Origin of the sequence: Pyrococcus woesei (assembly GCF_050496105.1) — an archaeon.
GTDB lineage: Archaea > Methanobacteriota_B > Thermococci > Thermococcales > Thermococcaceae > Pyrococcus > Pyrococcus furiosus.
The window spans coordinates 892,619-948,697 of record NZ_CP179867.1 but is presented as its reverse complement, the minus strand read 5'-3'; the positions used below and the strand labels follow the sequence as shown (position 1 = coordinate 948,697).

At 39.7% G+C, this 56,079-nt stretch carries 59 protein-coding genes, 1 tRNA gene and 1 pseudogene (2 of these 61 only partly in view); 32 read left to right on the top strand and 29 right to left on the bottom strand.

All coding sequences use genetic code 11. From position 1 onward, the window contains the following. Window positions 1-581: the 3' portion of a PQQ-binding-like beta-propeller repeat protein gene (locus tag ACMFNG_RS05270; RefSeq protein WP_014835146.1), read on the top strand. Its footprint begins 556 nt before the window's first position; only the last 581 of its 1,137 coding nucleotides appear in the window; the start codon falls outside the window, past its left edge; the stop codon is at window positions 579-581. Between the two features lie 501 nt (window positions 582-1,082). On the opposite strand, the gene ACMFNG_RS05265 is transcribed toward ACMFNG_RS05270, so the two are convergent. Further along, a complete protein-coding gene (locus ACMFNG_RS05265) occupies window positions 1,083-1,409 on the bottom strand; it encodes an ATP-binding protein (protein WP_011011555.1) in 327 nt (108 codons plus the stop codon). 352 nt (window positions 1,410-1,761) lie between these two features. Here ACMFNG_RS05265 and ACMFNG_RS05260 point away from each other — a divergent pair, with 352 nt between their 5' ends. The 3 genes from ACMFNG_RS05260 to ACMFNG_RS05250 are packed head-to-tail and all read left to right on the top strand — an operon-like array spanning window position 1,762 to window position 4,309. Continuing rightward, window positions 1,762-1,992, top strand: coding sequence for a hypothetical protein (locus ACMFNG_RS05260; protein WP_223208996.1), 231 nt, complete (start codon window positions 1,762-1,764; stop codon window positions 1,990-1,992). Window positions 1,993-2,034: 42 nt separating this feature from the next. After that, on the top strand, window positions 2,035-3,333 hold the full coding sequence (locus ACMFNG_RS05255) for a PKD domain-containing protein (RefSeq protein WP_011011553.1): 1,299 nt from the start codon (window positions 2,035-2,037) through the stop codon (window positions 3,331-3,333). Window position 3,334: 1 nt separating this feature from the next. Further along, window positions 3,335-4,309: a kelch repeat-containing protein gene (locus ACMFNG_RS05250; protein WP_011011552.1), complete on the top strand. Its 975-nt coding sequence runs from the start codon at window positions 3,335-3,337 to the stop codon at window positions 4,307-4,309. Window positions 4,310-4,726: 417 nt separating this feature from the next. Here the strand turns inward: ACMFNG_RS05250 and ACMFNG_RS05245 are convergent, their stop codons facing one another. Together ACMFNG_RS05245 and ACMFNG_RS05240 are read right to left on the bottom strand one after the other, a co-directional pair. After that, complete coding sequence (locus ACMFNG_RS05245) at window positions 4,727-4,882, bottom strand: hypothetical protein (RefSeq protein WP_158295410.1); 156 nt, start codon at window positions 4,880-4,882, stop codon at window positions 4,727-4,729. A 209-nt stretch (window positions 4,883-5,091) separates the two neighbouring features. After that, entirely contained in the window at window positions 5,092-6,459 is a 1,368-nt protein-coding gene (locus ACMFNG_RS05240; RefSeq protein ID WP_011011551.1) for an ATP-binding protein, read from the bottom strand. Between ACMFNG_RS05240 and ACMFNG_RS05235 the strand changes: the two genes are divergently transcribed. Then, window positions 6,460-6,807 (top strand): hypothetical protein, encoded by a 348-nt coding sequence (locus ACMFNG_RS05235; protein WP_011011550.1) that lies wholly within the window; start codon window positions 6,460-6,462, stop codon window positions 6,805-6,807. Between the two features lie 155 nt (window positions 6,808-6,962). Here the strand turns inward: ACMFNG_RS05235 and ACMFNG_RS05230 are convergent, their stop codons facing one another. The 5 genes from ACMFNG_RS05230 to purM form a co-directional block, all read right to left on the bottom strand. Beyond that, entirely contained in the window at window positions 6,963-7,100 is a 138-nt protein-coding gene (locus ACMFNG_RS05230) for a hypothetical protein (protein ID WP_158295409.1), read from the bottom strand. 105 nt (window positions 7,101-7,205) lie between these two features. Next, window positions 7,206-7,523 carry a hypothetical protein gene (locus ACMFNG_RS05225; protein WP_014835144.1) on the bottom strand — a complete coding sequence of 106 codons (318 nt, stop codon included), beginning with the start codon at window positions 7,521-7,523 and terminating at the stop codon, window positions 7,206-7,208. A gap of 15 nt (window positions 7,524-7,538) precedes the next feature. Next, on the bottom strand, window positions 7,539-7,694 hold the full coding sequence (locus ACMFNG_RS05220; RefSeq protein WP_011011548.1) for a hypothetical protein: 156 nt from the start codon (window positions 7,692-7,694) through the stop codon (window positions 7,539-7,541). 346 nt (window positions 7,695-8,040) lie between these two features. Then, window positions 8,041-8,862 carry an HAD-IIA family hydrolase gene (locus tag ACMFNG_RS05215; RefSeq protein ID WP_011011547.1) on the bottom strand — a complete coding sequence of 274 codons (822 nt, stop codon included), beginning with the start codon at window positions 8,860-8,862 and terminating at the stop codon, window positions 8,041-8,043. 23 nt (window positions 8,863-8,885) lie between these two features. Next, window positions 8,886-9,890, bottom strand: coding sequence for a phosphoribosylformylglycinamidine cyclo-ligase (purM, locus tag ACMFNG_RS05210; protein ID WP_011011546.1), 1,005 nt, complete (start codon window positions 9,888-9,890; stop codon window positions 8,886-8,888). A gap of 135 nt (window positions 9,891-10,025) precedes the next feature. Here purM and purT point away from each other — a divergent pair, with 135 nt between their 5' ends. The 3 genes and pseudogenes from purT (at window position 10,026) to ACMFNG_RS05195 (ending at window position 13,759) form a co-directional block, all read left to right on the top strand. Then, entirely contained in the window at window positions 10,026-11,315 is a 1,290-nt protein-coding gene (gene purT, locus ACMFNG_RS05205; RefSeq protein ID WP_011011545.1) for a phosphoribosylglycinamide formyltransferase 2, read from the top strand. A 99-nt stretch (window positions 11,316-11,414) separates the two neighbouring features. Continuing rightward, a pseudogene (locus ACMFNG_RS05200) lies at window positions 11,415-12,051 on the top strand (IS6 family transposase). Window positions 12,052-12,277: 226 nt separating this feature from the next. Continuing rightward, window positions 12,278-13,759: a sodium/proline symporter gene (locus tag ACMFNG_RS05195; RefSeq protein ID WP_011011543.1), complete on the top strand. Its 1,482-nt coding sequence runs from the start codon at window positions 12,278-12,280 to the stop codon at window positions 13,757-13,759. Between the two features lie 21 nt (window positions 13,760-13,780). On the opposite strand, the gene ACMFNG_RS05190 is transcribed toward ACMFNG_RS05195, so the two are convergent. The 6 genes from ACMFNG_RS05190 to ACMFNG_RS05165 form a co-directional block, all read right to left on the bottom strand. Then, window positions 13,781-14,230: an alanyl-tRNA editing protein gene (locus ACMFNG_RS05190; protein ID WP_011011542.1), complete on the bottom strand. Its 450-nt coding sequence runs from the start codon at window positions 14,228-14,230 to the stop codon at window positions 13,781-13,783. A gap of 84 nt (window positions 14,231-14,314) precedes the next feature. After that, complete coding sequence (purE, locus tag ACMFNG_RS05185) at window positions 14,315-14,827, bottom strand: 5-(carboxyamino)imidazole ribonucleotide mutase (protein ID WP_011011541.1); 513 nt, start codon at window positions 14,825-14,827, stop codon at window positions 14,315-14,317. Next, complete coding sequence (locus ACMFNG_RS05180) at window positions 14,820-15,938, bottom strand: 5-(carboxyamino)imidazole ribonucleotide synthase (RefSeq protein WP_011011540.1); 1,119 nt, start codon at window positions 15,936-15,938, stop codon at window positions 14,820-14,822. Before ACMFNG_RS05180 ends, purE begins: the two co-directional genes overlap by 8 nt. Before the next feature lie 61 nt (window positions 15,939-15,999). Next, entirely contained in the window at window positions 16,000-16,764 is a 765-nt protein-coding gene (locus ACMFNG_RS05175; protein WP_011011539.1) for a hypothetical protein, read from the bottom strand. A 2-nt stretch (window positions 16,765-16,766) separates the two neighbouring features. Continuing rightward, window positions 16,767-16,961, bottom strand: a complete 195-nt coding sequence (locus tag ACMFNG_RS05170) for a hypothetical protein (RefSeq protein ID WP_237718483.1) — start codon at window positions 16,959-16,961, stop codon at window positions 16,767-16,769. A 128-nt stretch (window positions 16,962-17,089) separates the two neighbouring features. After that, window positions 17,090-17,416 carry a hypothetical protein gene (locus ACMFNG_RS05165; RefSeq protein WP_237718482.1) on the bottom strand — a complete coding sequence of 109 codons (327 nt, stop codon included), beginning with the start codon at window positions 17,414-17,416 and terminating at the stop codon, window positions 17,090-17,092. Window positions 17,417-17,594: 178 nt separating this feature from the next. Here ACMFNG_RS05165 and purD point away from each other — a divergent pair, with 178 nt between their 5' ends. From purD to ACMFNG_RS05125, 8 genes are read left to right on the top strand one after another with little or no spacing between them, the layout of a single operon-like run. Further along, the gene (purD, locus tag ACMFNG_RS05160; RefSeq protein ID WP_014835140.1) at window positions 17,595-18,911 is read left to right on the top strand and encodes a phosphoribosylamine--glycine ligase; all 1,317 of its coding nucleotides are present in this window, start codon (window positions 17,595-17,597) and stop codon (window positions 18,909-18,911) included. Window positions 18,912-18,922: 11 nt separating this feature from the next. Next, window positions 18,923-20,065: a formate--phosphoribosylaminoimidazolecarboxamide ligase family protein gene (locus tag ACMFNG_RS05155; RefSeq protein WP_011011535.1), complete on the top strand. Its 1,143-nt coding sequence runs from the start codon at window positions 18,923-18,925 to the stop codon at window positions 20,063-20,065. 55 nt (window positions 20,066-20,120) lie between these two features. Further along, window positions 20,121-22,979 carry a transglutaminase domain-containing protein gene (locus tag ACMFNG_RS05150; RefSeq protein WP_011011534.1) on the top strand — a complete coding sequence of 953 codons (2,859 nt, stop codon included), beginning with the start codon at window positions 20,121-20,123 and terminating at the stop codon, window positions 22,977-22,979. After that, window positions 22,961-23,950 carry a hypothetical protein gene (locus ACMFNG_RS05145; protein ID WP_430515254.1) on the top strand — a complete coding sequence of 330 codons (990 nt, stop codon included), beginning with the start codon at window positions 22,961-22,963 and terminating at the stop codon, window positions 23,948-23,950. The genes ACMFNG_RS05150 and ACMFNG_RS05145 overlap by 19 nt, the downstream gene beginning before the upstream one ends. Further along, window positions 23,940-24,893, top strand: a complete 954-nt coding sequence (locus ACMFNG_RS05140) for an AAA family ATPase (protein WP_011011532.1) — start codon at window positions 23,940-23,942, stop codon at window positions 24,891-24,893. The genes ACMFNG_RS05145 and ACMFNG_RS05140 overlap by 11 nt, the downstream gene beginning before the upstream one ends. Window positions 24,894-24,902: 9 nt before the next feature. Then, window positions 24,903-26,102: a DUF58 domain-containing protein gene (locus ACMFNG_RS05135; protein WP_011011531.1), complete on the top strand. Its 1,200-nt coding sequence runs from the start codon at window positions 24,903-24,905 to the stop codon at window positions 26,100-26,102. After that, window positions 26,102-26,914, top strand: a complete 813-nt coding sequence (locus tag ACMFNG_RS05130) for a hypothetical protein (protein WP_237718481.1) — start codon at window positions 26,102-26,104, stop codon at window positions 26,912-26,914. The genes ACMFNG_RS05135 and ACMFNG_RS05130 overlap by 1 nt, the downstream gene beginning before the upstream one ends. Window positions 26,915-26,916: 2 nt before the next feature. After that, window positions 26,917-28,104, top strand: a complete 1,188-nt coding sequence (locus ACMFNG_RS05125) for a PQQ-binding-like beta-propeller repeat protein (RefSeq protein ID WP_011011529.1) — start codon at window positions 26,917-26,919, stop codon at window positions 28,102-28,104. Here the strand turns inward: ACMFNG_RS05125 and ACMFNG_RS05120 are convergent. After that, on the bottom strand, window positions 28,063-28,548 hold the full coding sequence (locus ACMFNG_RS05120) for a hypothetical protein (RefSeq protein WP_011011528.1): 486 nt from the start codon (window positions 28,546-28,548) through the stop codon (window positions 28,063-28,065). The genes ACMFNG_RS05125 and ACMFNG_RS05120 overlap by 42 nt on opposite strands. Window positions 28,549-28,601: 53 nt before the next feature. Here ACMFNG_RS05120 and ACMFNG_RS05115 point away from each other — a divergent pair, with 53 nt between their 5' ends. Next, the gene (locus ACMFNG_RS05115; protein ID WP_430515253.1) at window positions 28,602-29,225 is read left to right on the top strand and encodes a DUF432 domain-containing protein; all 624 of its coding nucleotides are present in this window, start codon (window positions 28,602-28,604) and stop codon (window positions 29,223-29,225) included. Between the two features lie 3 nt (window positions 29,226-29,228). After that, window positions 29,229-30,233, top strand: coding sequence for a mechanosensitive ion channel family protein (locus ACMFNG_RS05110; RefSeq protein WP_011011526.1), 1,005 nt, complete (start codon window positions 29,229-29,231; stop codon window positions 30,231-30,233). Here ACMFNG_RS05110 and ACMFNG_RS05105 read toward each other — a convergent pair. From ACMFNG_RS05105 to ACMFNG_RS05095, 3 genes are read right to left on the bottom strand one after another with little or no spacing between them, the layout of a single operon-like run. After that, entirely contained in the window at window positions 30,230-32,461 is a 2,232-nt protein-coding gene (locus ACMFNG_RS05105) for an STT3 domain-containing protein (RefSeq protein ID WP_011011525.1), read from the bottom strand. The two genes, ACMFNG_RS05110 and ACMFNG_RS05105, sit on opposite strands and share 4 nt — an antisense overlap. Next, window positions 32,458-32,700, bottom strand: a complete 243-nt coding sequence (locus tag ACMFNG_RS05100; RefSeq protein WP_014835138.1) for a hypothetical protein — start codon at window positions 32,698-32,700, stop codon at window positions 32,458-32,460. The genes ACMFNG_RS05105 and ACMFNG_RS05100 overlap by 4 nt, the downstream gene beginning before the upstream one ends. 10 nt (window positions 32,701-32,710) lie before the next feature. Then, entirely contained in the window at window positions 32,711-33,481 is a 771-nt protein-coding gene (locus ACMFNG_RS05095) for a hypothetical protein (protein ID WP_011011523.1), read from the bottom strand. 99 nt (window positions 33,482-33,580) lie between these two features. On the opposite strand from ACMFNG_RS05095, the gene ACMFNG_RS05090 reads away from it, so the two are divergent. The 10 genes from ACMFNG_RS05090 to ACMFNG_RS05045 all read left to right on the top strand — a co-directional run bounded on the left by ACMFNG_RS05090 (window position 33,581) and on the right by ACMFNG_RS05045 (window position 44,434). Further along, a complete protein-coding gene (locus tag ACMFNG_RS05090) occupies window positions 33,581-35,305 on the top strand; it encodes an Ig-like domain-containing protein (protein WP_237718480.1) in 1,725 nt (574 codons plus the stop codon). Next, window positions 35,302-36,366, top strand: coding sequence for a DUF4350 domain-containing protein (locus ACMFNG_RS05085; protein WP_430515252.1), 1,065 nt, complete (start codon window positions 35,302-35,304; stop codon window positions 36,364-36,366). Before ACMFNG_RS05090 ends, ACMFNG_RS05085 begins: the two co-directional genes overlap by 4 nt. Further along, window positions 36,317-37,249 (top strand): AAA family ATPase, encoded by a 933-nt coding sequence (locus ACMFNG_RS05080; RefSeq protein WP_011011518.1) that lies wholly within the window; start codon window positions 36,317-36,319, stop codon window positions 37,247-37,249. The genes ACMFNG_RS05085 and ACMFNG_RS05080 overlap by 50 nt, the downstream gene beginning before the upstream one ends. After that, window positions 37,246-38,502, top strand: a complete 1,257-nt coding sequence (locus ACMFNG_RS05075; protein WP_011011517.1) for a DUF58 domain-containing protein — start codon at window positions 37,246-37,248, stop codon at window positions 38,500-38,502. Before ACMFNG_RS05080 ends, ACMFNG_RS05075 begins: the two co-directional genes overlap by 4 nt. Further along, window positions 38,499-39,014, top strand: coding sequence for a hypothetical protein (locus ACMFNG_RS05070; RefSeq protein ID WP_011011516.1), 516 nt, complete (start codon window positions 38,499-38,501; stop codon window positions 39,012-39,014). Before ACMFNG_RS05075 ends, ACMFNG_RS05070 begins: the two co-directional genes overlap by 4 nt. 5 nt (window positions 39,015-39,019) lie before the next feature. Then, window positions 39,020-39,970 (top strand): NAD-dependent epimerase/dehydratase family protein, encoded by a 951-nt coding sequence (locus ACMFNG_RS05065; protein WP_011011515.1) that lies wholly within the window; start codon window positions 39,020-39,022, stop codon window positions 39,968-39,970. A gap of 120 nt (window positions 39,971-40,090) precedes the next feature. Continuing rightward, the gene (locus tag ACMFNG_RS05060) at window positions 40,091-40,669 is read left to right on the top strand and encodes a methyltransferase (protein WP_011011514.1); all 579 of its coding nucleotides are present in this window, start codon (window positions 40,091-40,093) and stop codon (window positions 40,667-40,669) included. A gap of 35 nt (window positions 40,670-40,704) precedes the next feature. Beyond that, window positions 40,705-41,694 carry a TIGR01177 family methyltransferase gene (locus tag ACMFNG_RS05055; protein ID WP_011011513.1) on the top strand — a complete coding sequence of 330 codons (990 nt, stop codon included), beginning with the start codon at window positions 40,705-40,707 and terminating at the stop codon, window positions 41,692-41,694. Window positions 41,695-41,706: 12 nt separating this feature from the next. After that, window positions 41,707-43,929 carry a DHH family phosphoesterase gene (locus ACMFNG_RS05050; protein WP_011011512.1) on the top strand — a complete coding sequence of 741 codons (2,223 nt, stop codon included), beginning with the start codon at window positions 41,707-41,709 and terminating at the stop codon, window positions 43,927-43,929. A 1-nt stretch (window position 43,930) separates the two neighbouring features. After that, window positions 43,931-44,434 carry a CDP-2,3-bis-(O-geranylgeranyl)-sn-glycerol synthase gene (locus ACMFNG_RS05045; RefSeq protein WP_011011511.1) on the top strand — a complete coding sequence of 168 codons (504 nt, stop codon included), beginning with the start codon at window positions 43,931-43,933 and terminating at the stop codon, window positions 44,432-44,434. On the opposite strand, the gene ACMFNG_RS05040 is transcribed toward ACMFNG_RS05045, so the two are convergent. After that, window positions 44,435-44,995, bottom strand: a complete 561-nt coding sequence (locus ACMFNG_RS05040) for an Era-like GTP-binding protein (protein ID WP_430515251.1) — start codon at window positions 44,993-44,995, stop codon at window positions 44,435-44,437. Window positions 44,996-45,053: 58 nt separating this feature from the next. Here ACMFNG_RS05040 and ACMFNG_RS05035 point away from each other — a divergent pair, with 58 nt between their 5' ends. The 3 genes from ACMFNG_RS05035 to ACMFNG_RS05025 are packed head-to-tail and all read left to right on the top strand — an operon-like array spanning window position 45,054 to window position 46,792. Further along, window positions 45,054-45,365 (top strand): hypothetical protein, encoded by a 312-nt coding sequence (locus tag ACMFNG_RS05035; protein WP_014835135.1) that lies wholly within the window; start codon window positions 45,054-45,056, stop codon window positions 45,363-45,365. 10 nt (window positions 45,366-45,375) lie between these two features. Then, window positions 45,376-45,906: an HD domain-containing protein gene (locus tag ACMFNG_RS05030; protein WP_011011508.1), complete on the top strand. Its 531-nt coding sequence runs from the start codon at window positions 45,376-45,378 to the stop codon at window positions 45,904-45,906. Beyond that, window positions 45,896-46,792, top strand: a complete 897-nt coding sequence (locus ACMFNG_RS05025) for an MraY family glycosyltransferase (RefSeq protein ID WP_011011507.1) — start codon at window positions 45,896-45,898, stop codon at window positions 46,790-46,792. The genes ACMFNG_RS05030 and ACMFNG_RS05025 overlap by 11 nt, the downstream gene beginning before the upstream one ends. On the opposite strand, the gene cas6 is transcribed toward ACMFNG_RS05025, so the two are convergent. The 9 genes from cas6 to ACMFNG_RS04980 all read right to left on the bottom strand — a co-directional run bounded on the left by cas6 (window position 46,776) and on the right by ACMFNG_RS04980 (window position 55,144). Then, the gene (cas6, locus tag ACMFNG_RS05020; protein WP_011011506.1) at window positions 46,776-47,501 is read right to left on the bottom strand and encodes a CRISPR-associated endoribonuclease Cas6; all 726 of its coding nucleotides are present in this window, start codon (window positions 47,499-47,501) and stop codon (window positions 46,776-46,778) included. The two genes, ACMFNG_RS05025 and cas6, sit on opposite strands and share 17 nt — an antisense overlap. Window positions 47,502-47,571: 70 nt before the next feature. Beyond that, window positions 47,572-48,825, bottom strand: a complete 1,254-nt coding sequence (locus ACMFNG_RS05015) for a site-2 protease family protein (protein WP_011011505.1) — start codon at window positions 48,823-48,825, stop codon at window positions 47,572-47,574. Further along, complete coding sequence (locus ACMFNG_RS05010) at window positions 48,779-49,183, bottom strand: DUF126 domain-containing protein (protein ID WP_011011504.1); 405 nt, start codon at window positions 49,181-49,183, stop codon at window positions 48,779-48,781. The genes ACMFNG_RS05015 and ACMFNG_RS05010 overlap by 47 nt, the downstream gene beginning before the upstream one ends. Further along, window positions 49,183-50,340: an aconitase X catalytic domain-containing protein gene (locus ACMFNG_RS05005; protein ID WP_011011503.1), complete on the bottom strand. Its 1,158-nt coding sequence runs from the start codon at window positions 50,338-50,340 to the stop codon at window positions 49,183-49,185. The genes ACMFNG_RS05010 and ACMFNG_RS05005 overlap by 1 nt, the downstream gene beginning before the upstream one ends. A gap of 58 nt (window positions 50,341-50,398) precedes the next feature. Then, window positions 50,399-50,474, bottom strand: a tRNA-Gln gene (locus ACMFNG_RS05000). A 142-nt stretch (window positions 50,475-50,616) separates the two neighbouring features. Beyond that, the gene (locus ACMFNG_RS04995) at window positions 50,617-51,291 is read right to left on the bottom strand and encodes a hypothetical protein (RefSeq protein ID WP_011011462.1); all 675 of its coding nucleotides are present in this window, start codon (window positions 51,289-51,291) and stop codon (window positions 50,617-50,619) included. A 15-nt stretch (window positions 51,292-51,306) separates the two neighbouring features. Beyond that, entirely contained in the window at window positions 51,307-52,251 is a 945-nt protein-coding gene (locus tag ACMFNG_RS04990; protein ID WP_014835131.1) for a sodium:calcium antiporter, read from the bottom strand. A gap of 240 nt (window positions 52,252-52,491) precedes the next feature. Further along, on the bottom strand, window positions 52,492-53,820 hold the full coding sequence (gene cmr1, locus ACMFNG_RS04985) for a type III-B CRISPR module RAMP protein Cmr1 (protein ID WP_014835130.1): 1,329 nt from the start codon (window positions 53,818-53,820) through the stop codon (window positions 52,492-52,494). A 184-nt stretch (window positions 53,821-54,004) separates the two neighbouring features. Continuing rightward, entirely contained in the window at window positions 54,005-55,144 is a 1,140-nt protein-coding gene (locus tag ACMFNG_RS04980; RefSeq protein WP_014835129.1) for an RNA ligase, read from the bottom strand. 125 nt (window positions 55,145-55,269) lie between these two features. Between ACMFNG_RS04980 and ACMFNG_RS04975 the strand changes: the two genes are divergently transcribed. Next, on the top strand, window positions 55,270-56,073 hold the full coding sequence (locus ACMFNG_RS04975) for a PIG-L deacetylase family protein (RefSeq protein WP_011011467.1): 804 nt from the start codon (window positions 55,270-55,272) through the stop codon (window positions 56,071-56,073). Here the strand turns inward: ACMFNG_RS04975 and ACMFNG_RS04970 are convergent. Next, window positions 56,066-56,079: the 3' end of a type II toxin-antitoxin system VapC family toxin gene (locus ACMFNG_RS04970; RefSeq protein ID WP_430515250.1), read on the bottom strand. The gene runs 436 nt beyond the window's last position; the window shows 14 of its 450 coding nt (coding positions 437-450); the start codon falls outside the window, past its right edge; it ends in the stop codon at window positions 56,066-56,068. The genes ACMFNG_RS04975 and ACMFNG_RS04970 overlap by 8 nt on opposite strands.

Below are 56,079 nucleotides of genomic sequence, written 5' to 3'. Positions count from 1 at the left end.
ATGATCGCCCCGATGTTGTCAACGGTGAAGAAATAGTTGCAGGCGTCTATGGAGGAGGGAGTGATGCCCCCTGGTTAGCCGATTACTTCGCATTAAAGGTATCCCAAGAGGGAAAGATAAAATGGTTCAACTCCTATCACTGTCCAGGAGAAAGTGATTGGGACGCCTTTTGGATTATGAAGATACAAAGATCCTTCTGCAACGAGGAAATCTGCACCTTTAGTACAACAACAGGAACTTTCATCATAAACCCCGAAGGAAATCCACTTACATATCTTAACGTTTCTGGAAAGGCCATGGGGATAATAAAAGGTTCCTTAATTATTCTATCAAATAGAACGATAATAACTATTCCACTTAAACAGAACGAAGAAACAACGAAGTGCTACGCCATCAAGATCAACTTTAAAGAGGAACCCCTAGAAATGAAATTATTTCCTGTGAAGCTTGAAGTCCCCACTGTTGATCTAAGCATAGAGAAAGAACCGAAGAAAACTCACTACACTATTATCTTTACGACCATCATTCTTGTCATGATCACCATAATATTAAGGAAGATGCGATCCCGCCCTAAAAGGTGAAGCTTTCAAAAGGAAAATGTAAGACTAACCCTTCAGTCCTCATTAAGCTGACCTACTTCTTGGGAAGTTGACATCCCAAATCCAACTATAATGAGTGAAAGGAGGTAGTAGTGGCGTTGTTTTGAAAACATTGGCTTCATTTGACGAGAACTTTTTTACTAGTAAAGGAGCATCAATTCCCTTAGCTATCAATAGAAGTGAGAACACTACTATAGAGGTCTAAGCTATCAAAGGTTCTCAGCAATACTATCACCGCTCCAAGAATTTCATGTTCATCACTTTCCAATATTTTATCTAGGAAACACAAAATAGTGTCCAGAATACTCAAATATGGCTGAAAATGTGACAGGCGTTAGTTAGCACCTGTAGTGATCCTTGACCTATCAAAATCCATTAAATCCCAAACTAGAAACTCCTTTCACTCTTAGCTCTTGTTATCGGATCTCCCTGCTAATCAAGTATAATCCCCAATCAAGAACTTCCACAATGAAACAATCTCTATCATAGTTCCTCCCTTTCTATCCTCCTTTTTGAATTCCATGTAATCAATAGGGCATTTTTAAAGTCGAATTCCCTTGATACCTTCCTCAGCGCATTCACCTCACACCTGAGTGTTCCCTCATCACTAACATCGTAGCTAACCTTTATGAGTAGGACAAAATCAATCCCCCAGTTCTTCCCAAGGGCGTAGTTAACCCCTTTTCCACGTCTGAGAAGCTCGATAAAAACCGTGTTCTCCATCAGCCTTTCCATGTTCTTACTGAACTTTACGCTCAGAAACGTCAGAAACGATGTATCAACGAAGTATATCTTTCTAGGGTGCTGCATTCCGTGCTTTACCTTGGAGTAATAAACCTCAAGGGGAATGCAAAGTAGCACTCCTTAAGGTACCCCAAATAGTTTGCGAGGGTCGATTTGGATATTGAAAAGGCCCTTTTCACCTCAGAGTTCATAATAGCGCTCCGCGAAGGTTTTGGAGTAGTAGTCAAGGCTAAAAGTCTTTCGAGTATGGTTGGGAGTTTTGAGGTTTAAAAGGTTCTTGGATGTGATGAGTGGCTTTTTAATTATGCTTTTGGACAGACAGATGCATGTTTATTAAACTAAATACCGAAAAAATTAAAATAACCAAATTGTAGTAAGCTAATCTTGTGATGCCATAATGAAAAAATTAATTGCCTATATGTTGGTAATTTCATTACTTGCGGCAGGATTTTACATGGAGAATATTGGATACACGAGATTCCACGTTGCAGCATCTAGTAGTGTCTCATGGACCGAAGTGCTAGAAGCCGCTTATAAAGTCTATAATTTTGCAATGAATTTACTCTGGCAAGAAGATCCAGAAACTGAGTATTACAATGGTTATGTGGTAGCAAAAACAGGAACAATTCAGTTTGGAAAGCCCCCTTAGAATCTTAATGGTGAAGAGAATATATATAGAGTGAGAAAAAATATGCCAGGATGGGCAGGATATTACTTAGAGTTTCATGGAAACGCGTATAGTGCCCCATTTTCTGCAGATATCTACATAAATGTTGCATATCCCTATGATGGAAAACTTGTAGAGCTTGGAGGGAGTATTTTAGGCCACAATCAGTATTTTTATGTAAAATCCCCATACACATTTCCAGACAATGTTCATAATGTTGACGGGTATGTGGTTGAATGGTTTGATGAAGATTGGCAGAAATGGGTTTTATGGCACGTATCATACAAGCCTGCTCTACAAGTCATAGGTTGCCCCTATGTGTCCACATGGAATGGCATTGAGTATGTCCCAGAAAATACTGTTCTAGTGGAATCTGAGATATTAAAACCCAGAAAACATATGGATTTGACTGATTATTACTTGATTAACAATTCGCATACAATTAGGGAAAACATTTACTCGATTCAACTTCAGGAATTTGAACAGGATACAAGTTACATAGACTCCATTGAATTACTAGTTGTGGATTATCCCCAAGGTTTAGAATTAAGTCTGGATCCACAAGGAAATATTGTTCTGTATATCCCAATACACACAAGACTAAACACAAGATTTACAACGGAAATTGCAAGTAGCAATGTTAACAGGCTAAAGACTGATCTTGTTATTGTTTCTCCATATGTGAAGACCTCATATTCTTTTAAAGTAAATAAAGTTTACGAAAACAAGTCTGTTGAGAGCATCCATTTATATCCCCGAATGTTTCCATATAGATATGCGCTTTTCACCGATAAAGATATCTCCAAATTAAAAATGGAGTTAAATGATCATAAGCTATATTCTATAGAATATGGAATTCCCGTAAATGCCTCTTATCATATTGTAAAAGAAAAACCCTTATTAGCTACCTCGGATATAGGGGGAGAAATCACAGAGGAACTCCTAGAGGATGATGGACATTATGCTGTCTTGACACCAGGGGACAATATAACACTAAACTTTAAGGTTCCTCCCGCTTTATCTAGTAGAATGAAGCGGGCACTAATCTTGGTTATTAAGGGATTTTATGTCCAGAAACCTCCCACCCTAACCAAAGACGCAGTACGGGTAATATATGTTCCAGAGATCAATGGTTACTTGTTTGTGCCTTTATTAGAGACGTATGATGAGATTCTCTCCATAATGTGGGACTTTGGAGATGGAACAACGTCTGACTTTTTTGTTCCGTTTCATGTTTATAAGCAGGGAAAATACAAGGGTTCGCTGAAAGTCAAATATCTAAACGGAAAAACTCTAACTATACCGTTTTATTGGGGTGGATGACATGAAGCGTGGTTTATTCTTGACTCTCTTTTTTCTTCTGATATTGGGGATAGCTGGACACTGGGCATGGAATTCTTTCGGATCTAAACCGAATAGCATGCAAGTCACTAATAATATTGAACTCATAGAAATTGACCACGATGTTCTCATAGGACTTGGAAACGGGTTTTTTGTGAAGGTGGACAACTCGACCTTCATGATGAGTCTTAAGGTTTTGGTTAAGGGAGAGCAAGTTGAGCATAGGGTGTACCGGTTGAAGAATGGAAAGTCTGAGCTGGTTGGAAAGCTCGATGTGCCCTTCGTGGTGGATGTACCTGCTTTGTGGATAGACAACGAAGTGTTGCTCTTTGGAGGCATGAATCCCGGTAACATCACCCTAGTCCCGGTCGTTTACGCGTATAACCCTGAGAACGGGAGCATGAGGGAATTCGCGGAGATGCCCTTTAGAGACTACGATCAGCTCTCCCTCCTCTGGGACGGCTCAAAGGCTTATCTCTTCGTTAGATTTCTAAATGGAAACCTCTCCGCTTATTCATTTGACCCCTATGCAAAGAAGTTCCAATGTCTCGATCTCGGTTTTCCAGAGGGTTTCGTCTTTCCGGGAACTTCAAAGTATGCGGCAGTGTGGTACAAAGGTAAAGGATACTTCGTACACGGCGATAGGATAGCGGTCTTTGATCCTTCCTCGAAAAACCTTGTCTGGGCACAAGTTAGACTCCCCGACAAATACTGGGCCAGGACGGCGGTAGCGACTGACAGGGGAATATACATCTTTGGCGGCTTTGACGACAACGTTAATTTCAGCCGTAACATCTACCTCTTCGTTCCCGAGAATAATACCCTAACAAGAGTTGGAACCCTTCCGTACCCTCTTGGACAGGCCCCGGGAGGATGGGACGGTCGGAGGATATACATAGTCGGTGGGAGAGGTCCGGGTCCCAACAAATACATTGTAATTTTCACGCCTAAGGGTTAGCGTTGAGCCTTAGGTTTTGTCTCTGAGTTTTTGAAACAAGGCTATCATATTGACTTCCCGCTTTTTTCCAGCCCATAGAGATAGAGGGAAACAGGATACACGTTCTCACCAACTTCATCCTTCGAGATGCATATGGTCTGATTCCGTTTTAACCTCGCCGTACTTGACCTCAATCCCGAAGAACTTCCGCCCTTTTATCACAATGTCACACTCCTTGCTTGAACTATAGTAAAAACCAGCAAACGAGAGCTTCTCCTAGATTACTGGTTCCTCTAGGGACCATATAACGTGTGTGGTAACAGTTATTTTCCTTCTTCCCATCTATTCACGAATACGAACCCTCATCTCTGGTCTCAAAAGTTCTAAAGACTATTATTCCAAGCTCTCAAAGCCTCTTATATCATCCGCTCTGTTGAACTAACTCCATTTTATTATTTCGATGGCAAAGGTTGTAAGACCGATCCTCTGGAGGGTCTTGAAGGTCGTCTTTTCTCTTAAGAATTCATCAACCATCGAAGAGAGCTTCTGGAGGGCTTTTTCCTTCGTGTTCTCAGAGTAGTCGGCAAACTCCAAAGCTTGAAGACTTGAGAGGACTTCAAATTTGACATCTCTTTTTTATATTATATTTTTCTTTGAATCATCCTTTAGGACAGAATAGATCATCCTCAGCTCTTCCTCCTAATTCTTAATCTGCAGGTACTTTGGAGCGGGAAGGTTTCCTTTATCTTCTTCCCCTAATCTCGATAAACACTCGTTTCAGTTCTTCTATCTCGAGTGTTATATCAAAGGTAGGAGATTTCCCCAGGAGAAATAAGCCTTTCAAAATCCCCCAAATCCCATACAAGCCAGCCCTCGCTTTTCAGTGCATTTTTATTCCGGATTTCCTTAGCCACTAGACCGTAATGCTTTTCCCATCCTTCCAGTCCAACAAGCTCGCTTTTTCTCTCCAAATCCCATAAAATTCCACGCGCTTCCCTTCCACTTAGGCTTTTCCACTTAACCTCCACAAACAAAGCCCTCTTTTCTCGCTCGTTTAAAGCCACGAGGTCTATCTCCTCGTTCTTGTGCCACCAGCGACCAATCTTAGTGAACTTGAAGGGAAGATTGCCAGCTTTATTGAGCTTTACCAAAAACTGCCTCGCAACCTTCTCAAAAACAAGGCCGAGGTAGTGGTCGTAGGAGTCCCTTATCTCCTCAACGCTGAACGTCCCCTCCTCTATGCGCGAGAGGTTCGGGAAGATGAATCTAAACCAAAAAGCTAGGAAGTTATCGGCAATATAGTAGCGTCCTCTCTTTGATGTTCCCTTCTCCGTAACCGGCACCTCTCTCACTATTAGGTCGGCCTCGATCAGGTTCCTGAGGTAGGGGCTTATATCGGAATGCCTCAGGCCTGTGAAGTCCCTTATCTCCTTGGGGGTCGTCTTTCCGAGGGCTATGGCTTCAAGAATTCTCTTGTAGGTGCTCACCTCGCTGAACTCATACTTCAGGAGGAAGTCCACCTCATCCCTGAAGAAGCTCACCGGGCTGGAAAGCTCTTCCTCCAGCCACTCCCAGAAGGGGAGCTTAACCTGAGTTATGTAGAAGGGAATTCCATCGGTCATGCCGTAGATCTCGACGAGCTCCTCCCAACTGGCTGTGGGAAAGAACACCCTGAGGGAAAAGAAGCCCATTGGTTTGAGCTTCATTGAGCCGGTTCTCCTGCCATAGAGAGGACTCTTGTAGCTCAGAACTTTCTCAGTCATCATACTTACCGAGGAGCCGAGGAGAATCATCTTTGTGTTAGAATTAGACAGGTCGAGGTCTATAACCCTCTGAAAGAGTGAAAGGACACGAGGATTTTCCTTTATCAAGTTCGGGAACTCGTCGATAACGATGATCTTTCCCTTTAAAGCGTGAAGGGTTCCTTCCCAGTCTTCCCTGGAGTATCTAACTTCCGGAAACACCCTCTCAGCGGTTTCTCTAAAATGCCTCAGATTATTGCCTTCAACCGCCAGATAGTAGACGTGAGGAAGGTCTCTAACGGCTTCGAGGACAAGGCGAGTCTTTCCCACCCTCCTACGCCCATAAATCACAATCAACTCAAAGTTTTCTCTCGTTAAACGCTCTTTAAGGGCCTTAAGCTCCTCTTTTCTGTCAACGAATGGGTACATATGATAATCACCATTATCATAATAGCAATTATCATTTTAACAATTTCGGCAACGGCTTATGCTAAGGTAGCTTTTGGAGAGTGTTCTCAAGTATTAAAGTTCACGATTTCGCTCACTCTATGCCTTCCTAGACACTTCCTCAGGATAAGTTTGAGCAGGTTGATCCTGATGTCCCAGATGAAATTCTGGAAAAGGCCGTTGATAGGCTTATTTGGAGTAGTTACGATGAGGGAAGGTTCCAAGCAAGAAGTTGTCGGTGAAGTTCTTGTGGAGGCCTCCAAGCTGGCTCTAACCGAGATTGAGCATTTCCTTGAGAAGAGACCGTTGGCGAGAAAGCGCTATTTATAATTCTCCAAGCATTACCTTCAGCAAGATGGGAGCTCGAAGAAAGCGAAAAATGGAACTTCCATATCTTAACTTTCCAAAATCCTCCAAGTCCCAGGCTATAGTCTTTCTCACACCTTTCTACCCATAAATTACGATCAACTGAAGTTTTTCTTCCATTAAACGCTCTTTTTAAGCCTTAATAGTAGCCTTCTTATTTCTCCTTTTCTCATTGCCGCTGAGAATTTAAGGATTGTTAGGAGGACAATGCCTGCTATTGCAAGATACCTTAGTGGGTTTCCCCAAAGAGCAAACATCGATGAAAACATAGCAAGTATGCAACCACTGCCATAAATGGAACTGGAAGCATTTTAGTTATCGTGTCCGTTGTTTTTCACCTCCAACAAACTTAAAGTGTATTTTTATGTTCCCTTGCCTCCCAATTTAGGAAAAGTCACAAAAATTGCTAAGCCCAGTGCGACAATCACGATATTCTTAACAAATTCAGAGCCAGGAAACATACGCTCAACTAAGATACTAGCAAAGATAAAGGCTATCAACCTAAAGATACCAAATGAAGACTTTGTATTTGATCTCTCCAAAAACTTACATAACTCATCCCTATTCTTGAATCTTTTTATAATAATGAACTTCAAAGACATCACCCCTGTTTTTGGAAATCCATATAAATCAAGCTCCAGCATACTCACAGATAAGTCCAGCGCCTTTATCACAGCCATAGACCTGTATTAACCCTAACTCACTAATGGATCTTCTAAGTTTCTCGATCCCTTTCTTAACTCTCCACTAATTACTTCGTCTTCAACGCTTAGATCTCCGCTCGCAACCCTATCAAGTATCTCAGCGATTTTGTCTATTCTTTTCTCAACTCTTGCTTTATGCTCTTCCAAATCTTTCGAGACTCCCTAACACCGCTGGAACTATCAAGGGTATAGCAGGGGTTACAATGGATGTTTTCACTCTCACACCCCTTTATTGAGCTCATCTACTTATTTATAGCTGAGAGGTTTAAAGTTTTCAGTGCTCAACATGACGGGATAATTACAAACTTATGGTATAGCCAGAAGACTATTCCTTCTAGACTTAGAGAATGCTACAGAATACATAGACAAATCTGCTGGCCAAACAGAGTGACACACCCAGTAGCAAAGAAAATTCAGAAAAATGATTTATTGAAGGACAACAGGTTTTCAAAAGGAAAATGCAAGGTTTTTAAGAGATTCCTGAAAGTTATCCTCACTTGGTGCCCTCTTTATCTTCATCATGTAGTATTTTTAAATATTCCAATAGCTCTTTTATACTTGGCAATACTAGATCAGGCTTTATATCACTTTTCTCGATGTCAGAAAGAGAGTGAACTCCAGTTAAAACCATAATTGCCTTCATTCCAAATTTCTTTGCAAAGAGAATGTCAGTATCAAGCCTATCCCCAACCATCCAAACTTCTCCTTCCCCCAACTTCTCTCTTAGGACTTCGTACATAGGCTCATTAGGTTTTCCAATTATTAGAGGCTTTTTATCTGTTGCAGCCTCCAGAGCAGCTATTATAGAACCAGCTCCAGGATAAATTCCTTCCTCTCCTGGGTATGTTCTGTCAGGATTAGTCCCAATGAACTCTGCTCCATTTCTTATTGCAAGAGTTCCATACTTCAGCTTTTCATATGTTAATTCCGGATCCAAGCCCACGACAACATATTTCACTTCCTTCCAAATGCCCTCTCTAGCTTCTTCAACACTCACAATTCCCCAGCCTAACTTTTCCATCTCCTCTACAAGCCCTCTTCCTCCTATGACAAATATCTTCCCAGGTTCAAAGTGTTTCTTCATATAAATCCTAGTTGCAAGTCCCGAAGTTATTATTGAGTCAGCGGGGACATCTATGCCCATCTTCAGAAGTCTTTCCCTATACATTTCAGGAGTTTTTGTCGAGTTGTTCGTTAAAAATGCAAATTTTATTCCCTTCTCTTTTAGGAACTCAATAACTTCCCTTGCACCTTCTATTGGAGTGTTCCCTCTGTACAATACCCCATCCATGTCAAAGACTATCCTCATTTCCATCCCTAAGCGGTGTTGAGCTGTACTTAAATAAACTTTACACCATAGTTCTCGACAATTATCCCAGGTCTTTCACTAACTGTTCCAAGCTCAAAGCTCTCATAGTATCTGTTTAATATCTGAAGCGCCTCTTCCTTATCCTCCTGGGAAACTACAACAACAAAACCGACACCCATGTTAAATACCCTGAACATTTCCTCTAAAGGAACACCGTTCTCATGTATTAGCTTAAATATTCCATTTATGGGAGGCATGTTTAACCTAAATCCATAGTTTGTAATCCTCTTGAGGTTTAGAAGGCCTCCTCCAGTTATATGCGCCAGTCCATGAACCTCCACACTCTTTAAAAGTTCTAGAATAGGCTTTACATAAATTCTAGTTGGTTCTAACAGCCATTCCCACAACTTTCTACTTTCGTATTCATAGTCAAGTCCATATTTGGGGATTAGGAGCTTTCTTGCCAAGGTTAGACCATTAGAGTGAATTCCAGAGCTCGAAATTCCTATGACGGCATCTCCAGGCCTTATCTTCTCTCCAGTAATCACCTTATCCTTTTCCACAATTCCTATCGCAGTTCCCGCAAGGTCGTAGCCATTCACAAGGTCGGGCATTACTGCCGTCTCTCCTCCAACTATTGCAATTCCCGCTTCCTTAGCTCCTTTATATAGCCCTTTAGCAACTTCCTCAAAAACCCTCTCGTTGGGTTCTTTAATTGCAAAGTAATCCACGAGAGCTATTGGCTCTGCTCCAACGCATATTAAGTCGTTAACGTTCATCGCTATCATATCTATTCCAATTGTGTCAAACTTACCTACTGCTTCAGCCACAAGAACTTTAGTCCCCACTCCATCAGTTGTGATAGCAAGGTAATAATTTCCAAAATCTAAGAGTGCCGAATAATGCCCTATATCTCCAGGTTCGCCAAGTTTGCCTTTTCTAAACTCAAAGGTTTTCCTGGCCGCCTCTATTATAAATCTCAAAGCCTTTGATGTCTTCTCCTCATCGACACCTGCTTGTGCATAAGTCAGCATATTATCACCAAAAATTGATAAAATTGTGTCTATTTAAAAAGATTCATTAACATTTTTATGTTAACATTTTCATGCTAAAAAAGACTTAAATATAGGCTGCATTTTAACATATATACGTCAATTGGGGGTGGTGGTATGATAAAGCTTAGGGATGAACTCGGAACTGCTACAACTGACTCTGCTCAGAAGATCCTTCTATTAGGAAGTGGTGAACTTGGAAAGGAAATAGCAATTGAAGCCCAGAGGTTAGGAGTAGAGGTAGTTGCCGTTGACCGCTACGCTAATGCACCTGCCATGCAGGTAGCCCACAGGAGTTACGTGGGCAACATGATGGACAAGGACTTTTTGTGGAGTGTTGTAGAGAGAGAAAAGCCAGATGCAATAATCCCCGAGATAGAAGCGATAAACCTGGATGCACTCTTTGAATTTGAGAAAGAGGGCTACTTTGTGGTTCCAAATGCAAAAGCTACCTGGATTGCAATGCACAGGGAAAGGCTTAGGGAAACTCTGGTAAAAGAGGCTAAAGTTCCCACTTCCCGGTACATGTATGCAACGACTTTGGATGAGCTATATGAGGCCTGTGAAAAGATTGGATATCCATGCCACACTAAAGCTATAATGAGCTCTTCTGGCAAGGGATCATACTTTGTTAGGGGCCCTGAGGACATTCCAAAAGCTTGGGAAGAGGCAAAAACTAAGGCTAGGGGCAGTGCAGAGAAGATAATAGTAGAAGAGCACATAGATTTCGACGTTGAGATCACAGAATTGGCCGTTAGGCATTTCGATGAGAATGGAGAGATTGTTACAACTTTTCCAAAGCCTGTGGGGCACTATCAAATAGATGGCGACTATCATGCAAGCTGGCAACCAGCTGAGATCAGTGAAAAGGCTGAGAGAGAGGTTTACAGAATCGCTAAAAGGATAACTGACGTACTTGGAGGACTTGGACTATTTGGGGTTGAAATGTTTGTCAAAGGAGACAAGGTATGGGCAAATGAAGTTTCCCCAAGGCCACATGATACTGGAATGGTTACCTTAGCTTCCCATCCTCCTGGGTTCTCAGAGTTTGGCCTTCACTTAAGAGCTGTTCTTGGTCTCCCCATCCCAGGAGAGTGGGTTGATGGCTATAGACTCTTCCCGATGCTAATCCCAGCGGCTACTCACGTGATTAAGGCCAAGGTCTCTGGGTATTCACCTAGATTCAGAGGGCTAGCAAAAGCCCTAAGCGTTCCAAATGCTACCATTAGGCTATTTGGAAAGCCCGAGGCCTACCCAGGAAGAAGGTTGGGAGTTGTCTTGGCTTGGGATAAAGATGTGCAAGAGGCTAAAAAGAGGGCAGAGATGGTAGCTCACATGATTGAATTAAGAACCAGAAGCTCTGATTGGCATTCTCAAGACTATGAAAAGAGAAAACATCTCCTGTAAAAATACCCTTCTACCATTTTTATTTTCTAATAGAGCTATATTCTATAATTCCAATTAACTTTCTCAAAAATTTGATACTGTTAGGATAAGCTGTGGGGTATCAGGTTTAAATCCCAGACACTACCTCAGAAAAAGAAGGAGGAAGCCGAAACCATTATCCACTGGTTAATTTCAGCCTTAAAACCCTTTCGTCGCAATAAAATCCAACCAGAAAAGAAAATCAGAGCAACAAACCTGCACCTAAACGGCTTAAGCTACAGGCAAACCGCCAGAATCAGTTACTGGGAGGCAGTTCAAAAAATAGCAGAAGCAGTTTACAAGCCAAAAATCCTCGCAGTCAAAAAACAGGGGAACAGTTGATGAAACAGTAATAAAAATCAACGGGAAGAAAAGAAATTGACGTTAAGAGCAAGGAGATTTTGACAGTCTAGATTACAATTGTTGGTGGAGATTTCTCGTTGTTTTAAAGTCCTGTGAAGGGCAGTCTGTCTTTCTGGTTGATGGGGCGGGCTGGTATAAGTCAGCGTTTAAGAGTTTGGGGTTGGGTTATCTGCATGTGACTTTTGGGCCGAGGAACAGTGTTGAGTGCTGGTTTAGGACTGTTAAGGAAAGAACAAAGCTTTTTTTGGAATAATTTCAGGGGTAAAGACTGGAGGAGGGTCAATAGGTTTACCTTCTAGTACAATTTTGTCAGAATTCTAGTTTTGATGATCCGCCTGGTGATATTGCTGAATAACTTCAGGAGATGATACCCCCGCTATCCTAACAGTATCACAAAAATTTTAGAATAATATTTATAAATATAAAGGATGCTACTTTCTATTGATCAATGTCCATAGGAGGTGATTGACGTTATGCTAGGAGCAAAGTTTGTACTTTTTGTGCTACCAACACTTATAGTTTTGTGTTCTGTTGTTATATACTACATCGCTGGTAGTAAGAAGACATAGGGGGTGTAAAATGTGGCAAATGCCTATGAAATGCTTAAAAACCCAGTTGCCCTTGCAGCGTTTTTGTTTACACTCCTCTTGCCTATATTGGTTGGGTTTTTAGTTATGAGAAGAACCAAAACAGAAGAAGACTTTTTTGTCGGCGGAAGAGCAATGGACAAAATTGTTGTTGCATTATCGGCAGTATCCTCAGGTAGATCTTCATGGCTCGTTCTTGGTCTCAGTGGAATGGCCTATGCAAGAGGTGTAAGTGCTGTTTGGGCTGCTGTAGGTTACATAGTGGCAGAGATGTTCCAATTCGTTTATATGGGAATAAGGCTAAGGAAATTTTCAGAAAAATATAATTGTATAACAGTTCCAGACTACTTCGAAGAGAGATTTAGAGATGACTCAAAAATTGTTAGGCTAGTTGCTTCAATAATTATAGCCATATTCTTAACAGCTTACGTTGGAGCACAGTTCAATGCTGGAGCAAAATCTCTCAGCACTGCATTGGGATTGTCCACTTTAACAGCGCTCTTAATTGCTGCCCTAATGATTATAATTTATATGGTCCTCGGTGGGTTTATAGCTGTAGCATATAATGATGTTATAAGGGCAGTAATAATGATCTTCGGACTAACAGTACTCCCGGCAGTGGCAGTGGCTAAGATAGGGGGAGTAAATGTAATGTTATCAATTCTTAAAGCTCTCGATCCAAAGTACATTGATCCACTTTCCCTGGGAGTCGGAGGACTCATAGGATTTTTAGGAATTGGTTTGGGATCTCCCGGGCAACCACATATAATTGTCAGGTACATGGCAATTGATGATCCAGATAGGCTTAGAGCTTCAACTGTTATAGGCACATTCTGGAATGTAGTTCTAGCTTGGGGGGCAATCTTCGTAGGTTTAGCAGGAAGAGCTCTATATCCAGATGTTAACATGCTTCCTGATGCAAATTCAGAGATGATATACCTTGTTCTCTCCTCAGACTTCTTTGGACCACTGCTTTATGGATTACTTATAGGTGGAGTTTTTGCAGCTATACTCTCTACAGCCGATTCACAGCTACTTGTAGTTGCATCCACCATAGTTAGAGACTTTTATCAAGAAATCATAAAGAAAGGAGAGAAACTAAGTGAAGAAAAGGCGGTGTTCCTAAGCAGAATTGTCGTCTTTTTGGCGGGTATATTCGCAATGTTACTAGCATATTTCGCAAAGGACATAATTTTCTGGCTGGTTCTCTTTGCTTGGGGAGGACTCGGAGCGGCAATTGGGCCAACACTTATAGTCTCTCTATACTGGAAGAGGGCTACCAAATGGGGTGTAGTTGCAGGAATGATAGTGGGAGCATTAACAACAATAATCTGGAAGTTATACATAAGGCCAATAACAGGGCTTTATGAGCTTGTACCAGCGTTCCTATTTGCCCTCATAGCTACAGTCCTTGTCAGCTTAGCAACAAAGCCTCCAGAAAATGCAGAGGAATTAATGAAGGCTATGACAGAGTAACCTCTTTTCTCTGTTATTTTTTTATAATACATCAAAACTTATTTCAAGAAGTTCCTTGGATTTTCTGAACCTAACTTTCCTTATTTTTATCTCCCCTATTTCACCAGTTGTCTTTGTATGTTCCTTGTTGCATGCATTGACATTCCAGTCTTCGATGACTACAACTTTAAGAGTCCTGACGTGTTCTGGAACTGGAAAGAGATCATACATTTCATCCCCAAATATTTTTTCTGCCTCTTCCCTGGAAAGTTCATATATTTGTATGGGAACATTCTCCTTGATTTTTTCATTTGCGAGCCTTTCTATTTCTCTAATTTCTTCATGGGTTGGTTTTCTGTTGAACTTAACAGTTAATCTTCCGTGGTTTCCATTTACATAAACACTTGCCGTCCATTTAGCACCTTCACCCAAAACTTTTACAACCGCGCCTTTTAGAACATGTAAGGCTGTATGAGTTCTGATTTCTATCATACTACAACCTATTGAAAGAGGCTTTATATAAATTCCCAAATCTAAGTTGTCAAATCTCCTAAAAATATTTAAAAAAGGACTAAATCATTCCTCTCCCAGATATTCTTTCCAACCAACCTCTTCGAGCTTTTTAGCTTTTTCCTCAACTGTTTTTCTCATCTCTTCTTTGTACTTTTCTAGTTTTTCGGCAATCTCTGGATACTTTATAGAAAGAATTCTGAGAGCAAGTAAAGCAGCATTCTTAGCATTGTTTATGGCTACAGTAGCAACAGGAACACCTGCTGGCATTTGAACTATGGAAAGCAGAGAATCTAGTCCATTCAAGGCCCTACTTTTAACTGGAACTCCTATTACAGGAAGAGTTGTTATCGAGGCCGTCATTCCAGGAAGATGGGCTGCACCTCCAGCACCTGCAATAATAACTTCAATTCCCCTCTCTCTGGCAGTTTTTGCATACTCGTACATTCTCTCTGGTGTTCTGTGTGCCGAGACTATTGTTATTTCATAATCTACTCCAAACTCTTCCAGAACTTTAGCTGCTTCCTTCATTACGGGCAAATCTGAATCACTACCCATTATGATTCCAACTTTAGGCATCTCCAACCACCTTTATTACCTTCTTAACTTTGTGGGCAATCTCTAAGGCCTTTTCCAAATTTCTATTTACGACGGTTACATGACCCATCTTTCTTAGAGGCTTAACAACGGACTTTCCATAAATATGGACATACACTCCTGGGAATTTAAGAGCTTCCTTCATTCCAATAACCTTTGGCTTCCCGTTTCCTTCTCCAAGGAGGTTAAACATTACCGCGGGAATTAAAAGCTCAGAACTTCCCAGCGGGAGACCTGTTATAGCTCTTATATGCTGTTCAAACTGGCTTGTTAGGCAAGCCTCTATAGTGTAATGACCTGAATTATGGGGCCTTGGAGCTATTTCGTTAAGATACACCTCCCCATCTTTTGTCAGAAACATCTCTACTCCAAATATTCCCACCCCATCTAAAGCTTTTACAGCCTTTATTGCAATTCTCTTTGCTTCTTCAGCTATTTCCTCCTCAATCCTTGCGGGTGCAATGAGCATATCGAGTATATTTGCCTCGTTAAACGTCATCTCAACAACAGGATATGCTACAGTATTCCCCTCCTGATCTCTAGCCACCATTACGGCAATCTCTTTTTCTATGTTTACGAACTCCTGAAGCATTGAGTCTGCAGGAATCAATTTAGCTAGCTCACTTTTGTCTCTTATAACTGCTACTCCTTTTCCATCATATCCTTCTCTTCTAGTCTTTTGAACTAAAGGAAATCCAAATTCTAAGGCCTTGTCAACCAACTCGTCTTTATCTGCTTTTATAAAGCGTGGGACAGGAATTCCAGCCTCCTTCATAACCTGCATTTGTACTAGTTTATCCTGAATTATTTCCAGAACCCTAGGTGATGGATATATTTGCACACCTTCCTTCTCAAGCTCTTTTAGAGCTTGAACATTTATGTGCTCTATATCGTACGTTAGAACATCAGATATCTCTGCTAATTTTCTTATAGCTTTCTCGTCTTTAAAGCTACCTAGAATATGATAATCGGAAACTCCTTTAGCTGGAGGTTCTTCTTGAGGATCAAGGATAGCTACTTTAAAGCCCATTTTCTTGGCTTCCTGAGCCATCATCTTAGCTAATTGACCCCCTCCAAGAATTCCCACTATCATCAAATTTACACATATATGGAGATTTTAAATAGTTTTGGGTATAAAAATTTACAGAAGTTTGTCAACAAATTCTCCGTCCAACTATTTTATCTCCTTTGAACTCATATTCAAATACTGGAATATCTTCCACGAGTTCAGGGGTCTTTAGAACCAAGAGCTCCCTTTTAATTCCCTCCTCTGTAAACCTACTCCTAGTTCTCAAGACATAATCTGCCCTTCTGTAAACAGAATTTAAAACTCCCTCATCTCGTTTTCCAACCCACAACCAAAAGTTTGTTCCCCTCGGATACTTTTTATATGCAGAGTGTTTGCTCCTAACTTCTGCAGATAATTCTAAATACCTCAAAGTTTCCTCTCTCGAACCAAAGATATCAAGGTAAGAGGACATGGCAACTGCAAATCCAAAAATGTCTCTATCTTTGAACATCCCCTCTCTCGCCCACACCGATTTGTGAGCTTCTATAACCTTTGCATATTTCCCAGGTAGAGTCTCAGAGGAGAGCATCCCTTCTAAATACCAAACTCCTGGGAGATTTGTCTTTATTCCGTAAAAACTTCCAAAGGTGTCTATAATTGCCAAAATTCTTGAGTGGAGAAGTTCAATAGGGTTCAAGTTAAATCTCTCCAGAGCCCTAAACACCATCTGGAGAGGATAAGATATATTGAAGTACCCAACTAAGTTACCCTTTCTCAATTTCTCTGCCATTATGTAATACAAAAGATCTCGCCCTCTCGATGGTAAGTCTTCTTCATGTATTAGGATAAGGGAATGTTTCTTTATCTCTCCAACTTCTTTATCTAAAAACTCTATATCCCACGATACCATGGCTACCCCTCCTCAAAAAGTGGAAAAATTCCTTCCCCACCCTTTGAAAATATTCCGACTCTTCTATTTCCAAGAACCTTAGTCTCAATAACAATGTCTGAAGCTTGATATATTACATCTTCAATTACTGGACACTCAACGGGGACATAAGTTACTATGGTTTTTACTTTGATATCCTTGAGGACGTCATCTTTCATTGCTAAGACTAGCTTGTAAACAGTACTTGGATGTGAAAATAGTTTACATATCCCTGAAGTTAGATATGTGAAGATCCAATATTCTTTTTCTTTGTCTATTCTACCTATTATGCTGTTTGCTAGGTCTTTTAGCTTGCTGATAAAAATAACTTCATCAATTGCCCCAGAAAGAACGTATACCCCTTTAACGTTTCTCTCGATTCTGTGGACACTCCCAAAGAAATCATTAAGTTCTTGCCAAGGTAATCTTCAATGTTTACGCCTAACCAAGCTAGATTTGACTTTAGTACTGTATAGGGCTCGTATAGGATTAAGAAAACCATATTGCTATTCTCTAATAAATATTTGAGGATTTTTAGTGCAAATTTATCCCCATTGCTCTCTAAATCTCTCTGAACAATTGATAAAGTTCCATTTTTAGGTATAGCTTCCACAATGTCTTGAACCTTTTTCATTATAACATCCCACTTATCATATAAAACATAACAAGTATATATAGTTATTTGTGTAGGTAAGTGACGTCTATTGAAAGTATTCCATAAACAACTCTAGTGCATTGTTTTAATTGACTTAAATATGTAAACGAAAACCATTAATATGCAAGCTTTTTGACATATAAATGGTGAAAGCATGGTGAAAGTTCTTTTAGTAGGTGGGGGAGGTAGAGAGCACGCAATTGGTGAAGCCCTTGTAAAAGGAGGAGCAGAGCTCTATGTAGTTTCGAAACATAAAAACCCAGGACTTGCTAGAATCGCCAAAGACTATGGTTTAGCAAGGGAAACTGATGTAGAAAAAGTCGTTGAATTTGCAGAGAAATGGAAAGTTGACTTCGCATTCATAGGGCCAGAAGCTCCACTTGAAGCTGGAGTAGTTAACGCCCTAGAAGAAAGAGGAATTCCCGCCGTAGGGCCCACTAAAGAGGCCGCAAGGTTAGAGACTAATAAGGCTTGGGCAAGAGAGTTCATGGAGAGGAACAAAATCCCAGGGAGAAAATTGTTTAGAGTCTTTGACGATCCAAAGGAAATGAAAGAGTGGATTGATGAGTTTGGAAAGCCCGTCGTCGTGAAACCTCTCGGCCTTACAGGTGGAAAGGGAGTCAAGGTTGTTGGTTACCAACTCAAGGACAATGAAGAAGCCAAGGAATATGCCGAATATCTAATTAGAAAGGACGGAAAAGTACTTATTGAAGAGAGAACTGATGGTGTCGAATTCACATTTCAAGTGTTTAGCGATGGCAAAAAAGTAGTCCCAATGCCGTTAGCTCAAGACTATCCTCACGCCTACGAGGGGGACGTAGGGCCTATTACAGGTGGAATGGGAAGCTACTCCTGCTCAAATCACTTACTCCCATTCATAACTAAATCTGACTGGGAAAAAGCCCTAGAAACATTGCAAAAGACTGTAGAAGCTATGTATAAAGAGGGATATCCCTATAAGGGCATACTTTACGGTCAATTCATGCTCTCGAAGGACGGGCCCGTGATAATAGAGTACAATGCGAGGTTTGGAGATCCCGAAGCAATAAACGTTTTGTCAATTCTAGAGGATAATCTCGTTGAAATATCGGAAAGAATCATTGACGGCAATTTAAGAGATGTTAAGTTCTCAAATATGGCAACCGTTGTGAAGTACATAGCCCCCCAGGGATATCCAGAAAACCCAATTAAGGGAGTTAGAATCGAAGTAAACGAAGATAAAATAAGGGAAGAAGGGGCAAGACTAATTTTTGCTTCTATAGATGAGAACTACACCCTCCTGGGCTCTAGAGCATTGGCTGTAGTTGGAGTATCAGAAAACCTTGAAGAAGCTGAAAAGATCGCTCAATCAGCCATAAGGCATGTTAAAGGACCAATCTTCTATAGAAAAGATGTCGGAACAAGAGAAAGCATAGAAAAGAGAATAAAAATTATGAAATCTCTCAGAGGAGATTTTGATGTTAATTCTTGCTGAGGTGGAGGAAGATGATATCAAGAGAGCAAATACTGGAGGTTTTAGAGAAATATGACAAGGAAAAAATAACCATAGGAGTAATAGGAAGTCATTCAGCCCTTGACATAACTGATGGGGCAAAGGAAGAAGGCTTTCCAACCCTAGTAGTTGCCCAAAGGGGAAGGCACAAGACATATGAGAAGTATTTTAAGCTGAGGAAAACAAGAGACGGCTTGGTAAAGGGGTTCATCGATGAAGTCATAGTTCTGGAGAAGTTCTCACAGATTATAGACATTCAAGAAGAACTCAGAAAGAGAAATGTAATATTCATCCCCAATAGATCTTTCGTTGTTTATACTGGAATAGACAGAGTCGAAAACGAATTCCTGGTGCCAATGTTTGGAACAAGGTCACTCCTAAGGACGGAAGAGAGAAGTGAGGAGAAGAGCTACTATTGGTTACTAGAGAAAGCAAAACTACCTTATCCAGAAGAAGTTAAGCCCGAGGAGATTGATGAGGTTGGTCTAGTGATAGTAAAGCTCCCTCACGCAAAGAAAAGGCTTGAAAGAGGATTCTTCACGGCAGCAAGCTATAAAGAGTTCAAAGAAAAGTCAGAAAAGTTAATAAGGCTTGGTGTAATCACAAGAGAAGACCTAGAGAAAGCAAGAATAGAAAGGTACATAATTGGCCCAGTCTTCAACTTCGACTTCTTCTATTCCCCAATCGATGAGGAAATAGAACTTCTGGGAATTGATTGGCGTTTTGAGACAAGCTTGGATGGACACGTGAGACTTCCAGCAGCCCAGCAGTTAACTCTTCCAGAATGGCAATTTGAGCCAGAATACACGGTTTGCGGTCATGCTTCATCAACATTAAGGGAGAGTCTCCTTGAAAAGGTCTTTGACATGGCTGAGAAGTATGTAGAGGCTACTAAGAAGTACTATCCTCCAGGGATAATAGGCCCCTTCACCCTTCAGACTGCAGTTGATAAAGATCTGAACTTCTACATCTATGACGTAGCGCCAAGAACAGGTGGTGGAACGAACATACACATGGCCATGGGCCATCCCTATGGCAACTCCCTTTGGAGAAAACCAATGAGCACTGGAAGAAGAATAGCATTGGAGATAAAGAGGGCAATTGAGCTCGACGAATTGGAGAAGGTAGTCACTTGATCTTTTTCTCCTTTTTACCATATACTATATAAACCAATTTCTCGTAGAGTTTTGCATGAGAAGGTTCATTGCAGTAATCCTGCTAGGCCTTATAGGATCTCTTTTGATCTCCTCTGCAAAACCTATACTGATTAGTATAGAGACACCATCTTCTCCTCAGATTGGAATTAGCAAGTTACCTGGTCAAATAACACTAAACAAGCTGGATTTAAGAGAAAACTCTCTGAGAGAGAATTTTGAAAGAGTACTCCGAGAAGAGAATCCCATTGTAATGGAAGTAGAACAGGATGTGGGAGTTGTTGAATATCTAAGGCAAAACGTTTACACAGTATATGAGGAAGGTTCATGGAAGAGTGAAGGGAGAGAGTTTACGGAAGTCTCTGGAGCGGTTGTGATTCAATCTCCAAAAGTTCCCTATAAGGTATATTACGACAATGTAAACGTTGTTTTGAAATCCCCAATTTTGAGTGGGAATTTATTCACCGCCCTATACACAACAAAAGTTTCAATTCCTTCTCTATACAATCAGGAATACAATCTCTTTAGGCCGAAGTCGTATCCAGTCACCAGCTACTCCTTCACTGTTATCAAGTATGATATAGATGAGGAGGTTCTTAAAAATGCCCAGGTTGAGAGGATTGAAAAGTACCTTCAAGTGCCAATTCTAGAGGAAAGGGTCAAGGAGCTGGCCCTTAACATAACTAGAGGAATAGAGTCCCCATATGAGAAAGCAAAGGCCATAGAAAGGTTTCTAATGGAAAATTATAAATACGATTTAGATGCCCCAGAGGCTCCTCCTGGGATAGATCCAGTTGAATGGTTTCTCTTTTATTCTAAAAGAGGCGTTTGTCTTGACTTTAATACAGCATTCGTCATCCTCGCAAGACTTAATGGAATACCAGCAAGGCTTGTAGTTGGCTATCATATTGAACCTAAGCCAGGAAAACAAGAAGTAAGAATAATACAAGCTCATGCCTGGGCCGAAGTTTATTTTAAGGATATTGGATGGGTAATATTCGATGCTACACCTCCAATGTCACTAGAAGAAACTCCCACTCAAGAAACCCAATCAAATACAACTACACCAACCCCTACACCCGAAAAATGCTCTCTATATCCACTGACCTTAAGAATTTTAGAGGGAGAGGTTGGAGAAATTAAAATCATCGCAGAAAATGTTCCCACAATTACTTTGATATCTCCCAATTTAAGAACCGAAATTTCAAAAGACAAGATTATTGTTTATGGGGACAAACCTGGGAAATATACAATTCAGGCAAAGCTTGAATGTGGAAAAGTAAAAAAGGAGTTTAAGATTCCAGTCATTGTTGCGTATAAAACGGAAACTAAGATTACTAAATGGCCCTCTTCTGTAACTCCTGGGGAGAACTTTACAGTGGAAGGAACTGTAAAAACACTTTCGGGATTTCCAGTCCCAGAAGGAAAAGTTAGAATGGAAATAAGAAAGAACAAGAACTCCCCAGGGGTCGAAATTGGCGGTGGGGAGGTAGAAAATGGAAGGTTTAAAGCGGAATGTAAAGCCCCTCCAGAAATAGGAGAATACAACCTGGTAGCTGTTTACCTTGGAACGGAGCTTTATGGAAACTCAACAAGCGATCCAAAAATAAGGATAATAGATAAGGCAAAGATTTACGTAAATAAAACCTCAATTACTTTAGCTCGCCCAGTTAAAGTTGAGGGTTTCTTGGGAACTGTAGGAGGAGCAATTTTAAAGGGCGAGGAGATAAAGACATACATTGACGGGAACTTCTATGCCAGCGTGAAAACTGGAGAAAAAGGGGAATTCTCAGTATGGCTACCCACTTTAGACCCAGGAACCCATGAAATTTCTTTAGTATACGAGGGTAACGAATTTGTTAAAGGAGATAATATCTCTTGGAATTTAACGGTGGTCAAGGTTACCCTCTATTATCCCCCTCAGGTGTATGCAGGGGAGAAGTTTAAAGTTAATGGGACAGTCGAAGGGATAAAAGAAGGAATAATAGAGGTAAAAGGAGATTTTGGTTACCACACAATTAAACCTGGGAATTTTTCCTTATCTCTCCAAGCCGATGAGGACATGAACGGCGTTTATTCCTTTGAACTATTATATGAGGGTTTTAAAATTGGAAGGGGGAGAGTAGTAGTTCTCCAGCGGGTAGTTGCAAAAATCAGCGGGACGAGTATGGTAGTTAACAGAAGTAACGTTCTCATAATATCTCTTGCCTATGTGAATGGGACTCCTCTCGCAGACGTTCCCGTTACCGTAACACTATTCAACAAAACACTTACAAACAGGACGAACAAACAAGGAACTGCCTACTTCACTATAGTTCCCATATCCACAGGAAAGTTCTCAGGGTACGTAGTCTTTCCCAGTAGAAATGGATTTGAGATGGAAACATTCGAGGTGAAGGTCTACCGCTATCCCCTATACATTTATTTCGCTTTAGGTGCATCCCTTATTATTTTTGGGTTCTTGTTATATTCTATGGCCTCTCACTTCCTCCGACCAATAATTGAGTTTGATAGATACCCCCCTATATATTCCCAGGAAGAGGAGATCAAAATTAAAATCAGCAGACGGACAAAAGTTTTCATTAACGGAAAGCTTGTAGGCATAGGAAAAGAGTTTAAACTTAAACTATCCCCAGGGGAATACTCTATAAAGGCAGGAAAAATATTCTCAACAACAGAAACCATCAAGATACTAAAAAGCAGAGAAGAAGTAGCCATAAAACTCTTCGTGAAATGCTTAAATGGAAAAGAAACTAAAACACCAAGAGAGCTCTTTGGAGTGAACAAACTTGTAGAGATCTTCGAAAAGATTAGATATGGCCTTAAAAAAATCTCTGAGGGAGAATTTTACACCTTCATTAAGGAGGTTGGTGGAAAGTGCTCAAGGAGAGAGTAAAGGAAAGCATCCCCACACTTGCGTTTTACATAGTCCTAGGTGGCTTAGCGTACTACATAATCCCTAGAATAGAGATACTAAAAGATTTTACTATCAGCATTAGTGCCCTAATAGTCTTTGCAATACTAGGAGAGGTAGCCCAAATAATCTCAGGAAAAAGGTATGCAAAGTATCTTGCACTTGTATTTGGGATACAATTTTTCGTGTATTACCTCCCTATCACGTTATTTCCAAAGTTTGAGCTTTCACTTCTTTCCCTTGGAGTTGGACTTGCCTTAATTGCTCCCAAACTACCTGATTTTTTGAGCTTTCCAGTTAGAGGAGCAGGCATAGCAATAGTGTTTTACTCACTTATGGAGCTTTTGCCTCCCCTTTCAGAGGCATTCAAGATTGCATTACTCTTCGCAATACCTGCCTATATCCTTGCAAGCCTAGAAGAGCTCAAAATTCTTGGCGGAGATTTCTTCAGGAGAAACATTTTAGGCTTCATTCTTGTCGGCCTCCTCCTGGGAATTTATTACATTGAGATCCCTGGAGTTACAGAGTTCATCTCCTTCATAATTAAGCTCTCATCACTCTTTCTAGCCCTTGCAATTTCCGCTTATATTGCTCTTTCCCTCCCCTCAAAGAAATCGAAAGAAGAGGTTATTTTTGGAGAGCTCGAGCACGAGGTTGAGATTCTAACCTCTGGAGACGAGCTGCTTCAAAAAGCCGAAGAACTGGTAAAGGAGTTCGTTTTTAGGGGGGACAAACTTGGAATACTAGCCTATATAGCCCTAAATGCGGCAAAGGCGGGAATTAAAGAGGATACCCTTAAGGAGATTCTAAGGCCTATAGTTGAATACGAAAGAAGAAGATATTCAGCACTTGCTTCAAGATGGTGGATTAGGAAAATGGAAAAGAGAGAAATTGAAAGAAGAAAAAAGATTATAGAAGAAATTTTGAGGAGGATTGATAAGAATGTCAGCTAAACTGGAGAGAATAGTAGAGGAAATTAGCGTTGCCTTTGTAGGTCATGAAGATGTCGTTAGAAAAGTTTTAAGTGCTGCACTCGCTAACGGAAACGTACTCTTTGAAGATAACCCAGGGCTAGGAAAAACACTCTTAGCAAAGGCATTCGCCAAAGTCTTGGGATTGGAGTATAGGAGAGTTCAGTTCACACCAGACCTACTACCTTCGGATATCTTGGGTACAAAAGTTTGGAGACCAGAGAAGGGAACATTCGAAATAGTCAAAGGGCCAATATTTACAAATGTGTTGCTTGCTGATGAAATAAATAGGGCCCCACCAAAAACCCAGTCAGCGCTTCTAGAAGCAATGGAAGAAAGACAGGTGACAATAGAAGGAGAAACATTCGTCTTAGAAAGGCCATTCTTTGTAATAGCAACTCAAAACCCTCTTGAGTTCGAGGGGACTTATCCCCTTCCAGAGGCCCAGTTAGACAGATTTCTGGTTAGAATGAGCATTGGCTACCCAAAGAATGAAAGTGAAGAAGTGGAAATCCTAAAGGCAAGACTAAGATGGGGAAAAGATGACCCCACAACTGACCTAAAGCCTGCAATTACAAAGAGTGAATTTCTAAAAATGCAGGAAGACGTTGAGAGAAACGTCAAGATTCACGAGGACATACTTAAGTACATAGTTAGAATCGTGAGGACAATAAGAGAAGATGAGAGGGTTGAGGCAGGCCCAAGCCCGAGAGGTGGATTGGCCTTAATGAAGCTCGCAAAAGCAAATGCCTACGTGGAAGGAAGAGACTATGTAATTCCTGATGACGTAAAAGAGTTCGCAATTGAAGCACTAGCTCACAGAATCTTCCTAAAACCAGAATACTCGCTAGAAAAGGGGATAGAAATTGAGATTGTGAGAGAAGCTCTTGAGAGTGTCCCCGTTCCAAAAGATTTAAAGTACTGAGGAAGGGCCATGAGGGGGACAAACTTTTTCGGTTCGCTCTTCGTGGTGTTTATTTTACTCTCTCTGTTATTTGGAACGTCTCCTAACTTAGCCTTCTTTCCGTTAGTAGTGCTTATGCTGGGCTTAATTCTTGAACCTCCAAAAGATGTCACTGTTGAGAGAGAGATAGAGAAAACGAGGACTAGAGTCGGAGAGAGAATAAATGTAACACTTAAGGTTAAGGTTAGAAAGGGGATTGGAATCGTCCTTGTGAGAGATAACCCCCCAGCCTCCTTTAAAGTAGAAGGGAAGACATCGACAACAACTTTTGTTCACCCATTCAAGAGGAAATTTGAAATTTCCTACACCTTAGTCCCACTAAAAAGAGGAGAATTTGAGCTTCCTAAAGTAGAAGTGTTTTGCATTCATTTCCTTAAGTTTTATCCAATGAGCTATTTCCTTACCGGAGAGCCAATAAAAATAGCTGTTGTTCCTTCCCCAGGGATTGGGAGAGTCGTAAGGGCAAAGAAAGTCCTAACTAAAAAATCCCCAGTGATGCTATACTCCTTAACAGGAGCTTTAACAACTGACTTTAAAGAGATAAGAGAATATGTCTATGGAGATGCGTTTAAGTTTATTAACTGGAAGGCAACTGCAAGAACTGGAAAATTGTTGGTTAATGAATTTGAGAGGGAAGGAAAGAGAAGCATAATGATATTCCTAGATTCAAGAATGGAAAACCTCGGTTCTCACGTAGATAATCCCCTTGAGTACGCAGTTGATTTAGCGTATGCTCTTGCAACCTTTTATCTATCTAAAGGGAATAATGTGGGACTATACGTAATAGGTCAGGAAAAGCTAGTAACTCCCTCCTCTTCATCAGCTCATAGAGAGACGATACTTAAGGCTTTATTAGGAGCGGAGTACAAAGTTGAAGAAACAATAAATGAAGCATTTTCAAAGGCTTCCCAAGTTCTTATGAGGTATGCTCCCACAATAATCTTGATAACAAACGTTACAGAGGAAATCATAGAAGAGCTAAAGAAAATAAAGGGAAATGTAGTTTTAGTTGACATTTCACTCTACAAGAAGATAATGCCCAATGAGGGAATCCTAGTAAATTTAAAGAAGAAATCCTTGCATAGTGAGTTAAAGTTTCCAGCAATATTGTGGGATGTATCAAAGCACGACATTAGACAGGCATTCCTTAAGGTGGTGATGACCGCATGATGAAAATCGTCCGAGTTATTTTGACGTTGATAATATTTTACAAAATAATGGAGGCTGTCGAAAACGTTAGTGTACTCAAGGAATTAATTAGTTTAGGATTAGAATACTTGCAAATACCCTTAGCTCCAGAAACGTTCTTCCTTATAATTTTCGGGCTAATGACAATTGCATTTATATTCTCAGATTACTCTCTCCAATCTTTATCATTAACATACTTTTTCATGACAACTTTCATATGGCTTCTAAACAGCCCAGTAATGAAAGAGCTTTTCCCAAAATTTTCGGGCATCATATTGGGAATGATCCCACTTCATTATACATCTGAAGATGAATTCATCACAGTTGTTTTGCTCTCTCTCGCCTTTATTTCAGATACCTGGGGAAAATATGAAAGAATTAACCTAAACTGGAAAGATTTCACATTGGGATTCGGGTATTCTCTAGTTGTAGTGGGAGCTAGTGGTTTACTATTCTACTTTCTCAAGGATATGGCACTAAACTTTGAAATAAACATTCCAATTGCTCTTTTGTTGATAACTCTCTCATTATCCTTCTACATACTTTCCCAAGAAAAAACAAACAACGTTATTACAGTAGTTAGAGTGAAGGTTCCTTTAAAAACTGAGTTCAGAGTTGAGGGAAACAAAATAAGGATTATACCCATATCTGGACCAGAAGAAATTAAAATTAAGGAGTTCCAAGGAGAATACAAAGTATATCTAAACAACTTCCCCCTCAAAAAAATCCTTGAGAGTCAAAACAATGGAACGAGAATAATTGTATATTCAAATGAAAAAGTTCAGGAGGTGTAAAAATGAAAAAATTCATTTCCCTCATTGTATTATTTCTTCTGCTCCCCTTTGTACAGGCCTGGGAAGGAAAAATATGTGAAAATATAGAGTATCAAAAGAGCATCGAAGCAATTACAATTCAGAATTCTACAGTTTATGCTGCTTGCTCTTATAGGATGGTGGCTAATAGCTCAGGTCTAATAGGAATATACTACCTGGGAACTATTGGAGCATATAAGCTAGATGGAACAAAACTCTGGGAGATAGATTCTGGATTTGTAACGAAACTCGTTCCTTGGAAGGAAGAAATACTAGTGGGCAGTATGGGAGGGCTCTTAAAGCTAAACTCTTCGGGAAATTATACAGGAAGATTCCTCACAAAATATAAGCTCTATGACTTTACATTGGACGGAGATTATGCTTATCTAGCTACGGGTGACGTCTTCTCAGGAGAAAGTAAGGGAATAGTGTATAAGGTAAACCTTTCAACAATGGAAGAAGTATGGAGGGTGAATCTGACAGAAATGGCAAGCAGAGTTAGGGTTGGAGAAGTTATCTACGTAGGAACAGGGTATCCCTCGGGTTTTGTTGGTAAAGAGAAATTCGGCAGTGTCTATGGTATTTCCAAAGATGGTAAGCTATTGTGGAACGTATCTCTTGGAGAATGGGTGAGAGATATCGAAGTATGGAATGGAAAAGCAGTGGTGGGAACGGGATACGGAGAGAGTGGACATGTCTACATAATTGATTCCCAAGGGAGAGTAGTTGGAAACTTGACGCTATTTTTTGTTGAAGATATTTTAGTTTCTGGCAACGTGGCTTATGTCGCAGGGAATAGGAATGTGGTAACAATAGACCTTGATAAAAAAGAAATCTTATGGAAGGTTCAAATACCATACAGAGGAAAAGTACTCGGACTTATGGATGGAAGACTCCTCGTAGGTGCAGGCGAATTTAAAGAGAAAAATGGAACCATATACAGTGTGGGTAGCCTGTATGTTATTGAAAATGGAAAAATAAAAGGAGAAATGCCAGTTGGATATGTTAGGAGTATGGGAATTTCCCAAGATTACATTGCAATCGGGACTGGAAGTAATACATTTATAGTCCTTCACAAAGATGAAGTTTTGCCAAGTATATGTGGGGTAGGATTTTTCTTAGTGGCTTCACTACTGAGTATTGTTGGACTTAAGAAATTCTATAACACCTAGGAATTCTTCTACTCTTCTTCTTATTTCTCCCTCTAGATCTTCCACTCTTACCTGGGAAATTCCACGATCAGTGACTATAGCCACGTTATCCCCCACTATCCTCAAAATTCCTCTTTCAAGAGGAACACTATCAAGTAAGGAGGAATAAACAGAAACAGCGAGTTTTATTAAGTTTTCAATACTATAAACAAGGGGATTTCTACCAACCGTTACTAGAACTTCAAAGTTCTTCGGAAAAACAAACCTTATTCCTCTCCTTGGTGGATTGTAAAATGTCAGCAAAACCCCCTCAGTCTTTGTGAGGAATTCTAAGTTAAGCATAATCTCTCCAAGAGGTTTTAGTTTGAAAACTAGCCTTTTTCCAACAACTTCAAAGCTTCCCTTTCTGAAAAGGGGCCTTGGTGGAGGGTTGTATTTATGATAAGATAAGACTTCGACCCACACAAAAATATTTTCTTTAGCAACACTAATAAAGTTGTCTCATACATTAAGAAATGATGTTTGGGGAAATATCATTAAGAGATAACACAAAATTCAACTTTGGAGAAGTCAGTGTGGAAATTAAAAAAGACAACGAGTACTTTGTCTACACTAGGGAAGGTAAGAAGGTAATAATAGTTGGGGATAAGATTTCATTCCTTCCAGCCCCTGCAGTTGGATATGGAGTTAAGCTAATGATGGTAAGGCTCGAAACTCCACTATCCATTGTCCCTCATGAAAAGATTGAAGGCTTTCTAAGTGTTCCAATTGAAGTTTCTGTAAAAACTGGTAAAGTTGAGATCGATAGGTTTAACGTTGGAAGAGAAAAATATGCACTCTATGGCAGTTTAGAAAGTGGAGTTATTGCCAGGTATGCAAAGTCAATGATAAACAAGAAACCAGTGGGAATTGGAAATATAAAGGTAATAATTGAAAACAGAACTGAGGAATGGGGATTTGTTGAGAAAATCGTGTTTCCTCTTTTCGACACTATGTATTACTCAGAGGATAAGGCGTTCTATCCCTTAATTAACGTGATCATTGAGAAGGATTTAGAAGTCATTAATACAGGAAAACCCCCAATGGAAGGACTGAATGTCGTAGGAAGTGAGAGAAGTATAAGCTTTAGGATGAGGTGGTAGGCTATGAACATCCCCTGGGAAGGAATAATTAATGCATTGGTTGCAGTAGCCGTGGGGGTTATAATAAGTGGGCTAATATACAAGTGGATTTTATCCCTATCAAAGAGCACCAAGTACATATGGATATTCAATGAAGAAACTGCAAAGCTCGTGAGAAATTTCATAATAATAGGTTCTGTACTGTATGCACTTGATGCCCTTGGGATATTGGATATTGAAGTATTTGGAAGCAAACTCAGTTCCCTCATAACTGGGCTACTCTTGTTCTATGTAGCTTATCAAATAGGAAAGAGAGCACAAAAATACTTAGCAATAAAAGGAGGACCAGATGCTCAAATAAAGGCAAAGATATTTTTCTATGTCCTAGTTACTTTGGCATTCTTCTTGGCCTTAAACATCATGGGATTGACGGGTAGATTATCCACAATAATTGCAGCTGCGGGAATAACGGGTATAGTCCTCGGTTTCGCATCCCAAACTGTTGTTTCAAACTTCATCTCGGGAATATTCATGTACTTCGACAAACCTCTAAAGATAGGGGATCCCGTTGAAGTTGCTGGATATTCTGGAATCGTCCATGACATAAGAATTTTCTCCACTAGAATTAGAACCTGGGATGGATTACTTGTTAGAATACCAAACGAAAAGCTGTTTAACAGTGATATTAAGAATTTGATGAAATATCCAGCTAGAAGAGTTGATATAGTTGTTGGAATAGCTTACAAAGAAGATGCTCAAAAAGCCATAGAAGTCATTAAAAGAGTCTTAGATGAAATGCCTTACGTGTTAGCTGAACCAGAGCCTATGGTTTTTGTTGACAATCTGGGGGATAGCAGCGTTAACATAGCTGTCAGAGCTTGGGCACCGACTCAAAAATGGTTTGACGTTAGAACTCAGATAGTACAGAAAATAAAAGAAGCCCTGGACAGAGAAGGAATCGAAATCCCGTTCCCACAGAGGGTAAATTGGTTCGCCGAAGAACTTAGAGTGAAGCTTGAAAAAGATTAATTCTTTACCCTCACAATTCCTCTATCCAATACAATTTTTCCCTGAGTATAAACGTATCTCACAACGACACTTCCATTTAAATTATTTGGAAGCTCAAACTCTTGCATGTTCTTTACTGAATACCATTTCTTGAAGACTAAAGTTCCATTGTCTAAATACCCATATAACCCCAATCCTGTCCCGTTCCCAGTTAAGATAAACTTATTTCCCCTAAAAACCACGTTTGGATGAACAAACCTAAATACTTTTACAAATCCACCATCAGAATAAACAAGCTCGTAATTTTCTCCTGTCCTCTGGGTGAACAGTCTGAGCAAATTAGTCTCCCAAGCTTTTTCATTCGCAAGGATAGCGTAGCCATAATCAAGATTTACATATACATATACCCCACTCCTGGCAGGATATTTCAGATTTTTTATTCTTCCATTACTTTCAATTATAGCCTCCCTCGGATACACAACCTTTCCACTTAAAATGACCCTAATATTTCCCTCTTTCACAATTAGGGTAGAATATTGAGAATCAAATCTTAAAATGCTCCCTGTGCTTTCCGTTAACTTTAAGAAATCAACCCCATAGTCGGCCCTGCTAATATTCTCCCATTTTCGGGAGAGCTTTGCCGTATCGACTATCGCCTCAAACTTTAGGATATCATAGAGGGACACTATCACATAATCCACTCCCAAACTCTGCGCCCACCCATTATCAACTAATCCAAGATAGTATCCAGCAACCCCAGAATTTGGACTTCCCTGGGCTACAGGACTTCTTCTTGCATAATAAGTCACGAAGTGTCCCCAATCCCACCAAGTCAACACGATATCGTTTTCATTTGAATTTTCCCTTATGAATATCAAAGCTTTCTCCCAGTTTTCATTCATAAACGGTTTTACGCTGTAGACTTCTCCAAGAGAAAATGCCGAAGATAGCAAAATTACAACTCCCAAAGAGGTTATTCTAATTTTGTTCTCCTTTATACGCCTTGTTAGCTCGTAAACTCCAATCCCAGAAAGGAACGCAACTGCTGGTGCTGCAGTGAAGAGGAACCTTGTCCAGTACCTTAGCATCCAAAGCGAAGTAATAACGTACCCTAATAAAATTGCATCTCCACTCCTAATTTTTCTTAGTCTCAAAATGTAAAGAGCAGCAAGAAAAATTGCAATATTGTATGCTCTCCATAGATCATCCAAAGTGGGAGGGAGCGTTTCAGAAATTGGAACTTCCCTAAATGTGCCAAAGCCTGTTGATAAGTCCTTTAATGCTGGAAACTTGACTAGCATAACTATAAACGCCAAAATTGATCCTCCAACCAATACCCCCACCTTAATTTTTGGATTTAATTTCTTTGTAATGATCAAAAATCCCAGAAAGACTAAAGAGAGAGGGAGGAGATACTTTACGTGAATTAACAAATATGCATCTTTTATGAAGCCAAACTCCAAACCAAAGGTCTCGGCAACCTTCTTTCCCATCCAATCCGTATATCCTAACATCCCGTATCCAACTTTATCCCCCAAGATGTTAGCTATTAGGACCCCAAGACCGGTAGATAGAACTATTAAAATTGAATCAAGGAATAGCTTTGGACTTTTAAGGTATGCATAAACTCCAAGGAGCAGGCCACCTGCAAGTACGAAAACAAAAATTGGATAATAAGCCTGCCAGAATGCTGAAGCAAACCCTGTTGCTATCCCAGGGAGCAAGTAAAATAAGTATCTATACTTACTTCTTGTTTTTAATCCCAGGGCAATCCCCAATAAAGCCACTGAATACCAGAAAAGCATGTAATTATCTCCCCTATAATAGTTCGCCATCGATCTGAAAATATGCCCATAGTTCACACCAAGAAATAGACCAACTATAAAGGCCACGTCTCTGTTGTAGAGTTTTTTAAGGCTTAAATAGAAGAACACAACAGTTAGAACTCCAAATATGACTGGAGTTACCCTAAAAGCCGTATAAAGCGAAATTCCCAGGAAGCTGAAGAGTTTGTAAATGTAGGCAGGAGTCGCCCACAATCCTAAGGGGTGAAACAGCCTAACTTGTAATCCCCAGGGACCTCCAGCATAGGTAAAGAAGTTGAACCATTCTCCAGCCTTGAGAGCCTCTTCAATGTAAGCCAGATGAAAGTAAGGATCAGAACCGACTAGATATTTAAGCCTAAAAGGTATCATCCTAAAAAGGGTGGCAATTGCAACAATAACCATCAACCTTTTATCAATCTTCATCCACTCAACACCTCATAGACCTTTTTTAGAACAATTATGACAAAGGCCACCAGAAGAATCTCAATTAGAGGCTTCATATTTTCTTTTTGCTCTTTGGATAGAAAAAGAGAACCAATTTCTAAGGCAATGAGAAGACCGATTAGTGAGAGAGTTAAGAATACATCGATGCTTTTACTCATTACTGCCGAAAGTACTATCCATGAGGAAGAAAAAAGCAATATAATGTCCTCAACATCCATTTTTAACACCCTACAAAGCACCTTTCACCTTTCCTAACCTCTTAGCGGTAATTTTGATGTCCTTATTTTTATGAATTGAGACCTCCTCCACATATATAACTTCTCCTGTGGCCTTAGCGAGTCCTAGCAATATGGACGAGCACACTGGACATGCAACTTTGGGGCAGTCTTCAATGTTTCTCTTGCAGAATGAAATATTTGTTGGGGAGACATGTACAGTAATTTTCTCTCCTTCTTCCTCAATATAAACTCTATCTGCTAACCCTAGAGATTTAAGAACTGAAGATGCCACACTTTCGACTCCAGCCACTCCAATACCACTTAATTCCCCTTCCAAGTGCTCTTCAAATTTTCTAATGAGATAGTATCCAGGCGGTCTGATTACTAATCCCATCTGTCTTTCGTTAGCTGTTGATGTTAGGAACACTTCATCTTCATGTAATCTTCCCAAATCTAAGTCAAAATCCTCTCTCAAAGGTATAAAAATTCCACCCCTTGGCATATTTATATAAGGAGGAATATAGAGGGCATTTCCTTCAAGCCCTAAATCCCTAACAATTTCCCTAAGGATTAAGTGATAAGAGGAAAGAACCGTGTCTAAGGTATCTTTTTTAATGTAGTCACTAGACTTTAGAGCCAAAATTGTGCTTCCGATTAATATTCCAGCTAATCCAATATTTATAATCTGGACATTTCCCGCAAATACTCCAGCTAGAGATGTAAGAATTCCAGTTGTTATGGCAACTATTCCACCTGCTATTTGTGGCTTTAGTAGATTCATCGGAAAATAGCGAACCGTTAACTTTAATAAATCTTTCTTATTGCTTTTGATACGGTGAATATGAAAAAAGCTTTAGTAATCTTGGTAGTTTTAATAACAATGATATCTCCAATATTCGCCGTTGAGAGACAGCTAGAATATGAAAAGGCTAGAGAAAATGATGAAGGTGCTTACATTTTTTTCTCTTCTCTCCTACAATTATCCAGGGATGTTTTAGAGAATTTAACTAAGGAAAACTTTAGGATATTTGATGAAATAGTAAACAGGACAATAGAGGAGTCTTCCTATTATGAAAGCCAAGGAATTAAAACAAAGATGCCCTATTTCCTGCCACCATTTATAACTCTCAGAAATGGAATTAGCAAAATAGTAGAGGGAAATACGGTATTCATAACATGGTTCGAAGATCTAAAGTCCTCAAAAAGTTATGTTGCTTATACAAAGGCAAAATCTGGAATAGAGTTAATGAAAGTTGGCGTTGAAGAAACAGAATATAGCTTAGAAGAGATAGGAAAATTAGAATTTATAGGAGAGAATGGGGATGTTAAGAAGTTGGATATAGAAGATGTTAGGGAAGAACTTGAAAGAATAAACAGCCTGATCACCATTTATGAGAAAGCATTAGAAAAATACAGAGCCAATGAGGGATTTATAATAACTGCCACAGACTTAAATCCGTTTGTTTTAGAAGAGGTAATTATCCTTGGTAACAATCCAGGTCTGAAAAATGTCTATTTAAACATTAGCGGGGTTATTATTCCAATAAACAAAACAGGAGAATTCTCAGTAGTTTATAAATTCTCTAAACTTGGAATTTACACTGCCTATGCTTCAGGGCAAAATGGAACTTCTATAGTCAAGTCTAACATGTTAGTATTTAACGTAACGAAGATGCCAACAAATATCTTAGTTCCTGAAAAAGTTTACTCGCATATTTATAATGTTATAGAGATTTCTGGCATTTTAGTAGATTATTTTGGGAATCCAATTCCAAATCAGAGTATATCCATTTTTCCGTTAAATGTAACTCTCAAAACTAACAAACTCGGCAAATTTTCATTCAATATCACTTCTAACTATCCAAAAGCGCTAGAAATAACAATTGTGTACCCCGGCAATGAAATTTATAAGGGATGTAATTCAAGCGTTAGAGCAATATTCACGAGAATTCCAGTCAATATAAGAATTTCTGGAGAAGAAAGAGTCAAAAAAGGCGAAATTTACACAGTTAGAATAAATTCCACAGCAAAAGTTGAACCCCTATATGTTTACGTTGACAAAAATTTAACGGCTGTAATTCCCTTTACCAGAGAATTCAACTTAACAATTAACTCTCCAGGTAGGCACGAGATTTACGTATTTTTCCCAGGAAATGAAATCTATACCCCTGCTAGATCAAATACCTTGGTAGTTGAGGTATACACACTCCCAGTCATTGAGATACTAGGAATTTTAGGGATAGTAATTACAGCTGTATTTCTCCTCCGATTTTCAAGAACACAAGGAACCAAGTTCGGGATTCCCATAAAACCTGAACTTTTGACCCAGGAAGACCATGAAACCAAACAAATTTCAGTTAGGGAAGCCTATAGGGAAGTCTATCATTCCCTAATTACAGAGTACAATCTTAAGCCAAGTCTAACTCCTAGAGAGCTCTATAGCATTCTTTCCAATGAACCATTTTCAAGGTATCTAAAAGAATTAACTGCAATTCATGAAGTCCACGTATATGGTATGATGGAACTAACAAGAGCTATTATAGGTAAGTTCTTTAGGGCTTTGTCAAACTTTATAGTTACTAAAGTCCTAGGTGGTGAATTATGAGGAGAGCCATATACTTCTCGCTTATCGCAATTGGAATATTCTTCATGATATCCCCCTTAACGGTCCCTCTATTTACAAATACGACTCCATTTAGCATTTTCAATCCTTCTCCAATGGGAGCATCCTCCTTTGCAAAAGTCTTATTCCAGGGGGGTGAAATATATCCCATTTTAATTTCATTTAATTTCTTTGAGTTGGGCAAGAGAGAGGGAACATTAATAATTTTAGGGCCAGACTTAAGCTATTCAAGCCAAGAAATTGAAGAGATAAAAGAATTCCTCGAAAATGGGGGAATTCTTATCCTTATAGACGATTTTGGAACTGGAAACGAGATTTTAGAAGGCCTAAACTTATCTGTTAGATTTGCCAAAACTCAGCCAATAGACGTTTTCTATTCAAAAAATTACAATTTTCCAGTTGTGGTTAGAATTAACGATGAGAACCTAGAAAATGTTGAGATGATAATCTTAAACGTTCCTTCAGTAATAACCTGGTCAAACGGAAGCATAGTTACGAGTAAAATCACAATGCTCGGGAGAAGCTTTCGTCAGTATTCCATCATGGCAACTTTAGATTACGGAAAGGGAAAAATAGTCCTGTTTTCAGACCCAAGTGTTTTCACAAACGAAATGTTCAAATATAATTCCAAGTTTATAGAAAGCTTTGTTGAGGCATATGTGGAGTATCCGGCATATATTGATGAAGCTCATCACTCAGGATTTAATATTGTTCAGACAGGAACCGTTACAATTAGAAGGGAGGTAAACAAACAGTTAGCTTTCTTAGTAATCTCTACGGTAACTCTTATTGCCCTATTTATAGAAAGTGGAATGGCAACAAAAACTATTAAGCTTGGACTAAAATTAATGAATAAGATCCTTAACAGAATCTTTGGAGAGGAAAAAACAACAATTGATGACATTATTGAGGAGCTCAAAAAGGAAGGGTACGATGAAAGAATACTTAAAAAGATTATTAGAGGAATAGAAAAATCAAGGAGGCTTGGTGAGAGTGGTATCAGGGGAAAAATTCCTTCTAAAGCTCAAAAAAGAAATTCATAAAGCTGTCGTTGGAAAAGATGAAGTTATAGAGCTTCTAGCTGTAGCTCTGCTTGCAGAGGGCCACGTACTAATCGAAGGACTACCTGGAGTAGCTAAAACCACAATAGCTAAGAGTTTTGCCCAGGCTTTGGGGCTAAAATTTTCAAGAATACAATTAACTCCAGACCTTCTCCCTGCAGATATTCTCGGGACCGTATATTATGACCAAGTTGATGGAAATTGGAAAATAAAGAAGGGACCAATATTTGCAAATGTGGTTTTAGCAGATGAAATCAACAGAGCTCAACCAAAGACTCAATCAGCTTTACTAGAGGCCATGCAAGAGAGACAAGTTACTATAGAGGGAAAAACATTTTCTTTGGAAAGACCTTTCCTGGTAATTGCCACTAGAAATCCACTTGAATTTGAAGGAGTTTACAACCTTCCTGAGGCCCAAATAGACAGATTTCTTCTTGAAATCAAAGTAGGATACCCAAGTATTGAGGAAGAATTGGAGATGCTTAAAAGGAAAGATAAAGGAGAGTTCTATGAAGTCAAAACTATATTCTCAAAATCTGAAATCCTTGAGGCGATTGAAACTGTAAAAAGAGTTAGGACAAGTGAAGAAGTTCTCAAATATCTCCACTCAATAATTGTCGAGACCAGAAAGGATGAAAGACTTTTAGTAGGAGCTTCACCTAGAGCAGCTGAACACCTATTGTACGCAGCAAAGGCGAAGGCCTTTCTAGAAGGAAGAGACTACGTTATTCCCGATGATGTGAAGTCAATGGCGATTCCAGTTCTCGCTCACAGGCTTATAGTCAAGCCTGAATATGAAATAGAGGGGATTAAAGGAGATACAGTAATCAAGGAAATTTTAGATAAGGTTGAGGTGCCCATATGAAGAGAGAGGACATTCTCGTTACACTTTCTCTTCTTGGAGCACTTCATGGATTTCTTACTGGAAGCTTATTTGGCCCTCTTTTTGGAGCTGGGATTATAGCCTATATAAAACTCGCTCATTTTTCCTTTTCTCCTAAAATTTCATTTGAAATTGAAGGGCCCGGGGAGCTTGAAGAAGGAAAACAGTATGACTTCCTAATAAAAATAAGAAATAATGGAAGTCCTACAATAATTAAACCAATTGTCAAGGTTCCCTTTGAAGTTAAAGTGGAGGGTTTGAAAGAAGTTCCAATAAAGAGAGGAGGGTTTATTAAGCTAAAAGTAACCCCACTACTCAAGGGCTCCTATAATATTGGGGTTTCCCTCCTAGTTCAAGATCTATATGGGCTTTTGAATTTTGAAACCGAAGAAGCCTCGATGAACATTGGCGTAGTTCCTTCTGTGGATTCAATTAAGGAGGGTGTGAAAGAGGCCAGAAATGTTAGGCTAAAGGAGTCTTACAAAAGAGCTCTTATTGGATCTGAAACCGTTGACTTTTATGGGCTAAGGGAGTATTATCCTGGAGATGACATAAGAAGAATAGACTGGAAGGCAAGTTCTAGAATTAGGAAACTAATTATAAGAGAATTTTTGAAGGAAAGAGACAGTGATGTCTACATTGTATTAGATGAAACAAGAGAAATGAGAAAAGGCAAGATTGACTATGGCTCATCTCTCGCCCTTTACCTCACTGGACTCCTTGTAAAGGCGGGATATAGAGTGGGGCTTATAAGGTATTGGGAAGGAGGATACAAGGTTATTGAACCTGGAAAGGGAGTTGCCCATCTAGAGAAGATAAGAAGTGATCTAAAAGTCAGAAGGGAACGTGGTATCTCTAGTTTAAAAGCTAGTCTATCTTCATTCTCAGAAAAAGGAAGAAAGTTTCTAAGAAAAGTTTTTCCGAAAAAAGTAGGGATTGCAGAAGCTTTACTTTCAATAAAAAGTCCTTCCTATCTGCTTATAATCACAGACTTAATGAGCAACACATCTTTACTATATTCTTTGGTTGTTATGCTAAAGAAAAAACACAAAATTATTATCTTCTCACCAAATCCCGTCCTATTCTACCCATATGAGGTAGACAAAGAAGTTTTAAAAATGCTTTATGAAAGTTATAAGGAGAGAGAGCTAATGCTTAGGAAGTTTTCTACCATTGTTCCAGTTATAGATCTTGAACCTTACGATTATGAGGAAGTGCTGAGGGGATTAGAATGATAGGAGTCATAACTTCTTTAACTGGAGGGGCAATATTAAGAAATCCAGCCGTACTCCTAATTCCACTGATTTATTTAGTCGGAAGAAGAAGTAGGGATCTTACTTATTTGCTATTTGTCATGTACACCATTATAACGTTTCAGTTTGTGGAAGTCAAAGAGCTTATCTCATATGAAACAATAAAAACAACATTGATGGCCATAATTCCTTCTCTATTGGCCTTAAAAGAGAGCATTGAGGGAAAAAAGTTACAAAAGACAGATCTATACTACTTACCTTTATTCTTCCTGGGAGTACTTAGAGACTACTTTTATTATTTGGGATTAATTATAGCGGGCTTACTTCATATAGAGAATTTCCATAGTATTTTAATACCCGCTGCAGTCTTCAGCTTAATAATTTCCCCTGCCCTAGTTGGGGAACTTATTGAGCTTCCTGGGGAATATATTTCCATAATAATGGCCGGCTCTTTGTTAGTTATATATCTTGTATTTCAACCAACAAGGAGGTAAGAAATATGAAGGTATTAGTCACTGGAGGGGCAGGATTTATTGGTTCACACCTTGTAGATGCCTTAATGGAAAGGGGCTATAGAGTTAGAGTCCTCGACGATTTAAGTGCGGGGAGTCTTAAGAACATAGAGCAGTGGTTAGATAACAGCAGATTTGAGTTCATAAAAGGGGATATGAGAGATCCAAATATTGTAAAAGAAGCTGTAGAAGACGTTGATATTGTCTATCATCTAGCAGCAAACCCAGAAGTTAGGATAAGTGCTCAAAGCCCAGAGCTTCTCTACGAGACAAACGTTCTAATAACATACAACCTCCTCCAGGCAATAAAAGATTCAAACGTTAAGTATCTCATCTTTACATCATCTTCCACGGTATATGGAGATGCGAAAGTCATTCCAACACCAGAAGATTATGGTCCCCTAGAGCCAATAAGCGTCTATGGAGGTGCAAAGCTGGCTGCAGAGGCCTTAATTAGTGGATATGCCCACATATTCGAATTCCATGCAGTAGTATTTAGGCTTGCAAACATAATAGGGGCAAGGGCGAATCATGGAGTAATTTACGACTTCATAAACAAACTCAAGAAGAATCCTGAGGTTTTAGAAATTCTTGGAGACGGAACTCAGAGAAAAAGCTACCTCCACGTAAGTGATACTGTCGAGGGAATGCTTCACATCTTTGAGTACTTTAAAAAAGAAGGAAAAATCTACGATGTTTATAACCTAGGTAATGAAGACTGGATTACAGTTAAGGAAATAGCTGAAATTGTAAGTGAAGAAATGGGCCTAAATCCAGAATTCCGGTTCACGGGTGGAGTTGACGGTGGAAGAGGCTGGAAAGGGGATGTAAAGTTCATGTTACTCGACATAACTAAAGCAAAATCCACTGGTTGGAAGCCCAAAATGAATAGCTACGAGGCTGTGAGAAGAACTGTTAGGGAGCTTCTAAAGGCCTGATTTTTACTATTTTTAGTTGTATTTTTGTTTTAGTTTCTCAAATTCTTTTATATCCTATCATAAAATTTATAAAGAAGAACGCCGTCAAATTTTTGTAAAAACTTTTGAAGGTGGTAAAAAATGAAGATTAAAAATAACAAAATAATACTTGGTATACTCGTTGTTGGGGTTATTGTTATTTTAGCATCGACAGCAAGGGGATCTTTTTTGGATATAGCTGACTCCCAGGGAAACAGCATATCCAGTGGAGAATTCGACATTAGGATAGGAAAGGACAACAACAGGTTTTATGAGACACTAAAGCTCTTTGAACTTAAAGACATGAAGCCTGGAGACGTGGAAGATGTTAGTTTCTACATAAAGAACTATGGCAATGTAGAGGTTTCAAATATCTCAATTGTTTTGTATATTGTAGACAGAGAAGACGAATTATCCCCTGCAGAAAAGCCTTTTGACTTAACTGATGATGTAGGGGAGCTAAGCAAATGTATAACAGCCACAATCATTGCAAATGGAAGTGAAATAGTCAAAAGCAAGCTAAACAAACTTGCAGGCAAAGATATTTTGATATTTTCAGGAAAACTAAAGGAAAAAGAAGTGCTACCAGTTAAGTTTAGGTTCAAGTTCGATGGGGATTCAGGAAATGAATGCATGACAGACAGCGTAGAGGTAAGGATTAAGGTTATAGGTTCTCAGTAGATAATTTTTTAACCTTCTTTTTTATTTGAGCATTGATGAAGTTCTATGTTGAAATTTTGGGAAATATCCCTGAAATGGCCGTTGCAGAGGTGGAGGCCCTTTCGGAACTGGGAAAGGGTAAAGTAAATGGGAAGGATTATTTGTTTGTATGGGGAGAAGTAGAAGATCTGAAATTTTTTGAGAGACTCGGGATGGCTCATGAATATGGAATTTTGCTCTTTTCATCAGATTCACCAGAGGAGATAATAGAATTTTCAAAATCATGCAATTGGGAGGGTGTAATTAAGGGGAGTTTCGCCGTAAGAAAAGAAAGAATGGCGAATTGTATTTATGATATCCAAGACCTAGACAAGATAATTGGGGGAACAATATATTCAAAAGGCTTCAAAGTTAACCTCTCAAGCCCAACTACTGTTATTAGGATTTACTGTGGAGAAAAACTCTGGCTTGGAGTTAGAATAAGAGAATTTAAAGGAAAAGAATTCGAGAACAGAAAAGCAGACAGAAGACCATTTTCAAGACCAATAGCTTTGCCACCGAGAATCGCTCGAGCAATGGTAAATCTTACCCGAGCTACAAGGGAGTTGCTAGACCCATTTATGGGGACAGGAGGAATGCTAATTGAAGCGGGATTAATGGGGCTTAAAGTTTATGGTTTAGATATAAGGGAAGACATGGTAGAGGGAGCAAAGATAAACCTAGAGTACTACGGAATTAAAGACTACGTAGTTAAAGTTGGTGACGCCACCAGAATTAAGGAAGCATTCCCAGGAAAAACTTTTGAAGCCATAGCAACCGATCCTCCTTATGGGTCTTCAACAACACTCTCAATGGAAAGAGATATGCTCTATAAAAAGGCCCTAGAGAGCATGTATGAAGTACTCGAGGGGTATTTAAGCATAGCTTTCCCTGAAGATTTTGATGCCATTGATGTTGCGGAGAGCATAGGATTTAAAGTAATTGATAGGTTTTATCAGAGAGTGCACTCATCTCTTGCGAGATACTTCTACGTAATGAAGGTATGAGAGGTGATGAAAATGGCTGTCAAGGATTGTCCAGAATGTGGGGGAAGTGGAAAAGTTAAAGTTGGAGAAAAGGAGTGTTCAGTTTGTAATGGTTGGGGTTATGTTCCAGCTGACTTTAAGCTCACAGATCATCTAAAAGGATACAGAAATTTAGAGAACTTTGGAGTGGATGAAGAGGTAGACGAAATTCCTTGTCCAGAGTGTCATGGAAAGGGAACAGTTCCAGTTTATGACACTTGCCCAACTTGCGGAGGAACTGGAAAAGTACTTGCATGTGACATATGTGGAAAGGTTAAAGGCCCCTGGGAACCTGGGATGGAAACAACTTGGGTTTGTCCTGAGTGTGAAAGAAAGTTCAAAGTAGTGTACGTTCTTGACAATGCTTGTGATTATGAAGATGTGGAAATTGGAAGCTACTATAAAGGTGTAATTGACAGGGTAGAGAGGTTTGGAGTGTTTGTAAAGTTAAACAAGCACGTTATTGGGTTAATAAAGAAAAAAGACCTCTTAGGGAAGAGAGAATACAAGCCCGGTGATGAGATAATAGTGCAAGTTCTCGATGTAAGGCCTGACAAGAGAGAGATAGACTTTCTGGAAGCCCCTCTAACAAAATATAGGGAAGTTCATGTAAAGAAAGAGCTTCCAGTAACTCCAATTGAAGAGCTAAAAGAGGAACTCGCAGGTAGAACAGTAAAGATCAGGGGAAAGGTCACGCAAGTGCAGGTAACTGGGGGTCCAACTGTTTTTACCTTAACTGATGGAACTGGAATAACATGGGCTGCAGCATTTGAAGCTCCTGGAGTAAGGGCTTATCCAAACATCAATGTCGGCGACATAGTTGAGATCATAGGGAAAGTCTCATTCCACGCAGGAAGTATACAAGTAGAAGTTATAGACATGTACAGGCTCTGGGGGCCAGATGCTGCAGAAGTCAAGAGAAAAATTGAGGAAGAATTAGACAGGAGAGCCCAGCCAAGTGACGTTGGCTTCTTGGTTAAGAGCGAGGTTCTCGAGGCATTGAAGCCAAAGATCATGAAGGCGGCTTTCATGATAAGGAGGGCTATCTTCGAGGGTAGGCCAATAATTCTAAGGCATCACGCCGATACGGACGGATACACGGCTGGGGTAGCATTAGAAACTGCGATAATCCCGCTAATTGAAAAAGTGGCCCCAGATCCAGAAGCCAGGTGGCATCTCTTCAAGAGAAGACCTTCCAGGGCCCCCTTCTATGAACTAGAAGATGTGCTTAAGGATATCATATTTATGATGGAAGACCACATGAGATTTGGAGATGAGCTGCCCTTAGTTGTAATAGTAGATAACGGAGGAACAACAGAGGATATTCCAGCTTATAAGAGGCTAAAGGCTTATGGAGTAAAGATAGTAGTAATAGACCACCATGATCCAAGAGATTGGATAAGTGAAGACAAAGCTAAGGTTGATGAATACGTTGATGTCCATGTAAACCCACATCACGTGAAGCGTGGTTATTATGAGCTCACTGCAGGAATGCTAGCCACGGAAGTAGCACGTTATATAAACCCAGAGGTTGAAGATAGAATTAAGCACTTACCAGCAATTGCAGGAACGGGAGATAGGAGCAAGGCACCAGAATTCTACCAGTACTTGGAGTATGCAAAGGAGAAAGGACTCGACGAGGAAGACCTCAAAAAGATTGCTGAAGTTATCGACCACGAAGCCTTTTATTGGAAGTTCATGGATGGAAGGGGAATAATTGAGGAGATCCTTTTAATAACTGGGAACCTGCAGAGGCATAGAATGCTCGTTGAGGGAATTTACCCAGAAGTCAAAGAAAAGCAGGAAAAAGTCCTCAAAGCCGTCCTTCCTCATGTAAAGAGCGTCGTTCTTCCAAATGGCATTAGGTTTAACACAATTGATGTTGAGCTCTATGCTCCAAAGTTTGAGTATCCAAGCCCAGGGAAGCTATCAGGGATTATTCACGATCACTTCAAAGAACAATATGGAGAGGATTCGCCAATTCTAACCTTAGCCTATGGACCGGACTTTGCGGTTGTAAGAGCAAGTGATGGAATGGCCAAGTACAACTTTGACCTTAACAAGATAGTGAAGATTCTAGCAGAAAAACTCCCAGATGCTGGGGTTGAGGGTGGAGGACACAGCTATGCTGGTTCAATTAAATTCTTCGAAGGAAAGAGGAAAGAGGTTTTGGAGGCATTTGCAAAGGAGGTATTAAAACTAAAGGCTGGTGAATGAAATGCATCCAATTCTTGAAGCTTTCTGGTATATTCTTCCCGCATACTTTGCTAATTCTTCTCCAGTTATTTTAGGTGGGGGAACTCCTATTGACTTTGGAAAAACTTGGAGAGATGGAAGAAGAATCTTTGGAGACAGCAAAACGTGGAGGGGATTTTTAGGGGGATTAACAGTTGGAACGCTTATTGGAGTTATACAGCAAATAATTTATCCCTATTACCCTTCTCTTAGCCTGGCCTTCAAAGTTTCCTTTCTTTTGGCTCTTGGAGCCTTAGTTGGAGATCTAATTGGAAGTTTCATAAAAAGGAGGCTCAATTTGCCCCCAGGTTATCCTGCAGTGGGTCTAGATCAGTGGGGATTCCTAATTTCAGCACTATGCTTTGCATACCCAGTACATACAATTCCTACAGGAGAAGTTCTACTTCTCTTAGTGGTCACTCCTCTTATCCACTGGGGGACCAATGTCCTTGCGTACAAGATGAAATGGAAAAGTGTTCCTTGGTAATTACTTTGCATATTGGGCATAGTGAACAAGGGCCTTAAGAAGATCGTTAAATCCCTCATACGTGACTAAGGATAGGAGTATAGGCTTCTGTTCGAGTCTTTTCTCGACTATCTTTGCCAACTCTTCAACTTTCTCCCTGGGAACTAAATCAATTTTATTTATCACAACTATGATTGGCTTTTCGTATCTAAACTTGAGGATATAGTGAAGCTTTTCCATTCCTCTGTGAAGGCCCTTCGTTGCATCTATCATGTGAATAATTATATCAGCCCTTATTATCTCGTTTATTAGCTCTTTAAATGCTTCCTCGCTCAAGACTTTTCCCCTAATTTCTTTTTCTGGGTCAAATAACCCAGCTGTGTCTATCAGTACAAGCTCATCTGCCCCACCAAAAGGGTTCTTAATTGTCTTCGGCAACTTTATCTTTCCAAAAACTCTCTTTATTGTTCCCTTCGTGGTACCTGGAACTTCTGAGACTTCTGAGATTTTCCCTCCTAAGAGAGCATTCATCAAGGTTGATTTACCTACATTTTCAGCACCAATTATCGCAACCTTTATCATATTTCACCCCACAATTTATTCCAGCTTGGGGGATATAAAAGATAAGGAAGGGAGGAACATGAAACGGGTAAAATTGGGACACCACTTTTATTATATAGTGACTCCAGAGGAACTTAGAAATGGGAAATTCAAGGGGAAAAACATTGTCATTGAAGGAGAGATAGAGAACAAGCCTATCATAGAATTTTTACCTATGGAACTGCCGAGTTACAGAACAACTTTCAAGATCTCGGGCTTAAAAATAGAGTTTGCTGGAACCCCCTACATAAAGGCGGGGGAGAAAGTGAAGGTTTATGGAGTTTTTGTTGGAGATGGAATAATTGCAAGGGCAATTGAAACTAATGGTGCTGTGTATATAAGCGAAGAGTAGGGATGAAAGCATGATAGACCTAATCCTTCTAGCTGGAAAATTAAAACGAATTCCCAGGATGGGCTGGCTAATTAAAGGAGTTCCAAATCCAGAGAGTGTCGCCGATCATTCATATAGAGTAGCATTCATAACCCTCCTCCTAGCCGAAGAACTAAAGAAGAAGGGAGTTGAAATCGATGTCGAAAAGGCCCTAAAAATAGCAATAATTCATGACCTCGGAGAGGCCATTATTACAGATCTCCCCCTTTCTGCTCAAAAATATCTAAATAAAGAAGAAGCTGAAGCAAAAGCCCTAAAAGACGTCCTTCCGGAATATACAGAGTTATTCGAAGAGTATTCAAAAGCATTAACTTTAGAGGGACAGCTAGTCAAGATTGCTGATAAACTTGACATGATAATCCAGGCATATGAGTACGAACTTTCCGGCGCTAAAAACTTAAGTGAGTTTTGGAATGCATTGGAAGACCTAGAGAAATTGGAAATTTCGAGGTATCTAAGGGAAATTATAGAGGAAGTTAGGAGGCTGAAAGATGATCATTGAAAGCATTGTTGCATTTTTCTTGTCCCTCACACTAACTCCTTACATTGCATCTCTAATGAAAAAAGCCAACATAGTTGGAAGAGATGTGCATAAAGTGCAAGAAGTTCTTGTCCCGGAGATGGGAGGACTAGCACTTCTAATTTCGATTTCATTAGCTTCTTTTTTTACCAACATCCCTGGTTGGATAGTTTCAGTTTTTCTCCTTGTAGGGGTTGTTGGAGTCATAGATGACCTTGTAAACCTAAAGCAGTCACATAAAGTTTTTTTAACAATACTAGTTTCAATGCCAGTCCTCTTTAACCTGGAACGGAACTTTCTGGTTGTATTTAACCACAAAGTATATTTAGGCATCTTTGCCATAATTTTCCTTTGGCTCTATGTTCCATTTGTTGCAAATCTAGTGAACTTACTTGCAGGATTTAACGGTTTAGAGGTTGGATTATCATCTATAATTCTATTTGCCCTGTTTGTACTTTCCAAAAACATGAAAGAGCTCGCTCTTATAGGATTTTTTGCCGGCCTGGGATTCTTAATCTGGAATAAATACCCTGCAAAAGTTTTCCCAGGAGACACTGGAACTTTATCTCTTGGAGCTTTAATAGGACTAGTTACGATAACTTCTGGCCTTGAGACTCAAGCCACTATTCTCTTGCTTCCCCACATAATTGACTTTCTCTTAAAGATGAAGGTCAGATTCAAAGGAAAGTCCATTGGAAAAACAAAAGTCTTAGAAGATGGAACTTTGTTGCCCCCTCCATATACCTCTTTCCTGGGAATTATGATTAGAGCTTTAAACAAAGTTTGGAGAGCTACTGAACCCCGTCTTGTCCTATCTACATGGTTAGTAGAAATGTTATTAGCCCTTCTGGTTATTGCTCTTCTATAATCTTCACCATTCCAAATCCTAGATTCGTTTTTTCTCCAAATCCATTTTCGTACCCAAATTTTGCAATTTCTTTGGATCCATAGTATCTAAACACCATGAGAGATCCTCTAATGTATGAATCCTTGACAATAAGTCTCGTAGGCTTGAACTTTATGAGTTCAATTCTGAAGTCTTTATCTTCAGGTAAATCTCCCATAACCTCATGATATCTCAGGAGCATCACTTTTCTAAGCCTGTCTAAGAACAATTCATCGTGAGGATAAAGATCCCAATGTTTAAGCTTATCACCCTCAAATTTCACAGTTCTAACTACTATAGGGCTTAATGTTGAAAATATGTTTACATTTTTTATTTCTTTGCTCTTTAGAGCCTTTATGTCCGCAACTAAAAATCCTACATCGCCTATTTTAAATTCTGGGCTTTTTTCAATACCCTCTACGATTCCCTTAATTATCTCCTTGTTTGAGGATGAAATGTAGAGAGAGATATCATCCGACAAAATCTTTATTCCCTTCTCGGGTATTATCTCTCTCTTTCTTATGATTATTCTTGAAAACGTCCAATACCCGTGAGGGGATTCCAAAAGCTTCACTATTCTTGGTTCTATAGCCCCAGCCTTTTCGACTATTTGGGAATATAGCTCGTAGTTGTAGTTGAACGGAATCACTGGGTTATCTTGAAGTGGCAATAATTTTATCTCAATTCTCATCTAGTCCCCTCCCTTATTTCATGTTAAGCTTGTTTTTATTTCCAGATAAATAAAGATAAAAGATTTCCGCTCAGCTGGATGTTGAAAACGGAACTAAAGTTGCTGACGCTATAAATACTGCCCAAATTATAATGGCCAATACTTTTCTACTCCACGTAAGGGGAGTCACTTCATCCAAGGCCCCTGGGTTTCCTACCCTTCCCATAATGAGAATTAACAATCCCCATAAGAACCATCCTGGCCAAAGGTAGCTCAGTCCTATAGCTACAAAACCCAAAGCATAAGTTAGGACTCTGTGAACCTTTTCAGGAAGGAAGGCTCTCGCTATATGTCCTCCATCTAGTTGAGCCGCTGGAAGAAGGTTCAAGAACGTCACAAGGATTCCCACCCAACCAGCTATTGCCAGTGGGTGAAGGATAATTCCAAAGCCCTCCGGCACATCTCCAATGACCAGCTTTGACAGCCCATAGAATATCAAGTTCATACCAAAGTATATAGTTCCTTCCCCCTGAAGGTAATCGACGGGGACTAAGGGGGATAACCTAAGCCCTATTGCTGTAACGGGAATGGCGACAATAAGCCCAACAAGAGGACCACTAGCTCCAAGATCTATTGCGGCATTTCTGGTGGGAATTGGGGATTTCACCCTAATTATTGCTCCAAGAGTTCCAATAAAAGATGGAAATGGAATGAAATACGGAAATGTGGATTTTACGTTATGAATTGTGGCCGCTATTTTGTGTCCCATTTCATGACTTCCTAGAATGGATATTATTCCCAGGGAGAAGGCCAAGGCATTCAAATACAAATTTTTAATTCCTGGAAGGTTAAGGTCTTCAAGTGTTTTCACGTAATTTAAGGAGAGAATGTAGCCAGCAAAGAACGTACTTAGAAGTGTTAGTATGAACAAAGCAATTCCAACAAGAGGATTTTCTTTGTCTTCATATAATTGAGCTGGGAACACATAAAGAACTATTTTCCCCTCTCTTCTCTTAAGAGCAAGCCAATAGCCAAATTTTTCAGCTTCTCTCAAAACTTCCTCAAAGTTTTCAGTTTTTATTCCAAGAACCTCGTAAGCGTAAACTTCTCCCCTATGCTCAATTAACTCGCCAAGGTCATAGTGCTCTCTTAGGAAGTCCTCAAAGCTTGGCTTCTCCTCTTCCTCTATGTCAAGCTCATAACCAACAAGTATCATATCCCCTCCACAAACAGGACATCTGCCAGGAAGGAGAGGCTGGGTTTTGTCTAAAACTTCTCTATGCTTGCAGTTAACGCACTCATAAATCCCCCTGGGCAATAATCTCCACCTCCCCTCTCTCACCATCGACTCTTACCTTCATGCCACTCTTTAATTTTGAAATATCAATTCCAGTTACTAGGGGAATTCCTGCGATTATAGCGCCCACTGCCACTATTGCCTCTGCCTCTTCGACAATTATAGCTTTAGGTCCAGTCCCTTTCTTCGCGAGAGCATAGATTACATATGACCCAACAGTTGATCCCTTTCCCCTGGGAAATGCAAGTATCTTTCCTGTTATCTTTTCCCCTTGTATGTCGCTTTCAGGATCAGTGATTATTCCCGTGTTTGGATCCACTCCTCCTAAAAATGAAAGGGGCTTCCTTGAAACTACTAGTTCACCCTCTGCAACTCCCTTTACTATCCCCCTCCCTTTGAGCTTCATCATGGAGCCCCCATTATAATGTTCTCAGTTGTATCAAGAAGAACTTTTAGCCCAAAAGATTTTAGGTAAAATGCCGCCTTTCCGCTGTCCGTTGCTACCCCAGAATACCACTCCTTTATTGGCGAAACAACAAGACAAACGTCAGGTAAAAGCTTTCCGTTGTACCTTTCAATGATCTCGGTATATCCCAAGTAATCCGCCAAGGCTTTGATGCCCCGGCTAACTGTGATAAATAGAGGTATCTTCAAAGGCTTATCTCTCATTCTCAACAATTCAGCTATTTCCTTTATTTCCCTTAATGAAGCGTGAGGACACCCTAAGAGGATTATATCAACATCTCCCCAATCAACGGAGAATCTCTGCCTGACATCCTCTAAATCCTTTCTTCCAATTTCGATCTTTTCTATCTTGTCAACTATTGCCCCTCTCCACTCAGGGGTGGATCCCTCTACATGATACAATCCAACTCCACCGCTAGCTGCCATGCTTGCCCCTAAAGCTTTCAAGTCTTCGGTTGTAGGTGCTATTCCTCTTATGTATGGAACTCCATTCTCGACAATCTCTCCAATTTTATAGCCGAGAAGAGAATATTCTGTGCGAGATTTTAGCTTATCTTTTACTTCAATTATATGAGTAGCTTTTCTGTTCTCCTCTAAATGAAGTCCATAGTTGGGAGTTTTTCCCACAATTGCTGCAGCTAAGCTTGAGGGGCCTCCTTCCCTATTTGTCCTAGCCCCTAAAACAGAATTTGCAAAGATTACAGCAGAGCTTTCGCTCCAAGCTAGATGATCTCCATACTTTGGAAGGTTAGGCCCATAGTAGGGAGTGCATGTGGATGTAATTTCAACTCCCATCTTCCTGTAAAGTTCAATTATTTCCGCTTGCTTTTCCATAAAGTCTTCATCGCCAATTCCCGCTGGATTTAAGGTAGTATACACCGAAACTTTAGCTCCAGCTTCCACAAAGTCTCTAAGGAATTCTATTCCTTCATCGCCAATATTTTTATAGCTAACTCCTGCTATTTGAGCGCTTTTTATTGGTATTAACCTGTCTGCATTGTAGATATCACCCAGGGCAACAAGTATCTCCATGGCTTTTTGTATTGCAGGCCCATATTCTCCAGAAAGAGCTAGTTCTTCCTCTTTTGTTAGGTACATTTTCCCACCTAATAGAAGTTTAGGTTTTGACGTTTAAAAGATTTTTAAAAGAAAACGATGGTAGCCCCGCCGGGATTCGAACCCGGGTCGCGGGATCCAAAGTCCCGCATGCTTGGCCGCTACACCACGGGGCTATGCCCAATCACTGCTTTATTCATGCACTTATAAATTTTACGAAACAAAAGAAGCTCAATAATAGCCCACTAGTCTTCAAAACACTTCAAAAAGGCTCCACACGTTCAAAGGCTTCTTAAGTTCTCATTTTATTTTGGAAGATCAAAAAGAGAACTCCTCAACAGTGAACCTTTCTATTACTTCCTCGAGACCCTCTTCTGGAGTGTGAATAAACCCACATCTATCACAGACAAGCGCACTACCCTCTCTTCTTAAGGGAGAAAAGCATACTGGACATCTGTACTCCTCTCTTAAAAGGCTATCAAATATCTCATCTTTCATTACAAGAATTTTCAAGTCGTTTTCCCAATCTTCATGCACCATACCCCAATAGGGGAGAGTTAGGATTTCACTATCCCCTACTATCAAAGGATTAATTCCTATACTCCTTATTCCATGAGGAAGCTTTTGTGCTGGCTCAATTGAAACAACATGTTGATTGTAAAATTCCAGATATTCTGCCCTAATTGTTATTCCTTTTGATAATCTTGTCTTCAGTGGAAATACTTGAAGAATTAACTTTTCGTTTTCTAAATCCCAAGTTGCGGTTACTCCCGTCGATTTTCTCTGATAAAAGAGCAAAAATGCGTCTTCTTCCCAATTTTCAGAAAAGTGAGAGAAGCCAAGCTTCGAAAGTGCTTTTCGGATGAAGTTTGGCTTTGGTAATGAACCATAATTCAAAATATACTCCCCTATCCATCCAGCTAATGCCATTGAATATCCTAAATAGACCTGCCTCTGAACTCTCAGGTATGCTATACTCGGGAGTATCTTCATTTCAAAGAAAATTTGTCATTGAGGTATATACACTTTTCCCTGGACGAGGAGATATAGGAAATACATATAGATTGCCAAAAGTACTGTGGCAGTTTTCCTGCCAACTTTGTGATTTCTATATAAGGACACTGTTAATATTGCCATGACGAGAAGGGTTATCGGCATGACTATACTCCTTATAGAGTCATCCACGACAATTGGCCTTATCAATGAAGCAATCCCGATTACCATAAGAATGTCCAGAATATTTGCCCCAATTATGTTTCCGACGCTTATGTTGGGGATCTTTTTAAGCGTTGCAGTGAGGGAGTTTGCAAATTCGGGAAGAGAGGTTCCAATGGAAACTAGAGTAACTCCTATGATAACCTTAGGAACTCCCAGGGAAGTTGCTATCTCAACGGCACTATCAACCACAAGGTTTGCACCAAATATAACAAGCCCCGCCGACAAAAACAGAATCACAACATTCTTTATAACATTCCCCCTTTCCTGGGCGCTCAACTCTTCAAGGCTAATGTGCTTTTTATAGAGGTAGTACAAGAATGCGAAATATAGAAGAATTAATGTCAAGCCATCAATTCTGCTTATCACACCATCAAACATCAAAAGCCACGCGTAAATTGTGATTCCAAGCATTATGAGAGAATTCTTTGGTGCTATTTTGTCCACATTTAAAGGCATAATCATAGCAGAGACCGCAAGTATCAAAGCTATGTTAGCGAGAGCACTCCCCACAGCATTTCCAAGAGCTATGCTACTTTCACCCTTAAATGAGGAAATTGCTGAAACTGTAACTTCTGGAAGGGTTGTCGCTATACTGGCAAGAACAAGGGCAATCAAAAACTCACTAACACCAAATGATTTGGCGATTTTCGTGGCTGATTCAACAAATATATCACTACCTTTAACTAAAAGCATTAGGCCTACAACAAAGAGTAGAACCTCCACCAACATGTTCATTGTCCTACCCGTGAGAATGTTAGGAGAGGATTTTAAAAATATTGTTGCAAACTGTAGTCTACATATCCTTTGATTGCTCTATTTTGTACTTCTCTTCCTTTCTTAAAACTATAGAAACCAGCGTGTTTACTTAAGTCGCTCTTTTCGGGAGTTCTCTAAAAAGTTGTTAAGAAGAGATGTTTTTATTAAACTGTTGCTTGTAGTGCTCCTTCCGTTAATTACTGAGCTTAACTCAGTAATCTAGCTCTTTTTTGGCCAGAGAACTACGAATTTTCCCTTGTCACTATTTTGAACTATATTTTCAATCCACCTTTTGTAAAAGAGATATGCCGAATAGTTATCTTCATAAATGTATATTAAGCCTCTGGCTTTTGTTTTGTTGTCTTGTTTCTCAAAATAAAAGGCTCCCCTATAGTTGGGATAAAACTGATAAGCAAACACTGTGACTGTTGGGTATATTGTTCCATTTATATCAATAAGACTCAGCCAATATCCAGAGGCTCTTCTATGCACAATGTTATCTTTTTTTAGTTTTTTATTCTCTAGTGGTAAATCTCCTGACCAACCAGACACTGTCGTTCCGTAGTTTGCATATCTTATTGGCAACCCAAGATAGTAACGTTTTTCTTTTAGAGGCTCAGAGTTGACTGTCTTAATTATACTGTCCTCTTTGACTTTCTCAAGGGCATGAGACAGAGTGTAGTCAGCAAACTTGAATCTGAATCCGTCAATGAATTTTCTACCCCTTCTTCTACCCAAATACCAGCGACCAAAATTATCAAGAGCTTTTATCCACGTTTCTTTTTTACCAGAAGCAGCCCACTCTTCATTTGTGAATACTAATGAATTTTCTTGATCAAACGTTGGATAGTTCGGATAATGCTCCTTTTCCCTACCACTCTGCTCAAATTTAATATCCAACTCTCTAATAGCTTTATTAAACTGGGAAACAACATTAGAAAGTTCCTGGGAGAATTTTTTCAGGGAATCGAATTTAGTGAAATTTAAAGTAACATCTCCCTCAGCATTTGTTACTTTCAAACTTCCTGCCCCTCGTCTTGCTCGAAAACCAAAACCTCCGAGGTTTATTGTCATCCATAGAGAAGCTTCCGCTAGACGGAAATATCTTTCATCAGTAGAAGATAAGGAAATACTAAACTTTGAGCCTACATCAAAGTATTCGAAACGAGTTTTTATATCTATTTTTTTAGTTTTTCTATTTCTGCGTTTGTCTAACACTGAAAAGAAGAAATAATCAACATATTCTGACCATACTATAATGGTTTTATCTGCCCAACTAGAAGCTTGTCGGTATATATTTCCTTTCTTAACATCTTCAACTTCAGCTCGAACAAAAACTCTGCTTTTGTTTCTAGTAGAGCCAAAAATCTTTTCCTCTACTTCTTTGAGAGCTTCTATATTATTCCCAAAGTATCCTCCAGCCAAAGCCCTGAACCACCACCTCATAACCCCTTTAACACTAGCAGAGCTAAACTCAGGACTTCTAGCATCAGCACCTCGCATGAAGAGTGGGGTAATTGCTTCAAGATCAAAAATTGCCTCATACATTGGCATCCCTCCATGAGAGCAGAGCAATGAAATGTGTACTACTACAATTAAGTTAAAATTATACTATAAAAATCTTCCGGCAAATGTTCCACTATTTAGGAATATATTATAATCCATCAATAGAATTCCATCACAATATAATCACAGAGTAATTAAAAAAAATTTAATAATTAAGGAAGGCACATTAATCAACGAATGCCTTCCCCCCTATGAGGTCTCTTATTTCTCTTGTAGCTTCAGGATAAACTCTCTTGAATGTAACTCTCCATCCTCCCTCTATCTCCTCAATATCCTCTATCTCTATTTCCAACCCTAGTTTTTCAAAGTGTGTTACCATCTTATATGCTGTCTCAATTTTTCTAACTCTAACTCTGAATCTCTCTGCAATTACATCTCCCTGGGTAACGTCGTGAATGGCCTCAACAAGAGGTTGAAGCAGAGCTTTCCCAAGTTGCAATGCCAAGTTATGGAGTTCTTCCCCCCTAATTTTCTTTTCCGCTATGTAGAAGGCTAACCTCGAAATTCTGCTCGTGAAGTACCCCCCAGGAAGCTCGTAAAATACTCTTGCCCCTATTTTTATATCGTTAATATTCGCATAAGGTGTCACGTACTTTACAATTTTCTTCATGTCTGGACTTTTCATAACTATTCCTTCTCTTCCTTCCCTGCTGAGCCTCTCAATTAGCTCATAAAGATCATCTATGTCCTTATAGGAATACCTCCCAAAGACTTCCACGTGATTTATTCCATACTCCTCGGCGAGCTTGAGCCTCTCCTCTACAGGCAAACTACTACCTGTTTTGATGTCCTGTATATCAAATAGGAAGAATTGTATGTCCTCTTTTACATATGGAGGTCCTTCCACCAAATAGGGACTTTCAGGGCCTGCCATTTCCCCAACTAATACCAAATCCTTATGATCTTTAAAGAATTCTTCTGGAACGAATTCAGCAATTCTTTCGGTAGTGTAAGGACAAATAAATCCTCCCCTAGTTATTCCGAGAATCCTATCTTTGAACTTCACAACTCTAACATTGTACCCATCAACTTTCTCCTCAACGTAGAACTCAGAGGACTTAAAGATTTTTCTAACTCCAGCTGAAAGGTTTACAATCCTCTTGATGTGAGGAAAGCCAAAAACAGTTGTCCCGTCTTCAAAAAGTACAGTTCCCCTCCTCAGTTTTCCAACTGAATTCTTAAACCTAAGATATCTAATGCCTTCAAACTCATCCTCCATAATTCCGCCCCTAGCTTCAAGAATCTCTACTTTATCTTCGGGAATTCCCAGGGTATAAAGGAGCTCCTTAAACTTCGAGCTTACCATATTTTCCACCCTAATTTAGAGTTCTCGAAGAAGATTTAATAATGTTCCCTATAATAGTCAATATTGTTATGAAATATGAAAGATTTATAAAGATATGAAAAATTATATTGTAGTGGTGGCTTGCTATGTTTGAGAATGTAAGTACATTCGAGGAGGCATTTAATAAGCTACTTAAAGAAGTGCTGGAATTTAACCTGGAGAATCCCTTTGAAGATGCTAAAAAAGTTATCTGCATTGAGCCACATCCCGATGACTGCGCCATAGGAATGGGTGGAACTATAAAAAAACTTTCAGATGAGGGAGTTGAGGTAATCTACATCTGCATGACTGATGGATACATGGGAACTACTGATGAGAAGTTATCTGGGCACGAATTAGCCCTTATAAGAAGAAGAGAAGAGGAAGAAAGTGCAAAACTTCTGGGAGTTAGAAAGATATACTGGCTAAATTATAGGGATACCGAACTCCCATACTCCAGAGAAGTTAGAAAGGATCTTGTAAAGATAATAAGAAAAGAGAAGCCAGATGGTGTCTTTGCTCCTGACCCTTGGTTACCATACGAATCTCATCCAGATCATAGGAGAACAGGATTCCTTGCAATAGAATCTGTAGCATTTTCACAACTTCCGAACTTCTCAAATATCGATATAGACATCGGCCTAAAGCCGCACTCAGTGTCCTTTATAGCTCTCTATTACACTCACAAGCCGAATTACATCGTAGATATAACTGACCTCATGGAGTTAAAGCTGAAAGCAATAAGAGCTCATAGGAGTCAATTTACAGACGATATTTGGGAAACGTGGGAACCTTTCTTGAGAACCGTGACCATGTTCTATGGAGAGAAGATAGGAGTAAGATATGGAGAGGGATTTAGAGTAATGCCTGGGTTGTTCTATCACATAACGCCATTTGCTGATCTCATATGAGTTCTT

What these genes read in the sequence shown, in the direction of transcription:
- cmr1 (WP_014835130.1), bottom strand. Translation starts at nt 53,820, where the DNA reads ATGTATGAGGCAATTTTTGATCTTGAAGCAATTACCCCACTCTTCATG.
- purE (WP_011011541.1), bottom strand. Translation starts at nt 14,827, where the DNA reads ATGCCTAAAGTTGGAATCATAATGGGTAGTGATTCAGATTTGCCCGTA.
- ACMFNG_RS04990 (WP_014835131.1), bottom strand. Translation starts at nt 52,251, where the DNA reads ATGAACATGTTGGTGGAGGTTCTACTCTTTGTTGTAGGCCTAATGCTT.
- ACMFNG_RS05075 (WP_011011517.1), top strand. Translation starts at nt 37,246, where the DNA reads ATGAAGAGAGAGGACATTCTCGTTACACTTTCTCTTCTTGGAGCACTT.
- ACMFNG_RS05085 (WP_430515252.1), top strand. Translation starts at nt 35,302, where the DNA reads ATGAGGAGAGCCATATACTTCTCGCTTATCGCAATTGGAATATTCTTC.
- ACMFNG_RS05250 (WP_011011552.1), top strand. Translation starts at nt 3,335, where the DNA reads ATGAAGCGTGGTTTATTCTTGACTCTCTTTTTTCTTCTGATATTGGGG.
- ACMFNG_RS05060 (WP_011011514.1), top strand. Translation starts at nt 40,091, where the DNA reads ATGAAGATTAAAAATAACAAAATAATACTTGGTATACTCGTTGTTGGG.
- ACMFNG_RS05045 (WP_011011511.1), top strand. Translation starts at nt 43,931, where the DNA reads ATGCATCCAATTCTTGAAGCTTTCTGGTATATTCTTCCCGCATACTTT.
- ACMFNG_RS05225 (WP_014835144.1), bottom strand. Translation starts at nt 7,523, where the DNA reads ATGGCTGTGATAAAGGCGCTGGACTTATCTGTGAGTATGCTGGAGCTT.
- ACMFNG_RS05130 (WP_237718481.1), top strand. Translation starts at nt 26,102, where the DNA reads ATGAAAATCGTCCGAGTTATTTTGACGTTGATAATATTTTACAAAATA.
- ACMFNG_RS05110 (WP_011011526.1), top strand. Translation starts at nt 29,229, where the DNA reads ATGAACATCCCCTGGGAAGGAATAATTAATGCATTGGTTGCAGTAGCC.
- ACMFNG_RS05055 (WP_011011513.1), top strand. Translation starts at nt 40,705, where the DNA reads ATGAAGTTCTATGTTGAAATTTTGGGAAATATCCCTGAAATGGCCGTT.
- ACMFNG_RS04995 (WP_011011462.1), bottom strand. Translation starts at nt 51,291, where the DNA reads ATGAAGATACTCCCGAGTATAGCATACCTGAGAGTTCAGAGGCAGGTC.
- ACMFNG_RS05135 (WP_011011531.1), top strand. Translation starts at nt 24,903, where the DNA reads ATGAGGGGGACAAACTTTTTCGGTTCGCTCTTCGTGGTGTTTATTTTA.
- ACMFNG_RS05180 (WP_011011540.1), bottom strand. Translation starts at nt 15,938, where the DNA reads ATGATAGTGGGAATTCTTGGAGGGGGTCAATTAGCTAAGATGATGGCT.
- ACMFNG_RS05065 (WP_011011515.1), top strand. Translation starts at nt 39,020, where the DNA reads ATGAAGGTATTAGTCACTGGAGGGGCAGGATTTATTGGTTCACACCTT.
- ACMFNG_RS04975 (WP_011011467.1), top strand. Translation starts at nt 55,270, where the DNA reads ATGTTTGAGAATGTAAGTACATTCGAGGAGGCATTTAATAAGCTACTT.
- ACMFNG_RS05095 (WP_011011523.1), bottom strand. Translation starts at nt 33,481, where the DNA reads ATGAATCTACTAAAGCCACAAATAGCAGGTGGAATAGTTGCCATAACA.
- ACMFNG_RS05150 (WP_011011534.1), top strand. Translation starts at nt 20,121, where the DNA reads ATGAGAAGGTTCATTGCAGTAATCCTGCTAGGCCTTATAGGATCTCTT.
- ACMFNG_RS05115 (WP_430515253.1), top strand. Translation starts at nt 28,602, where the DNA reads ATGTTTGGGGAAATATCATTAAGAGATAACACAAAATTCAACTTTGGA.
- ACMFNG_RS05050 (WP_011011512.1), top strand. Translation starts at nt 41,707, where the DNA reads ATGGCTGTCAAGGATTGTCCAGAATGTGGGGGAAGTGGAAAAGTTAAA.
- ACMFNG_RS05215 (WP_011011547.1), bottom strand. Translation starts at nt 8,862, where the DNA reads ATGGAAATGAGGATAGTCTTTGACATGGATGGGGTATTGTACAGAGGG.
- ACMFNG_RS04980 (WP_014835129.1), bottom strand. Translation starts at nt 55,144, where the DNA reads ATGGTAAGCTCGAAGTTTAAGGAGCTCCTTTATACCCTGGGAATTCCC.
- ACMFNG_RS05010 (WP_011011504.1), bottom strand. Translation starts at nt 49,183, where the DNA reads ATGAAGCTCAAAGGGAGGGGGATAGTAAAGGGAGTTGCAGAGGGTGAA.
- ACMFNG_RS05125 (WP_011011529.1), top strand. Translation starts at nt 26,917, where the DNA reads ATGAAAAAATTCATTTCCCTCATTGTATTATTTCTTCTGCTCCCCTTT.
- ACMFNG_RS05260 (WP_223208996.1), top strand. Translation starts at nt 1,762, where the DNA reads ATGTTGGTAATTTCATTACTTGCGGCAGGATTTTACATGGAGAATATT.
- purM (WP_011011546.1), bottom strand. Translation starts at nt 9,890, where the DNA reads ATGCTGACTTATGCACAAGCAGGTGTCGATGAGGAGAAGACATCAAAG.
- ACMFNG_RS05165 (WP_237718482.1), bottom strand. Translation starts at nt 17,416, where the DNA reads ATGAAAAAGGTTCAAGACATTGTGGAAGCTATACCTAAAAATGGAACT.
- ACMFNG_RS05230 (WP_158295409.1), bottom strand. Translation starts at nt 7,100, where the DNA reads ATGTTTGCTCTTTGGGGAAACCCACTAAGGTATCTTGCAATAGCAGGC.
- purT (WP_011011545.1), top strand. Translation starts at nt 10,026, where the DNA reads ATGATAAAGCTTAGGGATGAACTCGGAACTGCTACAACTGACTCTGCT.
- ACMFNG_RS05025 (WP_011011507.1), top strand. Translation starts at nt 45,896, where the DNA reads ATGATCATTGAAAGCATTGTTGCATTTTTCTTGTCCCTCACACTAACT.
- ACMFNG_RS05105 (WP_011011525.1), bottom strand. Translation starts at nt 32,461, where the DNA reads ATGAAGATTGATAAAAGGTTGATGGTTATTGTTGCAATTGCCACCCTT.
- ACMFNG_RS05235 (WP_011011550.1), top strand. Translation starts at nt 6,460, where the DNA reads ATGATAATCACCATTATCATAATAGCAATTATCATTTTAACAATTTCG.
- ACMFNG_RS05070 (WP_011011516.1), top strand. Translation starts at nt 38,499, where the DNA reads ATGATAGGAGTCATAACTTCTTTAACTGGAGGGGCAATATTAAGAAAT.
- ACMFNG_RS05035 (WP_014835135.1), top strand. Translation starts at nt 45,054, where the DNA reads ATGAAACGGGTAAAATTGGGACACCACTTTTATTATATAGTGACTCCA.
- ACMFNG_RS05240 (WP_011011551.1), bottom strand. Translation starts at nt 6,459, where the DNA reads ATGTACCCATTCGTTGACAGAAAAGAGGAGCTTAAGGCCCTTAAAGAG.
- ACMFNG_RS05100 (WP_014835138.1), bottom strand. Translation starts at nt 32,700, where the DNA reads ATGGATGTTGAGGACATTATATTGCTTTTTTCTTCCTCATGGATAGTA.
- ACMFNG_RS05255 (WP_011011553.1), top strand. Translation starts at nt 2,035, where the DNA reads ATGCCAGGATGGGCAGGATATTACTTAGAGTTTCATGGAAACGCGTAT.
- ACMFNG_RS05090 (WP_237718480.1), top strand. Translation starts at nt 33,581, where the DNA reads ATGATATCTCCAATATTCGCCGTTGAGAGACAGCTAGAATATGAAAAG.
- ACMFNG_RS05015 (WP_011011505.1), bottom strand. Translation starts at nt 48,825, where the DNA reads ATGGTGAGAGAGGGGAGGTGGAGATTATTGCCCAGGGGGATTTATGAG.
- ACMFNG_RS05190 (WP_011011542.1), bottom strand. Translation starts at nt 14,230, where the DNA reads ATGATAGAAATCAGAACTCATACAGCCTTACATGTTCTAAAAGGCGCG.
- ACMFNG_RS05155 (WP_011011535.1), top strand. Translation starts at nt 18,923, where the DNA reads ATGATATCAAGAGAGCAAATACTGGAGGTTTTAGAGAAATATGACAAG.
- ACMFNG_RS05175 (WP_011011539.1), bottom strand. Translation starts at nt 16,764, where the DNA reads ATGGTATCGTGGGATATAGAGTTTTTAGATAAAGAAGTTGGAGAGATA.
- ACMFNG_RS05005 (WP_011011503.1), bottom strand. Translation starts at nt 50,340, where the DNA reads ATGTACCTAACAAAAGAGGAAGAACTAGCTCTTTCTGGAGAATATGGG.
- ACMFNG_RS05265 (WP_011011555.1), bottom strand. Translation starts at nt 1,409, where the DNA reads ATGCAGCACCCTAGAAAGATATACTTCGTTGATACATCGTTTCTGACG.
- ACMFNG_RS05170 (WP_237718483.1), bottom strand. Translation starts at nt 16,961, where the DNA reads ATGAAAGATGACGTCCTCAAGGATATCAAAGTAAAAACCATAGTAACT.
- ACMFNG_RS05140 (WP_011011532.1), top strand. Translation starts at nt 23,940, where the DNA reads ATGTCAGCTAAACTGGAGAGAATAGTAGAGGAAATTAGCGTTGCCTTT.
- ACMFNG_RS05040 (WP_430515251.1), bottom strand. Translation starts at nt 44,995, where the DNA reads ATGATAAAGGTTGCGATAATTGGTGCTGAAAATGTAGGTAAATCAACC.
- cas6 (WP_011011506.1), bottom strand. Translation starts at nt 47,501, where the DNA reads ATGAGAATTGAGATAAAATTATTGCCACTTCAAGATAACCCAGTGATT.
- ACMFNG_RS05030 (WP_011011508.1), top strand. Translation starts at nt 45,376, where the DNA reads ATGATAGACCTAATCCTTCTAGCTGGAAAATTAAAACGAATTCCCAGG.